The 57671-nt window shown below is 67.5% G+C and carries 48 protein-coding genes and 6 pseudogenes (1 of these 54 running past the window's edge); 8 read left to right on the forward strand and 46 right to left on the reverse strand.

Going from position 1 to position 57671, the window contains the following annotated elements; translation table 11 throughout:
- Nucleotides 1-545: 545 nt before the first annotated feature.
- From MKK69_RS01315 to poxB, 20 genes and pseudogenes are all read right to left on the reverse strand, one after another.
- Nucleotides 546-1721: pseudogene (locus MKK69_RS01315) on the reverse strand (IS3 family transposase).
- Between the two features lie 605 nt (nucleotides 1722-2326).
- Nucleotides 2327-3391: a HoxN/HupN/NixA family nickel/cobalt transporter gene (locus MKK69_RS01320; protein ID WP_243964867.1), complete on the reverse strand. Its 1065-nt coding sequence runs from the start codon at nucleotides 3389-3391 to the stop codon at nucleotides 2327-2329.
- Between the two features lie 293 nt (nucleotides 3392-3684).
- Nucleotides 3685-3993, reverse strand: a complete 309-nt coding sequence (locus tag MKK69_RS01325) for a nitrile hydratase accessory protein (protein ID WP_243964868.1) — start codon at nucleotides 3991-3993, stop codon at nucleotides 3685-3687.
- A gap of 6 nt (nucleotides 3994-3999) precedes the next feature.
- Nucleotides 4000-4623, reverse strand: a complete 624-nt coding sequence (gene nthA, locus MKK69_RS01330) for a nitrile hydratase subunit alpha (protein WP_243964869.1) — start codon at nucleotides 4621-4623, stop codon at nucleotides 4000-4002.
- A gap of 9 nt (nucleotides 4624-4632) precedes the next feature.
- Entirely contained in the window at nucleotides 4633-5367 is a 735-nt protein-coding gene (gene nthB / locus MKK69_RS01335) for a nitrile hydratase subunit beta (protein ID WP_243964870.1), read from the reverse strand.
- 11 nt (nucleotides 5368-5378) lie between these two features.
- Complete coding sequence (locus MKK69_RS01340) at nucleotides 5379-5888, reverse strand: DUF1097 domain-containing protein (protein WP_243964932.1); 510 nt, start codon at nucleotides 5886-5888, stop codon at nucleotides 5379-5381.
- 20 nt (nucleotides 5889-5908) lie between these two features.
- Nucleotides 5909-6916: a GTP-binding protein gene (locus MKK69_RS01345; protein WP_313900811.1), complete on the reverse strand. Its 1008-nt coding sequence runs from the start codon at nucleotides 6914-6916 to the stop codon at nucleotides 5909-5911.
- A gap of 263 nt (nucleotides 6917-7179) precedes the next feature.
- Entirely contained in the window at nucleotides 7180-8184 is a 1005-nt protein-coding gene (locus MKK69_RS01350) for a GlxA family transcriptional regulator (protein ID WP_243964871.1), read from the reverse strand.
- Between the two features lie 495 nt (nucleotides 8185-8679).
- On the reverse strand, nucleotides 8680-9507 hold the full coding sequence (locus MKK69_RS01355; RefSeq protein ID WP_409564765.1) for an alpha/beta fold hydrolase: 828 nt from the start codon (nucleotides 9505-9507) through the stop codon (nucleotides 8680-8682).
- Nucleotides 9508-9723: 216 nt separating this feature from the next.
- Entirely contained in the window at nucleotides 9724-9933 is a 210-nt protein-coding gene (locus MKK69_RS01360; RefSeq protein ID WP_243964873.1) for a hypothetical protein, read from the reverse strand.
- A gap of 102 nt (nucleotides 9934-10035) precedes the next feature.
- Nucleotides 10036-10161 (reverse strand): hypothetical protein, encoded by a 126-nt coding sequence (locus MKK69_RS30895; protein WP_279598114.1) that lies wholly within the window; start codon nucleotides 10159-10161, stop codon nucleotides 10036-10038.
- 9 nt (nucleotides 10162-10170) lie between these two features.
- Nucleotides 10171-12537, reverse strand: a complete 2367-nt coding sequence (locus tag MKK69_RS01365; protein ID WP_243964875.1) for an efflux RND transporter permease subunit — start codon at nucleotides 12535-12537, stop codon at nucleotides 10171-10173.
- 98 nt (nucleotides 12538-12635) lie between these two features.
- Nucleotides 12636-13151, reverse strand: coding sequence for a hypothetical protein (locus tag MKK69_RS01370; protein ID WP_243964876.1), 516 nt, complete (start codon nucleotides 13149-13151; stop codon nucleotides 12636-12638).
- Between the two features lie 100 nt (nucleotides 13152-13251).
- Nucleotides 13252-14052, reverse strand: a complete 801-nt coding sequence (locus MKK69_RS01375) for an acetoacetate decarboxylase family protein (RefSeq protein ID WP_243964878.1) — start codon at nucleotides 14050-14052, stop codon at nucleotides 13252-13254.
- 4 nt (nucleotides 14053-14056) lie between these two features.
- Complete coding sequence (locus MKK69_RS01380) at nucleotides 14057-15064, reverse strand: HlyD family secretion protein (RefSeq protein ID WP_243964880.1); 1008 nt, start codon at nucleotides 15062-15064, stop codon at nucleotides 14057-14059.
- The gene (locus MKK69_RS01385) at nucleotides 15064-15276 is read right to left on the reverse strand and encodes a hypothetical protein (protein ID WP_243964882.1); all 213 of its coding nucleotides are present in this window, start codon (nucleotides 15274-15276) and stop codon (nucleotides 15064-15066) included. The genes MKK69_RS01380 and MKK69_RS01385 overlap by 1 nt, the downstream gene beginning before the upstream one ends.
- Nucleotides 15273-16325, reverse strand: a complete 1053-nt coding sequence (locus MKK69_RS01390) for an FUSC family protein (protein ID WP_243964883.1) — start codon at nucleotides 16323-16325, stop codon at nucleotides 15273-15275. Before MKK69_RS01390 ends, MKK69_RS01385 begins: the two co-directional genes overlap by 4 nt.
- A 7-nt stretch (nucleotides 16326-16332) precedes the next feature.
- Nucleotides 16333-17325: a cytochrome d ubiquinol oxidase subunit II gene (gene cydB / locus MKK69_RS01395; protein WP_243964884.1), complete on the reverse strand. Its 993-nt coding sequence runs from the start codon at nucleotides 17323-17325 to the stop codon at nucleotides 16333-16335.
- Nucleotides 17322-18734: a cytochrome ubiquinol oxidase subunit I gene (locus MKK69_RS01400; protein WP_243964885.1), complete on the reverse strand. Its 1413-nt coding sequence runs from the start codon at nucleotides 18732-18734 to the stop codon at nucleotides 17322-17324. Before MKK69_RS01400 ends, cydB begins: the two co-directional genes overlap by 4 nt.
- A gap of 81 nt (nucleotides 18735-18815) precedes the next feature.
- Entirely contained in the window at nucleotides 18816-20552 is a 1737-nt protein-coding gene (gene poxB / locus MKK69_RS01405) for a ubiquinone-dependent pyruvate dehydrogenase (protein ID WP_243964886.1), read from the reverse strand.
- Between the two features lie 241 nt (nucleotides 20553-20793).
- Here poxB and MKK69_RS01410 point away from each other — a divergent pair, with 241 nt between their 5' ends.
- Nucleotides 20794-23529 (forward strand): PAS domain S-box protein, encoded by a 2736-nt coding sequence (locus MKK69_RS01410; protein ID WP_243964887.1) that lies wholly within the window; start codon nucleotides 20794-20796, stop codon nucleotides 23527-23529.
- A gap of 1 nt (nucleotide 23530) precedes the next feature.
- Complete coding sequence (locus tag MKK69_RS01415) at nucleotides 23531-24175, forward strand: response regulator transcription factor (protein ID WP_243964888.1); 645 nt, start codon at nucleotides 23531-23533, stop codon at nucleotides 24173-24175.
- Between the two features lie 472 nt (nucleotides 24176-24647).
- On the opposite strand, the gene MKK69_RS01420 is transcribed toward MKK69_RS01415, so the two are convergent.
- The 4 genes from MKK69_RS01420 to MKK69_RS01435 all read right to left on the reverse strand — a co-directional run bounded on the left by MKK69_RS01420 (nucleotide 24648) and on the right by MKK69_RS01435 (nucleotide 28800).
- Entirely contained in the window at nucleotides 24648-24944 is a 297-nt protein-coding gene (locus tag MKK69_RS01420) for a hypothetical protein (protein WP_313900812.1), read from the reverse strand.
- A gap of 182 nt (nucleotides 24945-25126) precedes the next feature.
- Nucleotides 25127-26392, reverse strand: coding sequence for an alpha/beta hydrolase (locus MKK69_RS01425; RefSeq protein ID WP_243964889.1), 1266 nt, complete (start codon nucleotides 26390-26392; stop codon nucleotides 25127-25129).
- Nucleotides 26393-26574: 182 nt separating this feature from the next.
- Nucleotides 26575-26760 carry a hypothetical protein gene (locus MKK69_RS01430; protein WP_243964891.1) on the reverse strand — a complete coding sequence of 62 codons (186 nt, stop codon included), beginning with the start codon at nucleotides 26758-26760 and terminating at the stop codon, nucleotides 26575-26577.
- Nucleotides 26761-26826: 66 nt separating this feature from the next.
- A complete protein-coding gene (locus MKK69_RS01435) occupies nucleotides 26827-28800 on the reverse strand; it encodes an AI-2E family transporter (RefSeq protein ID WP_243964936.1) in 1974 nt (657 codons plus the stop codon).
- Between the two features lie 197 nt (nucleotides 28801-28997).
- On the opposite strand from MKK69_RS01435, the pseudogene MKK69_RS01440 reads away from it, so the two are divergent.
- The 4 genes and pseudogenes from MKK69_RS01440 to MKK69_RS01455 all read left to right on the forward strand — a co-directional run bounded on the left by MKK69_RS01440 (nucleotide 28998) and on the right by MKK69_RS01455 (nucleotide 31845).
- Nucleotides 28998-29828, forward strand: a pseudogene (locus tag MKK69_RS01440) (transglutaminase-like domain-containing protein).
- A gap of 43 nt (nucleotides 29829-29871) precedes the next feature.
- Nucleotides 29872-30333: a DUF4118 domain-containing protein gene (locus tag MKK69_RS01445; protein WP_243964893.1), complete on the forward strand. Its 462-nt coding sequence runs from the start codon at nucleotides 29872-29874 to the stop codon at nucleotides 30331-30333.
- Between the two features lie 12 nt (nucleotides 30334-30345).
- Nucleotides 30346-30417: pseudogene (locus MKK69_RS01450) on the forward strand (histidine kinase dimerization/phospho-acceptor domain-containing protein); the annotation flags it as partial.
- 81 nt (nucleotides 30418-30498) lie between these two features.
- Entirely contained in the window at nucleotides 30499-31845 is a 1347-nt protein-coding gene (locus tag MKK69_RS01455; RefSeq protein WP_243964894.1) for a hybrid sensor histidine kinase/response regulator, read from the forward strand.
- Nucleotides 31846-31941: 96 nt separating this feature from the next.
- On the opposite strand, the pseudogene MKK69_RS31300 reads toward MKK69_RS01455, so the two are convergent.
- The 13 genes and pseudogenes from MKK69_RS31300 to MKK69_RS01520 all read right to left on the reverse strand — a co-directional run.
- Nucleotides 31942-33150 (reverse strand): annotated as a pseudogene (locus tag MKK69_RS31300) (ATP-binding protein); the annotation flags it as partial.
- Nucleotides 33151-33516: 366 nt separating this feature from the next.
- Nucleotides 33517-34317, reverse strand: a pseudogene (locus tag MKK69_RS31305) (PAS domain-containing protein); the annotation flags it as partial.
- Between the two features lie 41 nt (nucleotides 34318-34358).
- Complete coding sequence (locus MKK69_RS01470; protein WP_243964895.1) at nucleotides 34359-35000, reverse strand: chemotaxis protein CheX; 642 nt, start codon at nucleotides 34998-35000, stop codon at nucleotides 34359-34361.
- Nucleotides 34997-35380 (reverse strand): response regulator, encoded by a 384-nt coding sequence (locus MKK69_RS01475; protein ID WP_243964896.1) that lies wholly within the window; start codon nucleotides 35378-35380, stop codon nucleotides 34997-34999. The genes MKK69_RS01470 and MKK69_RS01475 overlap by 4 nt, the downstream gene beginning before the upstream one ends.
- 88 nt (nucleotides 35381-35468) lie before the next feature.
- Nucleotides 35469-35741 (reverse strand): hypothetical protein, encoded by a 273-nt coding sequence (locus MKK69_RS01480; RefSeq protein ID WP_243964897.1) that lies wholly within the window; start codon nucleotides 35739-35741, stop codon nucleotides 35469-35471.
- Entirely contained in the window at nucleotides 35738-38008 is a 2271-nt protein-coding gene (locus MKK69_RS01485; RefSeq protein ID WP_243964898.1) for a chemotaxis protein CheA, read from the reverse strand. The genes MKK69_RS01480 and MKK69_RS01485 overlap by 4 nt, the downstream gene beginning before the upstream one ends.
- Nucleotides 38005-38403 (reverse strand): response regulator, encoded by a 399-nt coding sequence (locus MKK69_RS01490; protein ID WP_243964899.1) that lies wholly within the window; start codon nucleotides 38401-38403, stop codon nucleotides 38005-38007. Before MKK69_RS01490 ends, MKK69_RS01485 begins: the two co-directional genes overlap by 4 nt.
- Nucleotides 38396-39259, reverse strand: coding sequence for a CheR family methyltransferase (locus tag MKK69_RS01495; protein WP_243964900.1), 864 nt, complete (start codon nucleotides 39257-39259; stop codon nucleotides 38396-38398). The genes MKK69_RS01490 and MKK69_RS01495 overlap by 8 nt, the downstream gene beginning before the upstream one ends.
- 4 nt (nucleotides 39260-39263) lie before the next feature.
- The gene (locus MKK69_RS01500; RefSeq protein WP_243964902.1) at nucleotides 39264-39806 is read right to left on the reverse strand and encodes a HEAT repeat domain-containing protein; all 543 of its coding nucleotides are present in this window, start codon (nucleotides 39804-39806) and stop codon (nucleotides 39264-39266) included.
- On the reverse strand, nucleotides 39806-40912 hold the full coding sequence (gene cheB, locus MKK69_RS01505; protein WP_243964903.1) for a chemotaxis-specific protein-glutamate methyltransferase CheB: 1107 nt from the start codon (nucleotides 40910-40912) through the stop codon (nucleotides 39806-39808). Before cheB ends, MKK69_RS01500 begins: the two co-directional genes overlap by 1 nt.
- Nucleotides 40909-42387 carry a chemotaxis protein CheW gene (locus tag MKK69_RS01510; protein WP_243964904.1) on the reverse strand — a complete coding sequence of 493 codons (1479 nt, stop codon included), beginning with the start codon at nucleotides 42385-42387 and terminating at the stop codon, nucleotides 40909-40911. Before MKK69_RS01510 ends, cheB begins: the two co-directional genes overlap by 4 nt.
- Nucleotides 42380-44305 carry a methyl-accepting chemotaxis protein gene (locus tag MKK69_RS01515; protein ID WP_243964905.1) on the reverse strand — a complete coding sequence of 642 codons (1926 nt, stop codon included), beginning with the start codon at nucleotides 44303-44305 and terminating at the stop codon, nucleotides 42380-42382. Before MKK69_RS01515 ends, MKK69_RS01510 begins: the two co-directional genes overlap by 8 nt.
- 699 nt (nucleotides 44306-45004) lie before the next feature.
- A pseudogene (locus MKK69_RS01520) lies at nucleotides 45005-46426 on the reverse strand (carbohydrate porin).
- Nucleotides 46427-46696: 270 nt separating this feature from the next.
- Between MKK69_RS01520 and MKK69_RS01525 the strand changes: the two are divergent.
- Entirely contained in the window at nucleotides 46697-47755 is a 1059-nt protein-coding gene (locus MKK69_RS01525; RefSeq protein WP_243964906.1) for a CorA family divalent cation transporter, read from the forward strand.
- Between the two features lie 711 nt (nucleotides 47756-48466).
- A complete protein-coding gene (locus MKK69_RS01530; protein ID WP_243964907.1) occupies nucleotides 48467-48625 on the forward strand; it encodes a DUF3606 domain-containing protein in 159 nt (52 codons plus the stop codon).
- 12 nt (nucleotides 48626-48637) lie between these two features.
- Here the strand turns inward: MKK69_RS01530 and MKK69_RS01535 are convergent, their stop codons facing one another.
- The 9 genes from MKK69_RS01535 to MKK69_RS01575 all read right to left on the reverse strand — a co-directional run.
- The gene (locus MKK69_RS01535) at nucleotides 48638-48859 is read right to left on the reverse strand and encodes a hypothetical protein (RefSeq protein WP_243964908.1); all 222 of its coding nucleotides are present in this window, start codon (nucleotides 48857-48859) and stop codon (nucleotides 48638-48640) included.
- 642 nt (nucleotides 48860-49501) lie between these two features.
- On the reverse strand, nucleotides 49502-51028 hold the full coding sequence (gene terL / locus MKK69_RS01540; RefSeq protein WP_243964910.1) for a phage terminase large subunit: 1527 nt from the start codon (nucleotides 51026-51028) through the stop codon (nucleotides 49502-49504).
- Nucleotides 51025-51498 carry a DUF5681 domain-containing protein gene (locus tag MKK69_RS01545; RefSeq protein WP_243964912.1) on the reverse strand — a complete coding sequence of 158 codons (474 nt, stop codon included), beginning with the start codon at nucleotides 51496-51498 and terminating at the stop codon, nucleotides 51025-51027. The genes terL and MKK69_RS01545 overlap by 4 nt, the downstream gene beginning before the upstream one ends.
- Before the next feature lie 9 nt (nucleotides 51499-51507).
- Complete coding sequence (locus MKK69_RS01550) at nucleotides 51508-52917, reverse strand: DNA modification methylase (RefSeq protein WP_243964913.1); 1410 nt, start codon at nucleotides 52915-52917, stop codon at nucleotides 51508-51510.
- A gap of 668 nt (nucleotides 52918-53585) precedes the next feature.
- Nucleotides 53586-55211 carry a recombinase family protein gene (locus MKK69_RS01555; RefSeq protein WP_243964914.1) on the reverse strand — a complete coding sequence of 542 codons (1626 nt, stop codon included), beginning with the start codon at nucleotides 55209-55211 and terminating at the stop codon, nucleotides 53586-53588.
- The gene (locus MKK69_RS01560; protein ID WP_243964915.1) at nucleotides 55208-55810 is read right to left on the reverse strand and encodes a DUF2924 domain-containing protein; all 603 of its coding nucleotides are present in this window, start codon (nucleotides 55808-55810) and stop codon (nucleotides 55208-55210) included. Before MKK69_RS01560 ends, MKK69_RS01555 begins: the two co-directional genes overlap by 4 nt.
- Nucleotides 55810-56424, reverse strand: coding sequence for a DUF3489 domain-containing protein (locus MKK69_RS01565; RefSeq protein WP_243964916.1), 615 nt, complete (start codon nucleotides 56422-56424; stop codon nucleotides 55810-55812). Before MKK69_RS01565 ends, MKK69_RS01560 begins: the two co-directional genes overlap by 1 nt.
- Before the next feature lie 137 nt (nucleotides 56425-56561).
- Nucleotides 56562-56834: a hypothetical protein gene (locus tag MKK69_RS01570; RefSeq protein WP_243964917.1), complete on the reverse strand. Its 273-nt coding sequence runs from the start codon at nucleotides 56832-56834 to the stop codon at nucleotides 56562-56564.
- A gap of 599 nt (nucleotides 56835-57433) precedes the next feature.
- Nucleotides 57434-57671, reverse strand: partial view of a hypothetical protein gene (locus MKK69_RS01575; RefSeq protein ID WP_243964918.1) — the 3' portion only. 125 nt of this gene lie beyond the right edge of the window; the window shows 238 of its 363 coding nt (coding positions 126-363); its start codon lies off the right edge, out of view; the stop codon is at nucleotides 57434-57436.

Raw genomic sequence — 57671 nt, forward strand, 5'->3', positions numbered from 1 at the left:
CGCGAATGACCCATCTCCAAGCGGATCAGCGACAGCACCAATCGACTGCACCGCGATAGCCGCCGAGGCCAGAAGCATAGTACGACGCAGCATCAGGTTTCCGGATCATCCGAGGTCTGATCACACGGGATCGAGGGAAATGACCGTGCCGCCAGCCCGGCGACGGTCATCCTGCGAACGCTAGACCGCCCACATTGGTCACACATGTCAGGCGCGAGCAACGACGACGAGGTACGCTTAGTTTTATGGACGGTGCGGGACTCGTGAGTTCCGCACCATCAAGCCGTCGGGTATCGACCGAGGCCGTGTCAAAACCCATTGATCGTGGCTGCCAGTGTCGATCAGCAGGATGACGACGGCGGCGCGGTGGGCTGCTTCAGGCTCGAATGGCCTGGATGAACCAGGTTGCGCCGAACAGTCGGATCATCCGCTTCACGTTGTAGGCGAGGATCGCGAGGCTCATCTCGGTTCTCACGCCTTTCAGGCCCTTCGTCAGGAAAGGCGTACTGCCTGGCCTGCCCCCATCCGGTGGCCCAGGTTTGAAGTTAGTGCATCGTCGGTCGCGTGACGATGGCGGGGCGAGCGGACGGTACTGAGCCGCCCGGTTCCGGTGGCCGGATGACGACCTCCGGCGCAGGCGGGCAGTAGCCGAGTGACGAGTGACGAGTGGGGTCGGATGCTGTTGTAGTACCTCCGCCATCGCTCGATCACGACGCTGGCTTCCTTGAGGGTGTAGAACACCTCGCCGTTGAGGAGTTCATCCCGTAGCTTCGCGTTGAAGCTCTCGCAGTACCCGTTTTCCCAAGGACTGCCCGGCTCGATGTAGGCCGTCTTCGAGCCGACCGCTGTGATCCAGTCTTGGACGGCTTTGGCGATGAACTCCGGGCCATTGTCCGAACGGATATGCTCGGGCACGCCGCGCAGGCTGAACAGATCCGAGAGGACATCGATCACGTCGTACGCCTTCAGCTTACGGGACACACGGATGGCCAGGCACTCACGGGTGAACTCATCGACCACGTTCAGCATCCGATACTTGCGCCCATTGTGCGTGCGGTGCTCGACGAAGTCGTAAGACCAGACGTGGCCGGGCCGCTCCGGCCGCAAACGGAGGCAGGAGCCATCGTTGAGCCAGAGGCGGGCTCGCTTCGGCTGTCGCGCTGGAACCTTGAGCCCCTCCAGCCGCCAGATCCGTTCGACCCGCTTCACGTTCACCGTCCAGCCATCGCGGCGGAGCATCGCCGTGATCCGACGGTAGCCGTAGCGCCCGTACTGGAGAGCCAGTGCGACGATGGCGGCGGTCAATGCCGCCTCGTCCTCGACCACCACGGCGCGCTTGCGCTGTGTCGAGCGGTGCTGACCAAGAACACGGCAAGCGAACCGTTCCGACACGCCATGCTCGGCAACAACGTGGTCGACGCAAGCCCGGCGGCGAGCCGGGCTCAGAAGTTTCCCGAAGCTGCCTCCTTCAGGATGAGCTTCTCCAGCGTCAGGTCCGAGATCGCCCGACGCAGGCGCAGGTTCTCCGTCTCCAAGGACTTCAGCTGCTTGACCTGATCACCCTTCAGGCCGCCGTACTCGGATCGCCAACGATAGTACGTGACCTCCGTCACCTCGATGGATCAGATTGCTTCGGAGACCTTGCGGCCCTGCGAGACCAAAACATCGACCTGACGCAGCTTCGCGACGATCTCTTCAGCCGTATGCTTCTTCCGACGCATCATAACATCCTCCAAATGGCGCGAAGCCATACCTCAGGGAGGACCACTTTTCAGGGGGCAGGCCAGGCTGCTTCCAAGCGCAGAAGTGGGCCAGCCGAAGTTAAATAAGCCAGCGCTGCAGCTGAAAGCCGCGAAGCGGTAGCTGCCGACACCGAACGCTTTCTGCATCAGGTCAACGGGGCCGGATCGCGGCCGCTCGACAGCGCAAGTTGGCTGCAGCGGGCCGGATTGAACATCCGGAAGCCGTCGGACGCACGGCACATTGAGGCCATCGCCCTGGCCTAGGCGGCCAACATCCGAGTCAGCGGCAGCCAATTGCGTGCCGCAATTATGGCCGGGGTTGAAACACTGAGCGGGCGAAAGCGTTCGGGTACGATTCGCGACCTGCACCTGATCGTCGAGCGAGCCGCACATAATCCAAGTGTCCGAGTTGCGCGCAAAACCGAAAGACCGGTTTTGCGCACATTGGCGATCCGGCATGGCGTAACCTGGCCGAAAACGGCCGGTCTGCTTTAGAGTGGATGACAGCCGAAAGCGGACGTCACGCGCTCAGCATCACGTTTGAATGCCTTTTGTCGCTGGGGTTAGGGCGGACCAACAACTCCTCAGCGGAGATCAGCCGGCGTGACCTCGGCGCGATCGAAACCGCCTAGGCGGTAGACCAGCCACGACAGCAGCCAAGCCGCCGCGAAGAGACCGACGATCCCAAATCCGAGCGCGCCAAAGTTGTCGTTGACGGTGCCGATCCAGGTCCAAAACGTACCCTGGAGATCTAGCTTGCCGCCGATGAGGTTCAGCGCCTCCAGCGTGCCGATCACAAGCGCTACAACGACGGACACCATGGTGATGGTCAGGTTATAGGAAAGCTTCCGCATCGGCCGCACATAGGCCCAGCTGTACGCACTCAGCATCAGCACGCCGTCGGTAGCGTCGACCAGCGCCATGCCAGCAGTGAACAGGGCTGGAAATACGAGGATCACCCATAAATCCGCGCCCTCGCTGGCCTGCGTCGCCGAGAGCCCGAACAGGCTCACCTCCGTCGCCGTATCGAAACCCAGCGCGAACAGGAAGCCCAGCGGGTACATGTGCCACGAGCAGGTCACGAGACGGAACAGCGGCCGAAGCAGGCGCGCGAGGACGCCCCGATCTGCGAGCAACATGTTGAGGTCCTCCTCGACGTAGCTGCCCGTGCGGCGCACCTGACGGAACGTGCGCCAGACGCTGGCGAGCACCACGAGGTTGACCAGCCCGATCAGGATGAGGAAAGCAGCCGAGACGCTCGTGCTGATGAGGCTGCCCAATCCCCGATAGGCTTCGGAAGCCGTCAGCAGGCTCTTGGCCGCAAGCGCCACAGCAGTGGCGGCGGCGACAATGACAGTGGAGTGGCCGAGCGCGAACCAGAAGCCAACGGTGACGGGCCGCTGACCGGCGTGCATGAGCTTGCGTGTGACGTTGTCTATGGCGGCGATATGGTCCGGGTCGACGGCGTGGCGCAGGCCAAAGACGTAGGCCAGGAGCGCGGTCGAGAGCAGTGAGGTCTGGCCAGAGAAGAGATCATAGGCCCAGAGCCAGGCTAAGACATTAGTGGCGATCAAGATGAGATAGAGTAGACCGACCTTGCGCCATACTGAGCGAGGAGAGTTCTCTTCGGGTGGAACAATCGATGTCACAGCCCTGCTCCGGATGCCCACACGCTCAGATCCCCGCTTTTGCTGTCTCTGCCGGCCACCTGGCCCGTAGCATCGTCGGAACCGCGCGGCGACGACGAGTCGGGCGGCCATTAGATCCGTCGGGTGGGAGATGAGTCCGAGCCAAACCGTGTTCGACCGCAAGGCAGGCGGCCTGGCGACCATCGCGTTCAGCACATCCAATGGATTTCTACTCCACGGCCCGATTCGGTCATTGCCTTGCCATGCTGTTTTGAAAGTCAGGCGTGCACTCAAACTTGAGTGACGGCTTACCGTCACGCCTCCGTGAGACTCGGTATGACGTGCGCCTGCATCACGCATTCGAGGGCGGTCAGCCAGCACTCGTAGTAGTCCCAGCCGGGATCGTCGCGGGCGTGCGTGGCCTCCCACGCCGCGATCTCCGTGATCAACGCCTGCCGGAAGTCCTCCCATTCAAAGTGGCCTTCGCGTGCAAGCGCCACGGCCAGACCGAATGCCTGCCGCTCCCAGGGCTGATGGAAGCAAAGGCTCCCGTTGGCGCGGGGCGGCGTGTCAGGCTGCCCCATCATGCTCGCCACGGCAAAATGCTCGAAGCTCGTTTGCATAAGGCCTCAGGCCGCCTTCGGCAGGGCGACCGCCACGCCCATCATCGCTTCTGGCGTGACCAACTCCGCGAGTTCGTCCTCACTCAGGCCCTGGGAGCCGTCCGGCCTCTCCGGAACGACAAACCAGCGGATCTGGGCCGAGCTGTCCCAGGTCCGGATCTCCTTCGCTGGGTCGACGTCCAGGCCGAACTCCTTGAGCACCGCCCGCGGCTCACGGGCCGCACGAGCGCGGAAGGACGGATCCTTGTACCAGTAGGGTGGCAGCCCTAGCACTGGCCAGGGATAGCAAGAGCATAGCGTGCAGATGATGAGGTTGTGCACCTGCGGCGTATTCGCGACGGCGCGCATGTGCTCGCCCTCCGCGCCTGCCGCTCCTGTGGGCAGCCCGAGCTGCGCCACAGCGGCCATTGTGTCTGTCACGAGCAGCGCCTTGAACGCGTCGTCGGTCCAGGCCCGCGCGACGAGCTTGGCGCCGTTGAACGGGCCCATCTCGGTGGCGAAGGTCTGCATGACCTTGTCGACGGTCTGGTTGGTGATGACGCCCTTCGCGATCAGCAAGGCCTCAAGCGCCCGCACGCGCGCCGCGTTGCGCGCCTCGCGGTCAGGGGGATAGGCAAAGCGGTCGGTCATCGGTTTCCCTCAAGCGGCAGTCTGGTCGGCAACCGGGCGGACATAGGCGTCAAACAGGTCTGCGTAGATGAAGAAGCCGGGTTCGGCGTTGCCCGGCCAGAGGTGCTGCGGGTCGAACTTCACGCAGTAGACTGGCATGGCCGGTCCGATGCCGTCTGGCCCGGTCGAGCACAGGTAACTGAACGCATCATCGTAGACGGTTTCAATGACCCCGACCTTGTTGCGCAGGTAACCGGGCAGCCGGGTATGCTCGACCGTCGGCGGATCAGCCACCAACACCGTATCACCCACGCTAAAGCGTGGCTTGTCCGCCCACTGATGCCAGGGCGAGTCGCCGTCGATTAGGTACTTGTGGATCCGGTCGTCGACTTCCGAGGTACCACCGGATGGGAGGGATTTCGCCGGATCGGCAAGGTATTCGTCGGTGCGGGCGTCGAGCTCGGCTTGAGTGATGTAGCCGTTGGCGACGAAGTATCCGGAGATGCCGCCGAGCCACTTCTCGTAATAACGATACTTGAAGTAGTCGAACGGGTTCATCGCCTCGGCGCCCTTGCGCAGATCGGCCCAGGACCAGACCGTGCGGAAGGTACTGGAGGTCTGCGGCAGGTTGAGCTGCGGGCTGAGTGCCATCATGGCGGTGTGGATGCCGAAGATGCGCTCCTCCCAAGGCTCGACGAAGACGCGCAGCTCGGGTTGAACGGGGTCGAGGCCTTCGAGGCCACCTAGGGTGTGCTGGAGCTTCATGGGACCTCCGTTCAGCGTGCGGGCGCGGCGGCGCCGGGACGTTCGGTCAGAGCTTTCGCCAGTATCTCGGAGACGATGCCAAAGAGGGCGCCGATCAGCATCGAGAAGCCGGCCACGAGGGTCGGATGGGTAAGCCCCGCATCAAGCACGCCATGGCCGGTCGCCTGCGTCGTGCCGACCAGCGATGCGAAGCCGAAGACGATGGCCGGCGGGTAGCCGAGAAAGCCGGCGGAGGCGGCGAGGATCATGATGCCACTTCCGAGACCGACCGAGATGGCCGCGAGGGTCGGCGAGCCTGGTGCGGTCGTGATCGCCAGCAGGCAGAGGCTCGCGATCGCGACGCCGATCCAGTTCGAGGCGACCGACTTGACGAACCCCAATACTCCGCCGCCGCAGGCGAAGAAGGACGCCCAGGCGATGAAGGTCACCCAGACTGGGATCGGGAGGACGGTAGCCGTGATGTAGGTGTCGAGACCGCCGAGAATGGCGATGCTGGTGGCCAGGGCGAGCGTCGGTGGCATCATGATCATCCCCCATTCCGTCAGGCTGCTTGAGCCACGCCGCATTGCACGATGCCACGTTCGATCTCCCCGGCATCAAGGTTGCGGCCGATGAACACGATTTCACCGCACCGCGGTTCGCCGGAACGCCAGGGACGACCGGGCCGGCCATCGAGCGTCATGTGCACGCCGTGAAAAACGTAGCGCCGCGCCTCACCGATAAACGGGACGATGCCCTTAATCCGCAGGATGTCGGCTCCCCGATCCTGCACGAAGCGGTTCAGCCATTGGAAGAACGTCGTCGGATCGAGATCCCCCTCGGGGCGGAGCGCGACGCTCGTGATCGCGTCGTCGTGCTCGTGCTCCACATCCGACAGCAGTTCCGGCTCGATAGCTAGGGCGTTCCTCAGGTCGAAGGCCCGGATGCCGAGCAGTTCGCTGGCCGGCACCGACCCGTCACGCATGCGCCTGATGCGAGCCAATGGATTGATGTGGCGCAACTCAGTCTCGCAAGCTGCAAGTTCCGCCTCGACGACGAGATCAGTTTTGTTGAGGAGGAGGATGTCAGCGAAAGCGATCTGTTCTTTTGCGACGTTCTCCCTGCCCGCTGCCTCGGCCTCCTCGCCTATGGACAGCCAGAGCGGGTTATGGCGGGCATCGACGACGGTCACGAACGCGTCGAGTTCCGTCGATGCGCGGAGCCCCTCGTCCAGCATGAAGCTCTGAATGACGGGTGCGGGGTCGGCGAGGCCCGTGGTCTCGATCAGGATGCGCCGGACGGGCTGCGGCCGGGAGAGAAGGCGCTCGATCGTCGTGACGAGATCGGCCCGGACCGTACAACAGATGCAACCGTTGTTGATCTCGATGACGTCTTCGTCGACGCCGATGACCAATTGACCGTCAATCCCAATTGCGCCGAACTCGTTGACGATGACAGCTGTCCCTTCAGCCTCTTCCTGAGAGAGAAGATGGTTGAGGAGGGTGGTCTTACCGGAGCCCAGAAAGCCCGTTAGGACTGTGACGGGTACTTTTCCTGTCATCGTCGCCATTCACCACCCTTCGCCGCGCCCTGCTTCGGCGCAGCAAAGATTAGGAGGCGCTCTTCATCCTCGTATAGCTCAGCATCGCGACGGATTCCGCCATTCGGCACGCAGATTCGGACATCCCTACCATGCTGCACCTCCAATAGGCATTTGTCGCCGCTTGCATTTGCAATGAGAGATGATCTTCGGGAGCGGGCCAACTAAGAACGCATCCACTCCACAGAAAGCGCTGTTCGTGTGAGCCTGAACCGCCGAGTCTCACGTGTCGGTCAGTGACCGTGATCGTCGGCCGCCTCCAAGACAGCATGTGTAGGAAAGCGTCGGCGATAATCGCCCGGAGGCGTCTGTAAATGACGCAGGAACGCACGCCGCATCGTGTCGGTCGAACCGAAACCGCAGCGATGAGCGATCTGCTGGATGGTCAGGGGCCCGGCTTCCAAGAGGCTGCGTGCGGCCTCGACACGAGCCACCTCTACAAAGCGTGCCGGGCTGGTACGAAGCTCGTCATGGAAGAGACGTGTTAGGCTCCTCTCACTCAGGCCCACTTGGCTTGCCAGCTGTGCGACTGAGAGTTTTTTGGAGAGGTTTTCAAGAACGAAGTCCAGAACCTGGCCGAGCTGAGTATGCTCGGTCAGCTGTGCCTGTAGATGAACACTGAATTGCGATTGCCCGCCGGGCCGCCGCAGGAAGACGACGAGCGCGCGTGCGACGGCCAGCGAAATGGCTGCTCCGCAATCTTGCTCGATCAGCGCCAGCACGAGGTCGATGCCAGCGGTCACGCCGGCCGAGCTGTAGATGTTGCCGTCCCGGACGAAGATCTGATCGGGCTCGATCCGGGCTCTCGGGTACATCTCCGAGAGCTCCTTGGCGAACTGCCAATGGGTCGTCGCACGGCGACCATCAAGCAACCCAGCGGCGGCCAGAACGAAGGCGCCATTGCAAATCGAACCGACCCGGCGCGTCCTTGGCGCCATGTCGACGAGCCAGCGCAGGAGCGCCGGATCTCTAGTCCCTTCCTCGTAGTCGGGGCTACCGGCGACAAGCAGGGTGTCAAACGGCTCGGCCACCTCATCGATCAGACGGTCCGGCAGGAGTCGGATGCCGGAGGAGGTCGTGATCGGTCCGGGCTCAGTAGCGAGCAGTGTAAGGGCGTATGTAACATTCGCGTCACGTATCCGGTTCACCTGCGAGAACGCGTCGACGGGTCCGACGACGTCCAAAGCCTGTGAGCTGCGCGGAGCGACCAGGCCGATCATGATGGTCTTGGTAGCCAACGTAAGATCCTCCGCGGTCGCGCTTAATGATCGAGTTGCTCCGCGGGCTCCGAGCCGCATTTGATCAGGGCTGCTCTCCTTCTAATAGGAGAGGCTGCCTGCGCGGTACGTTGATCTCTTGCAGGCAGTGTGCCGAGTTGCCGGTATCAAGGACGCCGCTCCGGGACCGCTACCCAGTCCGGCTAACCAGCCGGCCGGGCACAGAGTGGCCAGCCTGATTTGGCCGAAAGCGGAATGGCTGCTTCGGGGGGACAACCTATGGAATAGCAGACGTGTGCTGTTGCTCAGCGAACCCGACAGCCGGCAGGCGTGGCAGGAAGATAAGCGCGCCTCCATACGGCCGCCTGCCGGCCAGTCGCCGACGGCCATCCGAAAGCGAGCGTCCGCCCGCACACCGGGGACACCTTGATCACGGACATGCTCGACAAGCACTGCCTATCCGTCGGTACTACGTCGGATCGCTATCGGCGAAGGATCATCCGTTGGGTTTCGGCATCAAGCAGCTACGAACTCGAGAAGATCCGCGCTGACCTGATGCTTGTGCGTCGAACACATCCCGTGGGGAGCGCCCGGGTAGACCTTGAACGTCGCGCCCTTGATCAGCTTCGCTTGCAGCTCGCCCGCGCCCGCGATCGGCACGATCTGGTCGTCATCGCCGTGAAGGATCAGGGTTGGGATCGTCACGCCTTTCAGGTCGTCGGTCTGGTCGGTCTCCGAGAAGGCCTTGACGCAGTCGTGCTCGGCCTTCAGCCCGCCCATCATGCCCTGGAGCCAGAAGGAGTCGCGCAAGCCCTGGCTGACCGTCGACCCGTCCCGGTTCGCGCCGTAGAAGGGACCGGAGAGGTCCTTGAAGAATTGCGAGCGATCGCCGGCGACGCCCGCGCGGATGTCGTCGAACACCGTCATGGGCAGTCCGCCGGGATTGGCGGGTGACTGCATCATGATCGGCGGCACGGCGCTGATCAGCACGAGCTTGGCGGCGCGGCCATGCGCGTGCTGAGCGACGTAGCGCAACGCTTCGCCACCGCCGGTCGAATGGCCGACATGGACCGCGTTGGTCACGCCGAGGGCCCCGACGACGGCCGCGAGGTCGGCCGCGTAGGTATCCATATCGTGGCCGGACCACGTCTGGCTCGAGCGGCCATGCCCGCGCCGGTCATGGGCGATGCAGCGAAAGCCCTCGTCCGCAAGGGCCATCATCTGGTCTTCGAAGGCGTCCGAGGATAGCGGCCACCCGTGGCTGAACACCACCGGCCGGCCCATCCGCGGCCCCCAATCCTTGTAGAAGATCTGCGTTCCGTCGCCCGTGGGCACAAAGCTCATCGTTGCTCCTTCTCGCGTGCGTGCCGTCGTACTCTCAGCCAAAGATCGCTGTAGTGGGAGTCCATTGGCTTGGCTATCCCGGTGGCCGGCTCCGCAAGCCGGACCGCGCGTTCCGTGCGCGCTTCGAAATGCTCGTGATGCTGAAGGGCCCTGCCGCCCGGCACCACACAGCATCTATGCCGCCTATCCGGTCAGAGCAGGGTGCAGTTCATCATCCTACAGCGGCGTCTGCAAATCCAAGCGGCAGGTTGTTCCGAAATCGGTCAGGAAATTCAGCCTCCCCTCTCGCGCAAGCTCATGGATGTCGTGCAGGCTTCGATTGGGAGCGAGATAGGCGTCTATGATCCGGTCGATGACGGCGTCCGCCGCGTGGATCGTTGCCGGCGAGGCGGTCAGCTGCATCTTCGCCAGCAGAGCGTACAGCATGACCAGATCGCCAATATCGTCCCGTTCATGGCTGAGCGCATCGCCGTAGAGACGGACCGCTTCCGTGATGAAGTCTTTGAACAGATCGATCCGGCGTGCTCGTTACGTTTCGCGAATCTTGTCCTGGAACTGGCTTCGATGCGTCATCCATGTCGTCGCGAACGACGCCATGGCGCCGATGGTGGCTCCGCCGAGCCCGAACATCGCCGAGATGTAAGCCGCATCCAAAGCTGCCTCCTAAAGGCCGGCAGACGGGGATTTGCGATTGGCGAGGCTGGAGCCTCCCTTCAAACCGAAGCTGTAGAGCAGCGTAATCGTCGGTCGGAGGATGAACAGATCGGCACCGAGCGCGCACAGCATCGCGAGGGCGCTGAGCCAGCCGAAGAGCTTCAGCATCGGAAGATTTGACAGGACGGTGGTCGCGAGGGCGCAGCTCAGCACCATCGTCGTCAGGATCAAGGGCGGCCCCATCAGGATTGTAGCCCGCTCGACTGCCGGTTCGGGTCTATGCGACGGGGCCAGATCCAGCGTCATCCGATTGAGGAAGTGGACCGTGGCGCTCAAGCCGAGTCCGAGCGAGACCGTCAGGGCGACGACGCTGGCGAATTGCAGCCCATCGCCGAGCATCCATAGCAACGTCCCCATCGCGAAGACCGGGAAAACCGCCGGCATGAGGCTCGCCAGCAGGATACGGGCCGAGCGGAAGACGAGGCCGAGGAACGCCGCGACGAGCACCACCTCAACCGTGATGCCACGGCTGAGCTTGTCGATCATCTGCGCAGAGTTGCGGGCGGCGATGGCCGAGAGGCTCGTGACCGTGATGGTGTATCCAGGATACTCTGTGCGCACAGGGTCGAGGGCGTGGTCGAGGTCGCGGACGATCGGCAGAAGGCGACTGGCATCGACGTCGCGAACGCGGCCGGCTACGAGGACGGCCTGATCGTCCCTCGCGATGAACTGCTGCACGAGGAACGCCGGCAAGGCAGCGACATACGCCTTGAGAGTCCCGACGTCGGAGCGGTGGACGTTCTGGGCCAGCCAGTCCCGCAGAGTCTCGAGCGACCACACGTTACCGACGCCGGATTGCTGCGACAGGATTCGGTGGACCGTGTCGATCAGCGCCAAGGTGCGCGGCGCGTAAAGATCCTCGCCCTGCGGGAACGCGACCATGACGTTGATGGGGTTTGCCCCCGTCAGTTCCTGATCGAGCTTGTCGCTCGCCGCGACCGCCTGCTCATGGCTGGGAACCTGGTCGGCGAGACGGTAGCGTGGCTGCAGCTGCGCATAGCAGAGCGCCAGCAGGGAGACGAGGACGACGCTGAGCGCGGTGTAGGCAGCCGCGTGGTGGACCATCTGCCCCGCGATCCGCGCGCAGAGGCGCTGAAGGATCCCGACGCCACGATCCGCCTCTCGAGCCGCCTCGACGAACCCATCCGTGCGCCTGAGCAGCATCAGACCGAGGACCGGGATGAGGGCCAGAACCGTCAGCATCGAGATCGCGGTGGCCAGGAGCCCGGCCTGACCGAAGCTGCGGATCAGATCGGATTCGGAGACCTGGAGGGCGGTGAAGGACAGGGCTGCCGTCGCATGGGTCAGGACGCAGGCGGGCCCGACGACAAGGAGGGCGTCGCGGATCGCCGACCGGGCGCTCGCGCCGGCGATGAGCCGGGCCCGAACGTCGAAGGTGAGCTGCATGCTGTCGGAGAAGCTGATCACCATGATCAGCGGGGTCATCATGTTGAGGAAGATATTGAGCTGCAGGCCGAGCCAGCCGAACGCGCCCAGCGCGAGGAGGATCGAGGCGAGCGGCGGCCCGGCCGCCATCAGCATGAAGGACAGACGCCGGAAGAATGCGATCGCGATGAGGCATCCGACCAGGAGACCCGCCGCGTTATAGACGAGGCGGTCGTGCTCGATCGCGTTGCGGATCTCGAGCTGCATCACCGGGACACCGGTCAACTCGGTCTTCAGCGTCGTGGAACCGAGGTCGGTGCCTACGAGACCGTTGAGTTCCTGGATCAGCGGCGCGAGCTGGTTGCTCTCGACCTTGGTGGGCTCGAGCGCCAGCACCATCAGCGTCAGTTGACCGTTCGCGGAGAGCAGCTTGTCCTTGATGATCTCGTTCGTCTCGACGGTCCGGACCAGCTGCGCGTAGGCCGGCCCCTCCGGCAGGGTGTCGGGGAAGAGCGGACCCGGCAGGGCGCCATCCAGCGGCGCCGTGCGTGCCGAGAAGAGCGAGACGATGCCGCGGACGCCGTCGACCAGTTGCAGATCCGTAGCCAGGTTGCGCAGCGCTTCGATCGAGTCCCGCTGCAGGATCGGACCGCTGACGACGACGAGGACATCGTATTCACTCGAAGGAAACCGCTTCGAAACAGTCTCGTACTCATGGAACTCTGTTGTATCGGAACGAAACAGCTGGCTGATCGAGTCGTCGACGCCGAGGCGGCGAACGCCGAGAACCGCCAGCAGGATCAAGATCACCGTCGCGGATCCGACGATCGCCGGGTGCCGCAATGCGATGAGCCCCAAGCGTTCGACGCCGAGGGCGATGGAGAACGACCGGATCTGCGAAGGCTCCTGATCTTCGACTGTGGTGCTCACGACGGGCGGCCTCGCGCGGGTCAGTTCTGCCGGCGCCCCGCCGGGACTGGCGGGGCTGAGCGATGGCGTTGATCAATCCTTCGCAGTCGCCGCGACCGTCAGCGGCGGCGGAGCTGGACGACCACTTGCCGGATATCGTTTCCCTGCGGTGAGATCACGACGTCCTGCCGGTTCCGGCTCGTCGAGAAGCTCAGACCGGCGGTGAAGAAGGGAGAGCTCACCTGCGCCTGGAGTTGGCCGCCGCGCAGCGACCCCGACAAGGTGCCGGTCACGCTCCGCGTCGTCTCGGTCCAAGTCCCGGAGATCGCGCCGTTCGACTCCGTCGCTTGGCAGTCGATGTTGAATTTGTAGCTTGCGCTCGCGCAGACGAGGCGTTGCTCCACACTCGCGCCGTCCGGGCCGACCGCGTACTGCGCCCGGCAGCGGATCGCCTCGCTGCCGCTTGCGGATTGAACGTAGCCCGAGCCGAACCACGATCCGGCAAAGTCGGCGAACCCGCCCTGTCTTGCCGCGTAAGAGGGCATGCAAAAGAGTGCGGTTGCCAAGCCCAGCAGGGCGATCAGTCCGCCGACCGAACGGCGTTGCGGAACGTGAAGGCGCGCATCATTCCTCATCCGGCTTGTCCTTGCGTGAGTCTTCTGTTTGCGGAAGGTGCGGCGCGATGATTGAGAAGCCGATCAGCTGATTTCTTGTCCAGAGCCGCAGTGTATCGGATCATGCCAGATTGTTCTTGAGGATCTTGAGGTCGGTGACAGAATACGCCATCCCGAAGCGATAGCCGCGTCCGATCCGGCGTGGCGCCAGCCGGTGCATGTCCTCGCCCTGAACCTCGGGGAGGCTGAGCTCCGCCGACCCGTGCCAGACGTCGACCACGGTCAGATCGTCCGTCAACGACAGCGTCAGCTCGTCCACGGCCGGCCGATCCTGCCGGCCGGCGACGAGGGTCGGGAAGTAGCGGCGCATCGTAGTCGGCCGGTTGAACACGGTGCGCGGATCGTCGACCTGTCCCGCAAGCTGGATGCGCGCCGTGGCGAGGCGTTCGCCATGGGCCGAAAGGCTCGCACCGAAACGGCTTCCGGCGGCGAGGGGTGCCGCGGCTGCGCTCGGTGCCGCGAAGGTGCGTGTCTGGAAGACGCTGCCGAGCTTCTTGGGATAGCCCTGGGCCCACCCCCGTGCCAGCGCCGCGTCGTTGTCGACGAAGATATACGGGCAGTAATTGACCGGCTGCCCCTCGAACTCGGCTTCCACCAGGACGAACGCCTCGCGGTACTGGTACCGAGCAGGATCGGTCAGCTCGTCGTTCGATCCGGTGAACTGCCAATCAAGAAACCAGAAGAAGGCCCGCCCCTCGGACGTGGTATCGACGGCGAGGCTCGGCGGCAGCAAGGCCGCGATGGCGTCCGGATCCGTCCAGTACTCGACCGCCATGCAGTCGCTGGAATAGTGCCACGGTGGAAGCTTGGCGGAGGACGACTCGCCTTGCGGCGTAAGCGGAACCGAGAAACCTTTGAGCATTGTCTTATCCTCTGCTGGATTGACGACGTTGTTCGCCGACGGGGCCCTCGACGCCCGGTGCGGTCGGATCCGGCCGAACGTGCACCGTCGCGGTCATGCCGGCGGCGACCGCGACGCCCTCGGGCCAGCGGTCGACTTGGATCCGGACCGGGATGCGCTGGGCGAGGCGAACCCAGGTGAAGACCGGATTGACCGATGGCAGCCCGGCGACGCCCGACGCCGCGTTCGAGTCGGTGATGCCGCGCCCCAGGCTCTCGACGCGCCCCGATATCGTCGTGTCGGAATAGCCGAGCAGGGTGAGCGCAGCGGGATCGCCGAGGCGGATGCGCCGGAGTTGCGTCTCCTCGAAGTAGGCAGTCACCCAGAAGCTGTCGGCATCAACCAGCGTCATCGCGGCTTGGCCGGCGGTCGCGTAGGTGCCGCCCTGGAGAAGCAGGTTGGTGACGTAGCCGTTGACCGGCGAGCGCACCTCCGTGCGGGCGAGGTTCAGCCGCGCCTTGGCGAGATCGGCTTCCGCACCCTGGTATGCGGCCTGGGCGACGTCGGCGTTGCTCTGGTAGGTCTCGCGCTCCTCGTTGGAGACCGCCAGATCGTCCAGCCTGTTGCGTCGTGAAGCTTCGGCCGCGCTGTTGCGCAGCTGTGCCGTCGCGCGTGCCAGCGCGGCCTCGGCCTGCTGTACGGCGATCGTGTAGTCCTGGTCGTCGATCCGGAACAGAAGGTCGCCCTTCCGGACCACCTGGTTGTCGGCCACCGGCACCGCCGTCACGCGGCCCGAGACCTCGGGCGCCACCTGCGCGGTATAGGCTCGAACCGTCCCGTCACGGGTCCAGGGCGTGTGGACGTAGTAGCCCCAGGCGAGCCACGCGAGGAGCATCGCCGCTGCGGCTGTTGCGAGTGTCGCGAACAGGACGAAGGCGGGGGGTGATGCTGGCGTGGCGGTGACCGACGGGGGTGGCGGGCTCGTGGGTGCCGGGCCGGGCTCGGCCAGACTGCGTTGGGTTGCAGGCGCCATCAGATCCGTCCCAGGCTGAGCACGAAGGCCGACAGGACGCCGACGGCGAGCGCCAGTTCCAGGGCCGGAGAGCGCGCCCAGGCCGCGCCTCGCGCTCCCCGCCGGAGCGCCGCGAGCAGGACGACCATCGTGGCGGCTGCGAGGAGTAGGCAGAGCGCGAACGGCGCGATCAGCACGCCCATCACGTCGAGCTCGCGAAGCGGCAGGATCATGGGCGCCTCCACAGACGGTCCGGCCAGAGATAGCGATAGGAGGCGATCACCAGCGCCACGCCGGCCACGACAGCCAGCGCCTCGTTGAGCGACGCCCCGAAGTCGTATTGCATGGGATTCTGGGGTGCCGCGGCGAGGAGGAACGAGACGTTGAATCCGAGCGCCGGCACGGCGGAGCGCCGGTCGCTCGCGCCGATGGCACCGAGGAACAGGAACGGGAACAGCGTCGCCGCGAGCAGCCCGAAAGACGGCGTGCTCGTGAGCGGACCGAATTTGAGGGCGAGCCCAGCCGCCTGACCGAGCCCGACGCCCCAAAGACAGGCCCAGGCACCCCGGTCGACGTTCGGCAGCGTCGTGAAGTTGAGCCCGAGGGCCGCCGCCAGGATGATGAAGATCGGGCCGGACGGCCAGGCGGTGAGGAACCAGACGACCCAGGCGGCCCCGACGAGCGCCACGAGGCGCAGCGCGTTGGCGGCGATCATAGCGGCGGGCGGCGCGGGCGGCGGCGGGGACGGGTCCGGCGACGGATCCTGCACGAGGGCGGCCGCGGTGCTGACTCCATAGCCGCAGACGATCCCGAGCACGATGTTGGAGCCCCGGTCGAGAGCGAGATCGAAGGTCGAAAGCGGGTCTGAGACCGATTCCAGCATGATGAGGCTCGCCGTCAGGCCCGCGAGCGCCGTCCCGTAGGCCCCGAGCCCCGGGACGAAGCCGCCGACGGTGGCGGCGAGGGCCGTCCATCCTGCGAGGAACAAGGCGGCGCCGAGGGAGCTCTGGGAGAACCAGGCCATGCCGGCGAGGCCGGCGACCAAGCCCAGCAGCGTGCCGGCGAGGCGCCAAGCGCCCTTCCGCTTCACCGCGCCCCGCGTCGGCAGGGCGATCGCCATGACGGTCCAAGCCGCCCAGCGGGGATTGTCGAGCTGGAGCCACATCGCGAGCCACAGGGCGGCGAGCGCGGCCACCGCTGTCCGCAGCCCAAAACCGAGGGGCTGCAGCGCCGTCAGATCAGGCACGAGGCGTTCTGGCCGAGTGCGGATGAAGGTGGACATCGGCCGCTCAGTGGTAGTCCGCTTCGCCAACGACCTTGCCGCGGAAGATGAAATAGACCGCGGCGGTGTAGGCGAGCGTGAGCGGGAAAACGAACAGCCCGGCGCCCCAGAACAGGAAGCGCAGCGAACTCTCCGGGGCCGCCGCCTCGTCGATCGTGATCGAGAACGGCACCATGTAGGGCAGGAAGGAGGCCGCGAGCGTCCCGTAGGCCGCCAGGAAGATGAGCGCGGCCATCGGGAACGACAGGCGGTCGTTCCGGGTGCGGAGGCCCAGGATCAGACCGCCGACGGCGATGATCCCGAGCAGCGGGAAGACGAGGAGGTAGGGCCGCTCGATCCATCGCCCGAGCAGCGGCAGGTCGATCGCCGCCGCGTACACGAAGGCGGCGAGCAGGAAGATGAGCAGCGCGCCGAGCAGGCCGGGCAGGACTCCGTACCCGAACGCCCGCGCGTCATTGTCGGTCTTGCCGATCAGCCAGCAGGCCCCGATCAGCGCGTAGCCGATGCAGAGCCCGGCACCGCAGAGCAGCGCGAACGGGCTGAGCCACGCGAACGCCCCGCCGACATAGCGTCCGTTCTCGACCGCCAAGCCCTGCACGAGCGCGCCGACGGCCGCGCCCTGCACGAGGGTGGCGGCGTAGGAACCCACCACGAAGCCGCCGTCCCATAGCCAGCGGAATTGAACGGTCTTGTAGCGGAACTCGAAGGCCACCCCGCGCAGGATCAATCCGGCGAGGAGGACGATGACCGGCAGGTACAGCGCCGACAGGAGCGTCGCGTAGACGAGCGGGAAGGCGCCGAAGAGCGTCGCGCCGGCGACCACCAGCCAGGTCTCGTTGCCGTCCCAGACGGGCGAGATGGCGCTGAGCATGTGCCGCCGCGCGCGCTCGCCTGGCGCGAACGGGAACAGGATACCGACGCCCAGATCGAACCCGTCGAGCAGGACGTAGAGGAGGAGGGCGAGCGCGAGGGCACCGGCCCAGAGATTCACGAGGGTCATCGGCCGAACTCCGCCGCGGCGTCCACGCCGGGGCTGCCGCCCGGCACCGAGAGGGGACGTTTCGGATTGGTGGTCTGCCGGCCGTGGTCGCGCGCCGGGATCGGTCCGGCCCGGAGCATGCGGTAGATGTAGAGGACGCCGAAGGAGAAGATCAGCGCGTAGACGCTCGCGAAGATCGCGAGGCTCGTCGCCACCTGCGGGGTGGTGAGGAACGGCGTCACGGCGTCGGCGGTCCGGATCTGCCCGTAGACCGTCCAGGGCTGCCGGCCGACCTCGGCGGCGAACCAGCCGGTGATCGTCGCCACGAACCCGAGGGGGAACGACAGGAAGGTCGACCACAGGAAAAGCCGCGCGCCGTAGAGGCGCTCGCTCAGGCTGAGCCAGGAGCCCACCCAGGCAAGGCCGAGCATCACGAGCCCGCACCCGACCATTACCCGGAAGGCGAGAAACGGGATCAGCACGGGCGGCCGGTCGTTCGGCGGAAAGCTCTTGAGGCCGACCTCCTTGGCAGTGAGGCTCATCGAGCCGATCACGCTGCCGAGATAGGGGATCGCCACGGCGAAGCGGTTCGCCTGGGCCGCCTCGTCGGGCCACGCGATCAGCACCTCGGAGGCGGGCTGCTCATCCTCCCAGCGCCCCTCGATCGCGGCGAACTTCGCCGGCTGGAGGTCGTGCACGTAGTCGCCGACCAGATGGCCGAAGCCGATCTGGATCGGCACGAGGATCGCAGCGAGCCGGAGGGCCATGGTGAGCATGGCCCGGCCTTCCTGGACGGCGTGGCCGCGCAGCATGTACCAGGCGCCGGTCGCCGCGATGCAGAAGGCTGAGGTCACGAAGGCCGCCAGCACCATGTGGGGAAAGCGGACCAGCACGACCCGGCTGAGGGTGATGGCCGACCAGTCGGTCGGGACGATGATTCCGTCCGGCGTCTGCGCGAAGCCGGTCGGAACCTGCATCCAGCTGTTGTTGACCATAATCCAGAAGGCCGACAGGCAGGTCCCGACCGCCACCATCAGGCAGGCTAGGAAGTAGACGACCGGCGGCACCCGGTTACGGCCGAACATCAGGACGCCGAAGAACGCCGCCTCGAGGGCGAAGGCCGTGAAGCTTTCGTAGCCCAGGAGCGGACCCTGGATGGGGCCGGTCCGGCGGGACAGCTCGCTCCAGTTCGTGCCGAACTGGAAGGCCATCACGATCCCCGACACGACCCCGAGCCCGAAGGCGACGGCGAAGATCTTCAGCCAGAAATCCGACAGGCGCCGGTAGATCGAGCGCCCCGTGACCAGGGAACAGCCTTCGAGAAAGCACAGCCATGCCGCCAGCCCGATCGTAAAGGCCGGGAAGATGATATGGAAGGTAATCGTGAAGGCGAACTGGATCCGCGACAGGTTTAGAGGCGTCATATCCATGGCGGGATCCGGAGCATCGAGGCACAGAGCGGGGATCCTGCCGCCCGAAGGGGCGGCAGGAGGCTCGTCGAAGGTGCGCGGTCAGCGGGGCAAGAGGTTCGTCCGCGCCAGGTCGATGACCTCGTCGCCGCGACCGTTGAGCACCGCGCGCAGGACCCAGAGGCTGAACCCCTTGACCTCCTTCAGGTCGATGGTCGGCGGCATCGACAGCTCGTGCTTGGCGGTCACGACGTCGAGGACGACCGGGCCGTCATGGGCGAGCATCTCCTCCACCGCGCCCGGCAGGTCGCCCGGATCCTCCACCCGGATGCCGTGGATCCCCATCGCCCGTGCCATGGCGGCGAAATCCGGGTTCACCAGGTCGGTCCCAGTTTCGAGGAAGCCCTGCGCCTTCATCTCGAGCACGACGAAGCCGAGCGAGCCGTTGTTGTAGACGACGATCTTCACCGGCAGCTTCTGCTGTGTCAGCGTAACGAGGTCGCCCATCAGCATCGTGAAACCGCCGTCGCCCGAGAGCGAGATGACCTGCCGGTCCGGGTAGGCGGCCTGGACGCCGATGGCGTGCGGCATGGCGTTGGCCATCGAGCCGTGATTGAGCGACCCCACGAGCCGGCGTCGGCCGTTCACCGTGATGTAGCGAGCCGCCCAGATGGTCGGCGTACCGACGTCGAAGGTGAAGACCGCATCGTCGCTGGCAGCCTCACTCAGGACTCGGGTGAGGTATTGCGGATGGATCGGCTTGCGTCCGGGTGTGCCCTTGGCCAAGTCGTCGAGGCCCTGACGGGCCTTGCGATAGCGGACGAGCGCGTCGTCGAGATGCACCTGGTCGGTCTTGGTCTGGAGCTTCGGGAGGAGCGCCGTGATCGTGGCGCCGACGTCGCCGACGAGGCCGAGATCCAACTTGACCCGACGCCCGACATGCTCGGGGCGAAGATCCACCTGGGCGATCCGGCAATGGGTTGGCAGGAACGGCTTGTAGGGGAAGTCCGTCCCGAGCATCAGCAGGACGTCGCAGGTGTGCATGGCCTCGTAGCCGGACGCGAAGCCGATGAAGCCTGTCATGCCGACATCGTAGGGATTGTCGTACTCGACGAACTCCTTCCCCCCGTAGGCGTGGACGATGGGGCTCTTCAGCATCTCGGCAAGCTGCATGAGCGGGCCATGCGCTCCGGCGCAGCCGCGGCCGCAGAAGAGCGTGACCCGCTCGACATCGTTCAGCAGATCCGCCAGAGCCGCCAGGTCCTGATCCTGGGGGACCACTACGGGCGTCGGCGGCAGGAGGCCGGCTTTCGGTGAGGCGCCACGGGCCGGCGCGGGCTCCAGCGCGATGTTGCCCGGGATCACGATGACGGCGACGCCGCGCTCGCCGATCGCGGCACGGATCGCGCTCTCCATGACGTAGGGCAGTTGCGCGGGATCGGACACGAGTTCGCAGTAGACGCTGCATTCCTTGAACAGCATTTGCGGATGCGTTTCCTGGAAGTAGCTGCTGCCGATCTCCGAGGTCGGGATGTGGGCGGCGATCGCGAGGACCGGTGTGCGCGTACGCTGGGCGTCGTACAGGCCGTTGATGAGATGAAGGTTGCCCGGACCACATGAGCCGGCGCAGGCCGCCAGACGTCCGGTGACCTGGGACTCGCCAGCGGCGGCGAAGGCCCCGACCTCTTCGTTACGGACGTGCACCCAGTCGATGGTGTCGCGCCGACGGATGGAGTCCGTCAAGCCGTTGAGGCTATCGCCGACCACCCCGTAGACGCGCTCGACGCCGGCCTCTTCAAGTATATCGATCATCAGGTCGGCGACGTTGTGCTTCGACATCGAGATCGTCCTCGCGAATGCGCTGCCAGGGCCAGAACGTCGAGTTTTGCACTCGAATGTGGCCCGCAATCAGGATCGATGAGCGCTGGAATACGGTACCAATCAATATCCGCTAGAGCGAGTGTTCTTGAAATACAATACTTGTAGCTTGAAGTAAGGAAGCGTTCGACCATGGTCCAGTGGGGATCGCTTCAGCCGCGGAATCGCTCGCACGTGCGCCCGCCTGGCCAGGGATGCCGCGATGCAGAAGCCGACGATCGCGGCCGGAATTGCGGCGCAGACTTCATCCGGCATCTTGTTGGGCGATTCGGAGGACCCCGCACGGCTCCGCTTATCGATGGCGCACGTCGAAACGGGACCAGACAGCGTCAGGATTTGCCGGCCGGGACGCGACAGCCCACAGACCACGCATGCCGGCCGTACGCCGCGACGAGAAAGCTTGATCAAGGTCGTAATTGACTCGACTGAGGTCGAGTGGATGCCTCAACCGGTCTGTATTAATCGAAAGCAGGCCACGGCCATCGGCGGCGGGCAGCGGCCGAGGCAGGTGAGAGCGCCCGTGAGCGGAGAGGGGCCGATCGTGGCGGAAGACGTCGACCAGCTTCGTCGCTGCGTCGAGGATGTCGAGCGTCTCACCTCGGTCTGTATCGGTCGGGACGCAAGAGATCCGACATACATCGCGGAGGCATTCCTCGAAATCCTCGTTGAGATGCTGGATCTGGACTTCGTCGGAATCCGCTTCAACGATACCCCGCACGTTTTCCGCCGTGTCGGGAGCGCTCTCGCGCCTGCGGACGCGCTGCAGACCGTCCTAGCCAGCATCGATCCCTGGCTTCAGTCAGAACACCCGCAGCCAACCCGGCTCGTGGTCGCTGGCGTGCCGTTCGCAGCAATGGCTCTCCCGCTCGGCGGTCTGGCGAGCTTGGGCCTTCTCATCGCCATCTCGGGACGCCCGACATTTCCAGAGGCCGCGGAGCTGCTGAAACTCCGCACTGCAGCCGCCCAGGCGAGTCTGGCCATGCGCGAGGTGCGCGAGATCAGCAACCGCCGCCCGCCTGCCGATATGCGCATCGAGAAGCCGGTCGGCCAGGCACTCGCCAAGAGCGAGTGGAATCTCAATCTCATCATCAACACGATCCCCGCGATGGCGTGGTCGGCCACAGCGGATGGCATCCTGGATTTCTGCAATCAGCACTTTCTCGACTTCGTCGGCCTCTCCGCGCAGGAGTTGATGGGGCTGGGTTTCCACCGGATCTTCCATCCGGATGACACGGAGCACCTCCTGTCCGAATGGCAGGACATCATGGGCTCCAAGCGCCCTCGCGAAGTCGAGGGCCGAATCAGGAGCGCGTCCGGGACGTATCGCTGGTTCACCTTGCGGCAAAACCCTCTGCTGGATCCGGAGGGCAACGTCTTGAAGTGGTACGGCGTCGTTTTGGATATCGAAGATCGGAAGAGCGCCGAGGATGCTCTCAAGGCGGCGCGAGCGGCGCTTCTTGCCGGCGAGCAGAACCTCCGCCTCATCGTCGATTCCCTGCCGGTGCTGGCCTGGGTGTCGCGGGAGGACGGAAGCGCGGAGTTCGTCAATCAGCGCTGGGCCGAATACGCGGGCGTCGAAGCCGAGGCCCTGCTCAACTGGGGCGACTTCAATTTCTACCATCCCGATGACGTCGAGCGCATGCAGCGAGTATGGGGAGAGGCGACCCGTTCTCGAGACAGGGCCAGCCTGAAGGGACGGATCCGACGATATGACGGGCAGTACCGCTGGTTCTTCTTCTCATGCCAGAAAATCACCGACGCTCATGGCAAAGTGCGATGGGTGGGCGCCAACGTGGACATCGAGGATCTCCAGCGCGCCGAAGATGCGCTCAGAGCCAGCGAGCAGCGGCTCAAGCTGATCATCGATACGATCCCCGCGATGGCATGGTCCGCGACGCCTGACGGTGAGGTCGATTTCTGGAACAGGAACCTGCTCGATTACTGCGGGCTCTCGTTCGACGACATCGCCGGCGAAGGTTTCTACCGCATCTTCCATCCTGACGACCTGGAATTGATGCGCGAGTCCTGGGAGCGTGTCCGTATCACGCGGAGAGGCGAGGAGATCGACGGACGCATCCTGCGGGCCGATGGCCAGTATCGCTGGTTCAATCTCCGCCAGAACCCCCTCTTGGACGCTCATGGGGAGGTGGTGAAATGGTACGGTGCGCTGATCGAGATCGAGGATCGCAAGCGCACGGAAGAGGAACTTCGGCAAAGTCAGAGCGAACTCGCCCGCGTCGCACGTGTGACGACACTCGGCGAGCTCGCGGTCTCCATCGCACACGAGGTGAACCAGCCGCTGATGGCGATCGTCACCAATGCGGGGACCTGCCTGCGCTGGCTCGATGAGGCGCAGTTCGATCTCGCCCAGGCACGCCAGGCAGCGGAACGAGTCATCCGTGACGGTCACCGTGCGGGCGACATCATCGCGAGCATACGGGCGCTGGCCTGCAAGGCGCCCACCCGCGCGGAGCCCATGGATGTGCGCAGCGCGATCCGGGACGTGTTGCTGGTGCTCAACGGTGAATTGCGGCGGCGCGCGGTGGACGCACGGGTCGACGGGGATCAGCGCGAGCCGCTGATCATCCTGGGCGACCGCACCCAGCTTCAGCAGGTTCTCCTGAACCTGATCATGAACGGCGTCGAGGCGATGAGCGAGAACGGGCCTGTGCCAAAGCGCCTAACCGTGCGCAGCAGCGCGCAGGGCAATGGATACGCGCATGTCTGCGTCGAGGATACGGGGTCCGGCCTCGAACCGGAGCAAGCGGATCGCATCTTCGAGGCTTTCTACAGCACGAAGCCAGCCGGGATGGGCATGGGCCTGTCGATCTGCCGGTCGATCATTGAGGCGCATGGGGGCACGATCGAAGTTTCCGCGTCGCGCCACGCGCGGGGAAGCGCCTTCAGCTTCACGGTGCCGATGGACGGGCGGCCCTGACATGAGTGCATCGGCCGACAAGGAACTCCCTACCGTCTACGTCATCGACGATGACGCCAGTGTCCGCGAGGCCTTGCGCGGCCTGTTTGAGTCGGTGAGGCTGCTCACCGAAACCTACGCGTCCGTGCAGGACTTCCTGGCCTCCGCGCCATCCAATCGGCCGTGCTGCATCGTCCTCGACATCCGGCTGCCGGGACAGAGCGGGCTGGAGTTCCAAGAGATGTTGGCGAAGCAGAGCGACGCACGTCCGATCGTGCTCATCAGTGGGCATGTGGACGTGCAGATGGCGGTGCGGGCAATGAAAGCCGGTGCCGTCGACGTTTTGACCAAGCCGGTGCGCGAGCAGGACCTGCTGGAGGCTGTCAATCGGGCGATCGCGAATGATCAGCGGCATCGCAGCGAGCGGCGTGCGCGGCAGTCCCTGCTGTCGCGTTATGCCACGCTCTCGGAGCGCGAGAAGCAGGTCATGGCCCTCGTCGCTGCCGGTAAGCTCAACAAGCAGATTGCCGCCGACGTCGAACTGACGGAGGCGACGGTGAAGCTGCATCGCGGGCAAGTCATGCGCAAGATGGGGGCGGAATCCGTGGCGCAGCTTGTCCGGTTGGCGGACATGTTGCGGGATGCCGGCGGTGGGGCGTTGCCGTGAGAAGCCGCGTCCCACCGCCGCGAGCAAGGCTTCCAGTCCCGCCGCCGGATAATGGAGGTGCAGCGTGGTTCGGCGATTGCGAAGCGGCCAGACCCGATGAGATGTGCTTGGGCCTGACGTTAAGATGTCTGGGCCGGACCTCCCCGGAACAGTGTCTGGCACCGACCTCCCCCTCCCACTCCGGCGGGACTCCCGAACGATAACAGGCGGACCGGTCTGACGGACGCGATGCGCATTTCGCCCGCTCTATCCGGCGGCAAATCGTGTGCGGCGGAGCGAGGCCTGCCTGACAGGTGTCTGCTTCCGGAACCGTCCCGTTTTCAAATGAATGGCTGAGATGGGCGCAAAGCTGAACGGCCGCTTTCGCGCTGATCGGCAATCCGGCGTGACGTAGTCTGGCCGACAGCGGAACGGCCGCTTGAGAGTAGGCCCATCGGAAAAGCGGACAGCCTGCTATCGACCCATTTCTACTCTATGATCTCGACGACACGGCGCCTGCGCGGGTCAACGAGCACGGGTGGTCGTTGACGACGGTGCAGCTGTAGTTCGGCAGGGCGAACTCGGTGGGCACTTCGTAGTAGACAACACCGTCCTCAGGCAGAATGGTACCGACCCGCAGGGGACCGACGTAGGCGAAGGACGGCCGCCGCTCGCCCAGCGCATAGATCAGGAAACGCGCACGCCGGTCGACGCTGAGGCTGCCGTTGGCCATGCTGACCATCGCACCGACCGCATCGCCAACGACGGCCCCGAGGGGACCGGCGATCATCTAACCCCGGATAGCACACTCTTGAGCCCCATGTTCCAGGCCCTGGGCCTGGGCCTGGGCCTGGACGAGGCCCATCCACGCCAACGGCTCCGCAGCAACGGTGAGCCCGACATTCCACACCATCATCTCTTCTGCGCAGGGCCGAGGATTCTGCCCCATCCAGACTTACTTGCTTCGGATGATCAGCGACCGCCCGTGACAGCGCGCAAGGGCGCGGCGGCGAGGTCGGCCGTCGAGCCGACGGTGTCCTTGAAACCGCTTCCGACGTTCGAGAGGTGGTCGCCGTAGGTCTCGCGGGTCTGCGGGTCGATCAGGGCCACCGGGGCGGCGACTGCCAGTGCGGCACCGGTGGCGACCGTCGATGCGGCCCCGGCGGCCGTGCTCACTAGCCTGTCGCCGATGCCAATCTGGCCGTCCGAGATCGGCTGCCCGTCGGCAAGGCGCTTGCCCAGAAGCGCGACCACGTCCCCAGAGGCGAACTTGCCGTGATTGAGTGCATCGTCGGACTTCACCGAGGTCAGGTTGAGGACGCCGATGTTCTCGCGCTCCAGCTCGGACCTGTACGGCTCGGCGTTCGGGTTGATGGCTCCCAGTCGCACGCTGTTCCCCCAGACGAGACGCGAGACCGCCAACGCCTGGTCGTCGCCCGACACCATCAGTGTCAGCCGCGGCCGGTCCTTGCCCATATCGTGGAAGGCGCCGCGTGCGAGGTCCATGTCGACATCTGGGGCGGCCAGGATGACGTTCCGGATTTTCGGCGCAACGCGCTTGTCGCGGATGGCCATCTGGCGGAGGCTCTCCAGGGCTAGCCAGTTACCCATGGAATGGGCGAGCACCGTGACCTCGCCGACGTTTGGGTCCTTCGTCAGGTCTCGCAACAACGTCTCCAGGCCGTTACGAGAGAAGTTGGTGCTCTCTCGGTCGTAGCCATAGGCAAGAACTGAACCGCGGGACGGCCAAGTGAACAGCACCGGCGCGACCTCGGCGCCAGAATCGTGCACGATCTGCGCGAACCTGAAGACGGCGTCCTCGAACTTGTTGTTGAACCCGTGGACGAACACCAGGACGTGGCGTTTTCCGCGACCCCTGACCGCCTTGCCGGTCCAGGCCGCAACCTTCGAGCGGTCGACCGGCTCGGCGCGAAGGGCGACGAAGTCGGTGGAGGGATCGCCGGGCAAGCGTTCCGGCCACTGCACGGTACCGGGCTGGCGGGTTGCGTCCGGCGGGATCGAGACCACGAGGTCGGTGTAAGTCACCGCCTCGCCGCGCTCGCCGGAGAACAGCACGCCACGGTCAGTCGCGGACCTGCGTGTGGTGGCGACCAGCATCGCGACGCGCGACGTGCCCGCGACTGGGGCCGCGTCGGCGATGGGCAGAAGCACGCCGGTCGGCCGGCCGGCGCAGGCCCCAAGGCCCAACAGCACGGCGACCCCGGCGGTGACGGCCACAAGCCGTCCAACACATGCAAACCGTCGAGACACCAGAACCCTCGAACCACAACCTGGATGCATGAACGGTTCACGCTTCGTCCAGGCCCGGGATGCCTATGGGACGATTACGGCGGACAACGGACGGGATGCCCGATAATCAATGCGCGTTGCCGTTCGACAACGGGCACGTAGACCCGGCCTCAGTTGCCGTATGGCGAGGCGAGGACGAAGCCGATCTTCTTGGTCGGAACGGCTTGGGCGACGGGCGCCGGGGCGGCTTTATGGATTGTCAAAGGTTTTTCGCCGCCGCGAACGACATCGGGCCCCCCGGAGGCGAAAGCAGGGGCGGCCAGCAGGGAGATCGCGAGGGCGAAGAATGTCTCCACGGCGGCTGGATGAGGCTTGCCTGTAGGACGCGCGAACAACGGTCAAGCCGTTGGCCGGCTCCGGCTTCAGGCGGCGTTCGCCGTAGCCGGGGTCTCGCCGCCCGCCGTCGTCGCGCCCGCCTCCCTCAGGCACGCCTCGACCGCACCGCGCAGCGACGACACGTAGGCGTCGGCACCGACCTGCCGGCCGAGCGCCATGTCGGTCAGGACCGCCTCGCCCTGCGGCCATAGACCGACCAGAAGCTTGACGTCCCGCGACTTCCTACGGAGACGCTCCAGCAGGTAGCGTAGGTGCGACGGGTTGCCGGTGATGTCGAGGTAGGAGATGCACACCATCGCCACGCCCGACAGGTCAAGGTCGCCGATGCCTTCACGTGAGGCGGACTGGTAGGCCGTCACGCGCGCCCCGAGCCCGTGCTTGCGCAGCAGTTGCGCCAGCATCGCCGAGGAGGCCTCGTCGAGGGGGCCGCGCCCGGCCAGGCACAGCACCGGCGCCTCGCCGCGCCACGCCTCCGGCAGCGCCTCGCGAGGTGGCGCTTGACCGGGTACCGCCTCGTTCTTCGGATGCGCGCGCTCGGCGAGCGTCGGGGTGTCGTTCGGGTTCACCGTCGCGTCCGTGCCGGCCGGCTCGACGTCGGGATGGTCCTCGAAGTCTTCGACCAGGGAGCGGGACGACGCCCGGATGTTCTCCAGCTGCGCAGGCGTGACGACCCCGCGGGCGTAGTCGTTTGCGGCGAGCTGAAGGCCCTTCAACGCGACCTCATCGTAGTACGACGACAAGGAGCGCTCCTTCAGCATCTGCTCGCCGAGGTCGCGCGCCTCGTCCGGGTCGCCGGCGAGCATGCGCTGATAGAAGTTCTCCACCGGCGTCAGCGGCGGCCGGTCGCCCAGCAGGATGTCGAGGAACTCTAGGCTGTCGACGTGGCGGCCAAGCACGACCAAGCAGACCGTGAACGGGGTCGCCAGGATCAGCCCGATAGGACCCCAGAGGAAGCCCCAGAACAGGGTCGAGACGATCACGGCGAAGGGCGATAGTCCGGTGGAGTGCCCGTAGAGCAGAGGCTCGATCACCTGCCCGAACACCGGCTCGGCGATCAGGAAGAGGGCTGCGGTGGCGATGACCATGTTCCAGCCCGGATCGACGGCCGCCGCCAGCGCGACCGGAAGGATGCCGGAGATGAAGGCGCCGATGTAGGGCACGAAGCGCATCAGCGCGGAGAACACGCCCCACAGCAGCGGGTTGGGCACGCCGATGAACCACAGCCCGACCCCGACGATGACGCCAAACGCGGCGTTCATGCCGAGCTGAGCTAGGAAGTAGGTCCCGAGGCGACCGGCCGCGTCGTCCATCGCCACGGTGGTGCGGTGCAGGTCGCTCGATCCGAACAGGCGGATCATGCGGTTGCGCAGATCCTCCCGCTGAAGGAGCAGGAACACCACCACCACAAGGACGATCCCCACCGTCGTCAGCGGCTCGAAGATCGGGCCCAATACCTTCTCGGCGAGCGCCAGCGGCGAGATCTCGGGTTCCTGCACGCGGACGAGCTGCGCCTTCGGGGTGTCGCCGCCCGGGCCGGTCGCCGCGGTGGTGCCGGCGGCGTCCGCCTTCTGGGTGGCGTCGTGGACCTGGTGGCTGAACTTGGCGATGACCCGATTGGCCTCCCCGAGCCAGCCCTGCTGCAGGCCGGCGAATTTCTTCGAGACCGTGGCTTGGTACTGCGGCAGGTTGCCGGCGAGCCCGGCCACCTGCGTGCCGATGACTGCGCCGATGCCGCCGATCACGCCGAGCGCGAGCAGCACCGCCACGATGACCGAGGGGACGCGCCCGAGCTTGATCCGACGCAGCAGGTTGACCACCGGGGCCAAGACGAAGCTGAGGAGTACCGCCAGCACGAGGGGGATGAACACCTCGCGGCCGAAGTACAATGCCGCGATCAGCACGACGCCCACCGCGAGGGTCAGCAGGCCGCGCAGGCCAGGCACGAGCGGGGGCGGCACCTGGGCAGGAGGCTTCGGGGCATCCGTCACGGCTGTCGGCATCGGCATACGCTACAACTCCTCGCCGCCGGCCCAGGAGCGGCGTGCCTCCCTATAACGTAACCGGTCCCGTTTCGTCCCGCGGCGGTCCCCATAGGGCGTTCGCCCACGGTCGTGCCAGCTAGTTCGCGGCACACCCGGGAACGGCTTTCTGGCGAACATCTTGCCTAGACTGGTGTTCCGGGAGTGGAGGGCCGTCCATGCGAATCTGTTGTGACTATTCCATCGCCCTCGACAGGTTCGGCTCAACGCCGATGACGCTGTTGCTCAGGGTCCGCCCGGAGAAGCAGCCCGACTTGCGCTCGCGCGAGGTCATTTCGATCCGCCGGTGGCCTTTAGGCAGTTCCGCGACCCTTTCGGCAACGTCGCGACGCGCATCCTCGCGCCGGCCTGGCGAATCGCGATGTCAGCGGACTTCGTGATCGAGGATCATGGCCGGCCCGACGACCACGCCCCCAACGCTCGCCAGATCCCCGTTCAGGACCTGCCGGACGAGGCCTTGCTGTTCCTGCTGGGCTCGCGCTACTGTCACACCGACAAGCTCTCGCAGACCGCCTGGAACCTGTTCGGCGGCACGCCCGAGGGCTGGTCCCGCGTGCAAGCCGTCGTCGACTACGCGCACGGACGCCTGTGCTTCGACTACATGCAGGCCGACGCCACCCGTAGCGCCTTCGACGGTCACGGCCAGCAGGTCGGAGTTTGCCGCGATTTCGCCCACCTCGCCATCACGCTGTGCCGGTGCATGAACATCCCAGCCCGCCATGCCACGGCTACCTCGGCTACCTCGGCGACATCGGCGTACCGAAGGACCCGGCGCCGATGGACTTCTCCGCTTGGTTCGAGGTCTACCTCGACGGGTCGGCGGGACCGCGCTGATACACGTTCGACGCCCGGCACAACCGGCCTCGGATCGGCCGCATCGTCATGGCCTATGGGCGTGACGCGACAGACTGCGCGATCACCACGAGCATCGGTCCCGCGCCCTGGCCGGGTTCACGGTCCATACCGACGAGATCCCCGCAGGGATGTGACGGCGCAGAGATGCGCCGGGAGGAGGAATCCGTGCGAAGGTTCATGGCGGCCATATCCGGCCACGGCATCGGGCTGGCCGCACGCTACGCCCAGCCATTCGCCGCCGTCGGTCTCGCGACCCTGCTGCGCTTCCTCGCGCCGCTCGACGTTGCGCCCTTCCTCCTCTATCTGCCGCTCGTCTTCCTCGTCACGCTCGCCCTTGGGCGGGGGCCGGGCGCGGTCACCGTCGGGGTCTCCCTGCTGGCCGCGGCTTGGTTCTTTCGCCGGTCGGACGGCACCCTGACCTTAAGCACCGGCCAGGTCGTCGCGCTCGCGCAATACGTCGTCGTCGGCGGCGCGATGGTCCTCGTCTGCGACGCCCTGCGCCGGACCATGGTCGAGCGCGAGGATACGCTCCGTCGCCTCGACGCGGCCAACGCCGGGCTGCGCACCAGCCAAGCCGCCCTGGAGGACGCACGCCGGGACGCCGAGTCCGCGTGCGAGGCGGCCGAGGAGGCTAACTGAGCCAAGAGTAGCTTCCTCGCCAACATGAGCCACGAGCTCCGGACCCCGCTCTCGGCGGTGATCGGGTACTCCGAGATGCTGTAGGAGGAGGCGGAGGAACTCGGGCAGGACGGCCTGCTCAAGGATCTCGGGAAGATCAAGTCGAACGCCAAGCACCTGCTCGGGTTGATCAACGACGTCCTCGACCTGTCCAAGGTCGAGGCCGAGAAGATGGAACTCTACCCCGAGGACATCGACGTCGCCGCCTTCGTCATGGACGCGGCCGCCACCGTCGAGGCGCTCGTCGGGAAGAAGGGAAACGTCCTCGTGCTCGACGTGGCCGATGGCGTCGGCCGAGCCCGAACGGACGCGGTGAAGCTGCGCCAGTGCCTGTTCAACCTGCTGTCGAACGCGGCAAAATTCACCGAGGGCGGCACCATCACGCTGAGTGCGGCTCGCGAAGTGGATCCGGCCGGCGACCGGCTCCGGTTCACAGTGCAGGACACCGGCATCGGCATGAACGCGGAGCAGGTTGGGCGCCTGTTCGAGCGGTTCACTCACGCCGACGAGAGCACCACGCGCAACTATGGCGGTACCGGCCTCGGACTGGCGCTGAGCCGCGCCTTCGCCCAGTTGCTCGGCGGGGACATCACCGTCGACAGCGTCGAAGGCGAGGGGACGAGCTTCACCCTGCGCGTCCCGGCGGCGCCCCCCGAGCAGGCTGTCGAAGCGGCACCGGCGGCGCCCGAGAACCAGGTGACGGTGGGCGACCTCGTGCTGGTCATCGACGACGAGGCCAACCAGCGCGAGCTGATGACCCGGTTCCTCGAACGTCAACGCTTCGCCGTCCGCACCGCGGGAGACGGGCGCACCGGGCTCGATCTCGCCAAGGCGCTCAAGCCCCGGGCGATCTTGCTCGACGTGATGGTGCCCGAGATGGATGGCTGGTCGGTGCTCGCCGCCCTGAAGGCAGACCCGGAGACTGCAGGCATTCCGGTGGTCATGGTCAGCTTCGTCGCCGACGCGGCGCTGAGTGCCTCGCTCGGTGCGGTCGAGGCCGTGCCCAAGCCGGTGGACTGGGCCCGGCTCCGCACGATCCTGGACCAGTTTCGGGCGGCGGACGGCGACGTGCTCGTGGTCGACGACGACGCCGATATGCGCCACCGGCTGCGGACGGTGCTGGAACGCAATGGCTGGACCGTTTGCGAGGCCGGGGACGGCAGCGAGGCGCTTGACCGGATCCGGCACGGCGTGCCGCGCCTCGTGCTGCTCGACCTGACCATGCCGGTGATGGACGGGTTCTCATTCCTCGACCGGCTCCGGGACCTGCCCGGCTGCGCCGAGGTCCCCGTGGTGGTGCTGAGTGCCCGGGACATCACGGCGGCTGAGCGCGACCGCCTGTCCGAGGCCGACCAGATCCTGCGCAAGGGCGACACCAGCCTACTGAACATCGCCACCGAGTCGCGCAAGCTCGACAACCGCCAGACGGACGCCGGGGAAGCGTCCATGGCTTCGATTACGGCGCGTGATTGAGGGGCGTGGCGACCTGCTCCCCCATGACGAAACGCCGCAGGACCGGACTGATGGCCATTCGTTGACCAACCGAATAAGAGCGCTTCAGCCAAGGCGTCAGGTCTCGATGATGGAACGGATCTTCGTCGCCAGGCCCTCGACCGGGAACGGCTTGGTGATCATCTGCATGCCGGGTTCGAGATGGCCCGCCCCGAAGGCGGCGTTCTCGGCGTATCCGGTCATGAACAGGACCTTGAGGTCAGGTCGTGTCGCCCGGGCCTGGTCGGCGAGTTGGCGCCCGTTAAGGCCCGGCAGGCCGACGTCCGTGACGAGGAGGTCGATCCGTACGTCCGATTGCAGCATGCGTAGGCCGACAAGCCCGTCCGGCGCCTCCCGCGTCGCGTAACCGAGTTCCCTCAGCACCTCCACGACGAGGGTCCGGACCGTGTCGTCGTCCTCGACCACGAGGACGGTCTCGCCTTCCTCGGCGCGCGGCGTCTCGCCCCGCGGTGCGCCGGTCTCCTCGAACTCCCCGTAGTAGCGCGGAAGATAGAGCTTGATCGAGGTGCCCTCGCTGGCCTCCGAGTATATCTTGACGTTGCCCTCGGACTGCTTGGCGAAGCCGTAGATCATAGACAGGCCGAGCCCCGTGCCCTGCCCGATGGGTTTCGTCGTGAAGAACGGGTCGAAGGCCTTGACAACCACGTCCGGCGGCATGCCGGTCCCTGTGTCCGTGACACAGACGCAGACATACTGCCCGGCGCGCACGCCGATCTCCCGGGCGACGTAGGCGTCGTCGAGGAAGCTGTTCGCCGTCTCGATGGTCAGTCTGCCACCGTCCGGCATCGCGTCCCGCGCGTTGATGGCGAGGTTGAGGATCGCGTTCTCAAGCTGGTTGGGATCGCACAGGGTCAGCCACAGGCCGCCGGCTACGACCACCTCCAGGCGGACGCGCTCGCCCAAAGTGCGGCGAAGGAGGTCGTCCATCGAACCGACCAGCCGGTTCACGTCGACCGGCTTCGCCTCCAGGGGCTGCCGCCGCGAAAAGGCGAGGAGGCGGTGGGTCAGCGCCGCCGCCCGCTGGGCCGAGGCCATGGCCAAGCCCGAGTAGCGGCTCAGGTTCTCGGTCCGGCCCTCGTTGATGCGCGTCTGCATCAGGTCCAGCGATCCGACGATGCCGGTCAGCAGGTTGTTGAAGTCGTGCGCGATGCCCCCGGTCAATTGCCCGACCGCCTCCATCTTCTGCGACTGGCGCAACTGCTCCTCGGCCTGCTCCCGCTCGGCGATGGCTTCCTGGACACGGGCCTCCAGCGTGTCGTTCATCCCGCGGAGGGCAACCTCGGACGCCTTGGTCGCCGTCACGTCGTAGATCACGCCGACATGGCGCAGCTCGGCGGCTTCGTCGTCCCTGACCGCCTCGCCGCGCCGGGCGAGCCAACGCGTCTCCCCCGTGTCCCCGACGGGGACGCGCATCTCGGCATAGGGCAACTCGCCGGCCTGCCGGAAGGCCGAATCGAGCAACGGACCGCCCTCGACCAGGAGAGCGTTGACCGAGCTGACGGCCAGCGTCGCGGCCGGGACGACGCCGAGCAGGGCGCAGAACTGGGGGGAGACCTCGACGGTCGCGAAGCCCGGCACGTACTCGAACGTGCCGATCCGGCCGGCGGTCTGGGCGATGCGCAGCCGCTCCTCGACCCGCTTCTGCTCGGTGACGTCCACCAGCGCGCCGGTGAAGCGCATCGGGTTGCCGCCGCCGTCGTAGGCGCAGCGTCCCTGGGCATGGACCCAATGGACGGCACCGTCCGGAGCCTGCAGGCGGTACTCCCTGTCGAACACCTCCGCGCCGTTGAGGATGCCGGTCACAGCCAGGCGTACCCGCGTCCGGTCCTGGGGATGGATGCGGGTGAAGAAGGCCTTCGTCTCGACTCCGTCCGGGCTTGCCTGGTTTCCGATCCCGTTCAGCAGGGCGAAACGGTCGTCGACGTGGAGGCGCCCGCCCGGGATGTCCCAATCCCATGTGCCTGCGACGCCTGCGGACGTGAGAGTGATCCTCAGTTGGCGCTGGGCGTCGGCGAGGCGACGTTCGATGGCGGGCAAACGCTCCTGGGCGGCCTCTCCCCGACGGGTGGACGTGACGTCGAATTGGGAGGCGAAGTAGTTCACCAGCTCGCCCGCACCGTCGAAGACAGGGCTGAGGTAGAGCTCGTTCCAGAACGGTGCGCCGTCCTTGCGGTAGTTGAGCAGCTGGACCTGGAGTTCCTTCCGTTCGGCCAATGCGTCCCGGACGAGGGCGACGGCCGCCGGTTCGGTGTCGGGGCCCTGCAGGAAACGGCAGTTGCGTCCCAGTATCTCGCCGGCCGCATAGCCCGTCAGTTCCAGGAATGCGCGGTTCGCGAACACGATGGGATTGTCGGGTAGGCGCGGGTCGGTCACCACCATCGGCTGGCGATTGACCTCAAGGGCCGCGATGAAGGGGGCGGCGCGGCCACGCATCTCGGCCGTCGCCCGGGCCAGGTGTTCGGGAGAAATGGCCGTCACGCTTCCGTCTCGCCGATGGCGCGCTCGACGAAGTCGTCGATCAACACCTTCAGGCTTTCAAGGGACGGCAGGTCCATCAGCATGGCGATGTAGCCGCGGATGTCCCGCTCGCGTACGGAGAAGTTGATGTAGAGGAACAGTACGAGCGCGTCGCCGCCCACGTCGCCCGTCGGCAGGAAGATGCGCTGTCCGTCTCCCCGCATGACCTCCGGCAGCGACATGGTCAGCGTCCGCTGCAGCAGGTTCGCCATCGTGGCGAGGCAGCCGTTGAGGATGACGTTGCCCGTCTCCGTCAGGGCCTCCTCCTCCATCTCGGAGACCTCCTCCGGGGAGAGTTCCTCCCCGGCGACCGCCCGGACGAGTTCGCGTCCGTTCTCCTGCGGGAAGATCAGCAGGGCCCGGCCGGCGAAGGCGCCGGTGAAGTCCTGGTGCACCACGACGAGCTCGGACGCCTCGCGCTCCCCGATCATGCGCGCGGCCTGCCCCTGCGAGACGATCTCGACCGACGGCACCGACAGGAGGACCTGGACGCCGATCATCCCGCGCAGGCTCGCGGCGGCCTTGCTGACGCCGATGTTCACCAGTTCGGTGAAGGCGTCGCGCTGCAGCTCCGTGAGGTCGACCGTGGCCGCCGTCACGACGCGGCCCGACGCAACCGAAGCGCGGCGCCGGACAGGAAGCCGGAGAGCGCCTCCTCGGTGAGCGGCTTCGGCAGGAACGTCGCGTCCACGCTGCGGGCCCGCGCGATGATCTCGTCCTGGATGTTGGCCGAGACCACGGCGATGGGCATCCCGGGGCTTAAGGAACGCAGTTCGGCGGCGAGTTCGAGGCCGTCCCGGCCGGGCATGTTGAAGTCGAGCAGCGCCACGTCGACTTGACGCCCACGGACCACGGCCATCGCCGCATCGGCGTTCGCGGCCTCCGCGACCTCCCAGTCCGGCTTGACTTGGCGCAGGAGCTTGGCGGCGACGAGGCGTGCGAGCTTGCTGTCGTCGACGATGAGTGCGGTTGTCGTCATGGGGCGATGCTAATGAGGTTGCGCTCGTTGCGGGCGGATGCGTGGCGATGGCGCCATTTATGCGTCGGGACCTCGCCGGGGCATAGCGCTAAGTTTGCGTCGCGCCGCGTTTTTCCGGGCTGGGCGGGGGTAGCCACCGGTCGACGAAGGTGTCTCCGCATGTCCCGCGGACGACGGGTCGCAGGCGCAGCAGCGCCTGGTAGACCGCGGTGTGCATCCTCGTGCAGGCAGCCCAGTCCACCGTCCGGCCCGCATCCTCAAAAATGAGCGAGGCGAGCGTATCCGCGTCCTCGACCGAACAGGTGCCCTCCAGGCGGATCGTTCCGTTCGTTCCGTCTTCCGCCAGAAGCGTGACCGTCATCTTCCATCCCCGGAGGTTCCCTGGCCGACCAATGCCAGGTTCGCCAGCAGCGCAGCGGGATCGACGACGAGCAGGACGGTTCCGTCGCCGAGGGTGGTCGTGCCGCCCACGCCGGGCACGGTTCCGACGAGGCCGGACGGGGCGCGCACCACGGCGTCCAACCGGTCTTCGAGGCGGTCGATCTCCAGCGCGACGGTCTGACCGTCCGCGCGGACGACGAGGAGCAGTGCCTCCATCGCGATGCCGGCACTGTATCGACGGTCCAGCAGGTCGGCGAGCCGCAACACCGGAAGGGTCCGGCCCCTCAGGACGGTCGCGGCGCCCCCGGCGACGGCGTGGATGGCCGACCTCGGGACCCGGACGACCTCATCCACGGCGTCCATTGCGAACCCGTACGATTCGATGCCGATCCCGACCACGAGCACGCGGGCCAGGGCGACCGTCCGCGGGAGATGCAGGGCGACGGTCGTACCCGCGCCCGCGCGGCTCTCGACCGAGACCCGTCCGCCCATGCGCTCGGCGGCGGCCCTGACGGCGTCCATGCCGACCCCCCGGCCCGAGAGCGCGCCGACGCTGCCGGCCGTCGAGAAGCCGGGCGCGAAGATCAGGTCGGTGACGGCGACGTCGTCCATCGCCGACACGGCGTCCCGCGAGCGCAGGCCACGCTCGACGGCGCGCCGGCGGATGAAGGCCGGATCGATCCCGCGACCATCGTCGGAGACCGACACGACGATGCCGTCGCCGTCCTGTCCGGCCGCGATGCTGATGCGGCCGGCGGCGGGCTTCCCGAGGCGTAGGCGGGTCCCCGTGTCCTCAAGCCCGTGATCGACGGCGTTGCGCACGACGTGCAGCAGCGGCTCGAACAGGTTCTCGACGATGCCCTTGTCCGCCTCCGTACCTTCCCCCTCGAAGTCGAGGCGGACCTCCTTGCCGAGGCTGCGAGCGGCTTCGCGAACGGGTCGGGCGAAGCGCCGGAACACCTCGGACAGGGGCATGAGCCGTAGGGATACCGCGTCGCGATGCAGCGAGGTCGCGAGACGGCCGATGTCGGCGTCCGCCTCGCGGATCGCCCGGGCCAGCGTGACCGGGTTCTCGCCCGCCTCGGCACGCGCCGCGAGGCGGCCCAGCGCGTTGCGGGCCACGACGAGCTCGCCGACCTGGCTCACCAGCGCATCGACCCGGACGGCATCGACCCGGAGCGTGCGCGCCGTGCCCCCGCCGTGGGCGCCGGACGGACGTTCGTAGGCGCCGGACGCTTCCCGATCGCTCCTGGGACCGGTCGCGCCCCCTCCGGCCAGCGCCGCCTCGATGGCAGGACCGAGGGACGCGGCCCCGCGTTCCAGCGCCTCGCGGCACCGCTCGGCATCTGCATCCCGGCCAATCGACCGAAGGGCGTTCGCCGCCGACCGCGCGCAGGCTTCGAGGCGGCCGTGGGCCGTCTCCGTGTCGCCCGGGGCGGCCATCGCCAGGAGTTGTTCCCCGAGGATGGCCGCCACGACCGGGTCCATCGCGGATGCGGACGACGGCCTCGCCGTGCCGGTCGCGTAAACGTCGACGACCGTGACCTGATCGGAAACCAGGCGGAAGGGCGCCTCGACCTCCGGGCGCGGGGCCCCGGCGAGCAAGGTGATGTCGAGGTTGCAGGCGTAGGCGTCGAACTCCCCGTCCGGCGGCCAGGGCATGGCCGGCTCGACCGACACGGCCAGCAGGCCCGGCACCTTCCGGACGAGGCCGAGGGGATCGTCCCCGGAGAAGAAGCAGTCGCCGCGCGGCCGGTAACGGACCGCCGTCGAAGGGCCCGCGGGCGCTTCCGCCATGGATGCGACCAAGCGGGCCGCCCAGTCGGGAACGGCCCCCGTTGCCTCCGTCGTGGATCTTGGGCCGGGCGATAGGAGCGACCGGTACCGCTCGGCCAGCGCCGACGACTCGCCGGCCGCGGTGTCGGGCAACCGTCCCGTCGCCTCGACGGCGTCGGACCAGCGCGCGGTGGCGTCAAGCGCCTCCAGCGACAGGTCGATCAGGCGCGCGTCGACCGCCAGGTTCCCGGCCCGGGCCGCGGATAGGCCGTCCTCGGCCGCGTGCAGGAGCGCGAACCATGGCGGGTAATCGAACAGGCCGACGGAGCCCTTCAGCGTGTGAAAGGCCCGGAACACCCGGTTCACGGCCTCCGCGTCGCCGGGCCTGCCTTCCAGGGCCAGCAGGTCCTCCGTGGCGGACTGAACGAGCTCCCGCGTTTCGACCAGGAACTGTTCGAGCAGGTCGTTCACGCCTGCCGTCCCGCGAGCGCCCGGGCATGCGCGACGAGTGCTCCCTCGGGCACCGGCTTCAAGAGGTAGAAGTTGGCGCCGGCCGCCCGCGCGGCCGCGCGGTCCCCGTCGCCGGCCTCGGTGCTGGTCATCAGGGCCGGGATCGTGCGAACCCCGGGCTCCCGCCCGCGCAGGGCCCGCAGGAAGCTGAGGCCATCCATCTTCGGCATGTTCACGTCGACGACCAGCAGGTCGTAGGTTGCGGTCAGGACGCGCTCCAGGCCCTCGATGCCGTTCAGCGCCTCATCCACGACGAAGCCGGCCCGCTCCAGGGTGCCGCGATAGTACAGCCGCACGAGGCTCGCGTCGTCGACGAGGAGGACGCGCGGGGGATCTCCGATTCCGGCCTCAGACATGCTCGCCCTCCCGCGGCCTTCGATAGACGATGGCGTCATCGTAGCGGCAGACCCTGAACAACGGTGAAATCCGGCTCATGCTCTCGGTGTGGCCGAGGCAGACGAAGCCGCCGGGGACCAGGGCGTCGTAGATGTGGTCCGCCGCGATGCGCCGGGATGCATCGTCGAAGTAGATCAGCACGTTCCGGCAGAACACGACGTCGAACCGGCCGTGCGCGGCCATGTCCGCCGCGTCCGTCAGGTTGCACGGCGTGAAGCGCACGGAACCGCGCAGGTCGTCGAGGATGCGCCATCCCGGGCCGAGGCGGGTCTCCTCCCGGACGAAGTAGCGGGCGACGAGGTCCGGTCTGAGCCGCATCAGGGCACGTTCGCCGTACAGTCCCTCCTCGGCCGCCGTGAGCGCCCTCGTGTCGATGTCCGAGCCGACGATCTCGACGTCGTAGCGGTCGACCTCCGGCCAGTTCTCCAGGAGCCACATCGCCACCGAGTACGGTTCCTCGCCCGTCGAGCAAGGCATCGACCAGATCCGCACCGTCGAGCCGGCGGCCTTCCGGGAAACCGTCTCCGGGAGCAGGGACGCCGTCAAGCAACGGAGTTGGTGGTCCTCGCGGTAGAAATAGGTCTCGTTGATGGTGAAGGCGTTGATGAGCCGCTCCACCTCGCCGTCCGCGTCGGACCGAAGCCGCGCGAGGTAGACCGCGAACGACCGCGATCCGGTGGCCTGCATGCGCTCGCTCAGGCGCCGGTCCACGAAGTAGCGCTTCGCCGGCGTGAACAGGATGCCGGTGCGGCGGTACAGGAACTCACAGAATCGCGCGAAATCGGCGTCTGTGACCGGCGACGGTGTATCGGACACGCGTTCAGCGCCCCGCGCCGATGCGGGCGAGCACCATGTCGATGGCCATCGGCAGGAACGGCTCGGAGGCGAACCGGGTCCGGGCGGCCCGAAGCGCCGGCAGCGCCGCCGCCGTCCCGGCCTCGGCCAGCACCTCGACGGCGGCGCCGCAGACGTTCGGGTGGGTCTCCCCCTCAAGCAGGCGGGCGAGCAACGCGCTCGCGACCTCGGTCGGCTGAGCGCGCGCGACCTCGGTCGCGAGCAGCCGCACGTCCGGGTCCGGATCAACGAGCAGGCCCGGGAGGACCGGGAGGGCCGCGGCGGGCATGGCCTGCAGCGTCTCGATGCAGGCATTGCGCAGCCCGGCATCCTCCGACCGTAGGTGCCGGGCGAGCGCGTTCGCGGCGGACGCGTCGGCGAGGGCCAGGAGCGCCGCGAGGAGGGCTTCGCGCCCGCGCAGGTCCCGCTCCGATCCCAGGGCTGTGCCGAGTTCCTCCGCGGACCGGACGGTCGGCGTGGCGGTTTCGGCCTTTGGCAGTCCGGGTGGGTCGCGGCGGACAAGCGGCATCAGGGCACCATCCTCAGGAGGGCGTCGGCGATGTCTTCGAGCGGGGCGACCACGCTGGCGCCGCCCGCCCGGACCAACTCGCCCGGCATGCCCCAGACCACCGCCGTCTCCTCGCTCTCGGCGATGGTGCGGCCGCCCCGCGCCCGCAGGGCGGCCATCGTCTCCGCCCCGTCCCGCCCCATGCCCGTCATCAGGACGCCGACGAGGCGCCCCGGCTCGACGAGGTCGAGCGCACTGGCCACCAGGCGGTCGACGCTGGGATGCCAGGGGTATTCGGCCCTTGTCGGCACCGGTTGCACGATGAGTCCGGACGGGCGGCGTGCGAGGGTCACATCGGCATCCCCCTTGCCGACGTAGACGTTGCCCGGGGCCAGCGGCATCGGGCGCGACGCCTCCTGGACCCGAAGGGCGCACAGACCGTCGAGACGCCGGGCGAGGGGTCCGGTGAAGCTGCCCGGCATGTGCTGGGCGACAACGACCGGCCATGGGAAGTCCGCCGGCAGGCCGGAGAGGAGCGCGTCGAGGGCGGGAGGCCCGCCCGTGGACGTGCCGACCAGCACGATGCCCCCAACCGAGCTCGGCATGGGCGGCTGGACGGTCCACGGTTCGGGCGATGCCGTCCGTGCGGGGCTCCGTGAAGGTTTGGGCGAGGGACCGTCCGTCCGTCCGGTCCGGGCCCGGATGCGCTCGGCAAGGCGCAGCGTCGGGCGCAGGCGGGCACGGGCGGCCGCGCGCACCTTCTGCACGATCAGCGGGCCGAGGCGGTCCATCTCCAGCGAGACGGCGCCCCCGGGCTTGGCGACGAAGTCCACCGCGCCGCGGCTCAGCGCGTCCAGGGTGACCTCGGCGCCGTCCGCGGTCAGCGACGACACCATCACCACCGGCGCCGGGCGGTCGAGCATGATGCGGTCGAGGCAGTCGAGGCCGTCGAGGCCCGGCATGTTGACGTCGAGGGTGATCACGTCCGGCCGGAAGCGAGCGTGCTCGGCCAGAGCCTCGTCGCCGTCCCGGGCGAAGGCGACCTCGAAGTCCCCTTCCGCCGCGAACACCCCGCCCAGGAGCTTGCGCATCAGGGCGGAGTCGTCGACGACCAGTAGCCGAATCATGCCGGGGCGTCCAACCCCGGCGCCCGATGGGCGAGGGTCTTCGTCGCCGCCCGCACGCTGCGCTCCGTCCCAGCCAGGAGGGCCTGCGCGTTCACGATGGGCAGCAGCCCGCCGTCGTCGAGCGTCGCGACGCGGGCGAACGCGTTCCCGGCCTCATCCGAAAGTCCCGGCGTCGGCCGGATGGCCGTCTCTTCCAGCCGCAGCATGCGCGAGACCCCGTCGACGAGCAGGCCGGCGACATTGCCTGCCGCTTCGAGGACGACGATGCGTCGCCGGGGCCCGTCCTCGCCCGGGGGCAAGCCGAAGCGCCGGCGCTGGTCGACGATGGCCAGAACGGTCCCTCGCACGTCGATGGCGCCGGCGACGATGTCGGGTGAACGGGGCAGGCGCGTCATCGTCGCGGGAACGCGCAGCACCTCCCGCACGGAGGCGACCGGAACGCCGTAGCTCTCGCCCGCGACGTCGAACACGACGAACTGCTCTGTTCGCACCCCGGCCGCGCCGTCCGACTGGGTGGCGTCGGCGGATCGCGGCGGCGTGGCGGTCACGGTGGTTCCCTCCAGGAGACGGTCGGTCGAGAGAACGGAGACGAGCGTCCCATCGCCGTCGACGCGGCAGATGGCTTCGACGGCTGTCGCGCGTCCCCGGCCCAAGGCCGCCGGCACGGGGTCGACCGCATCCCGTGCGAGCCGCAGGATCGGCCCCAGGGCGTCGACGACCAGCCCGACCTCGCTTCCCCCAATCCGCGCGACCACGATGCGCGCGTCCGGAGCCGGCCGGGGTGCGACGAGGCCCAGCAGCGTCGGCAGGGCCAGCAACGGCAGTACGCCGCCGCGCCGCGCCACGACGCCGATCGCGGCCTCGCCGGCACGGGGTACGGGAACGATGTCCGACGGCAGCGCCAGCACCTCCGCGACCCGTTCCAGCGGTAGGGCGTAGGACCGGCCGGCGGCGTTGAACGAGACCAGGGCGATGCGCTCCGCGGCGCCGCCATCGCCATCCCGGGTCGTCCGAAGCCCGGCGAAAGGTGCGGCAGGACGGGCCTTGCGTTCGGGAAAGGCCTCGGCGACCAGGGCGGCCAGGTCGATGAGACGGGCTCGCCCCGACCCGACGGACGCGGCGATGCGCCGGCTTCCCGGCTGGTCGTCCCCCTGGTTGGCCCCGGCGCTGCCGGAGAACGCCAGGACGCGGTCGATCATGAGGCCGACGGGCTCGCCCGCCTCTGCCACCACGACGCGGGTCGGCTCGGCGGCGGGCTCCGCGTCGGGCCGCATGACGCGGCGCAGGTCGAGCACCGGAAGCGCCAGGCCGCGGAGGTTGGCCAGGCCGGCCAATGCGGCGGGGGCGCCGGGCACGCGCGTCAGCCGGGGCGGCCGGATGAGTTCGCGCACGACGCCTAGGTCGAGGGCGAAATCGTCCGGCCCCAGCTTGAAGACGAGGTAGCGTGGGCCGCCCGTGCCGGCTGCCTCAGCCATCGACGGCCTGCAGCTCGTCGGCCAGTGATGCGATCTCCTCGATGCTCGCCGCGAGGTCCTCGGCGCCGCGCGACTGCTGGCGCGCCGCCGTCGCCGCCTCACCGGAGGCGCGGTCGGCCTCCTCGGCGGCGGCGGCGATCTGCTGCGCCCCCTTCAGCCCCTCCCGGGCTGCGATGACGATGGCGTCTGCGCCGGACAGCACGTCGGCGTTGCCGGCTTCCAGCTTCGCGACGTCGTCCCCGACGCCGACGAGTGTGGTGACGAGGCCGCGGTTGCGCTGGACCTCCGTCTCGGACGCGGTGACGACCTGCTCAAGGGCCCGGCGGACGGCGGCCACCCCGTCCTGGATGTCCCGCACCGTGTCGCGGATGCGTTCGGCGTTCTCCGCAGCGTCGCGGGCGAGCGCGCGGATGTCATTCGACACCACAGCGAAGCCGCGTCCGCCCTCTCCGGCACGGGCCGCCTCGATGGACCCGTTGACCGCGAGCATGTTCACCTGCACCGCCACGAGGGCGATGGAGCCGACGATCTTGTCGATGCGGCGGTTGCTGCCCTCCAGCTCGCCGATGCGGGCGAGGCATGCCCGGGTCTCGTCGAGCGACCGTTCCACACCGTCCGCCAGGGAGCCTACCGCGGAGCGCACGTCGCCCAGGGTGGCGCCGATCCCTGCGACGCTCTCGCGGGCGGTGGTTGCGTTGGTGCCGAACACCGCGGCGCTGCGCTCGACCTGCGCCATCGCGGCGCTGGACTGCTGGGCCGCGGCGCTCTGGACGGCGGTCCCGCGGCTGATCTGATCGATGGCGGCGAGGATCTCGCCGGCCGCGCCGGAGAGCTCCTGCACCGTCGCGGACAGCTCCTCCGCGGCCGAGGCCACCTCCTCGGCGCGAGCCTGCACCGATCCGCTCCCCGTCAGGTCGTCGGCGAGACCGGCGAGGGACTGCGCCGTCGTCTGCGCCTGGTCGAGCGACTGGACCTGCTGCGCCACGGCCTGCTGGGCCTCCCCCGCGGCGGCCGCCTGCTCCTCGGCGGCGGAGGCGATCTGCTCGGCGCCGCGCTGCGCTTCGCGGACGGCCGTCTCGGCCTCAACCGCGGCCGCAAGGATGGCCTGCGCCCCCTCCGACACCGACCCCAACTCCAAACGCGCGGTCTCCAGCCTGACGGTGACGCGCCCGCCTGCCTCCACCTCCGTCGACGCCGCCCGGGCCGCGGCGCGGATGATCTCGCCGACGCCCCGGACCTCGGTGCGGATCGCCTCGGACAGCGTCCGGACCTCCGCCGCGCTTGCCTCGGACGTCTCGGCAAGCGCCCGCACCTCGTCGGCGACGACGGCGAAGCCGCGCCCGTGCTCGCCGGCGCGGGCGGCCTCGATGGCGGCGTTCAGCGCCAGCAGGTTGGTCTGGTCGGAGATGTGCTCGACGGTGCCGGTGATCTCGCCGATGCTCGCGGCCCCCCGGTCGAGTTGCTCGATCAGCGAGACCGTCGCCGATTGCCGGTCCGAGTTCGCCTGCACGGCGGCGACGGAGGAGACGATCTGGATGCCGGTTTCCGCCAGGAGCGTCTGGAATGCGGCGGTGGACTGCCGTGAGGCGTCCGCCCGCGCCCGGGCCTCGGCAAGGCGCCCGACGATGCCGCCGATGGCCCCGAGGGATTCCTGCGCTGCCCCGGCGGCCTCCTCGGCACCGGCCGCGATCTGCTCCATCGAGCGGCGCAGCTCCTCCGCGGCGGACGACGCCTCGGTCACCCCCGCGGCGAGTTCCTCGGTGGCCGCCGCGAGCCGTTCCGCCGCCTTCTGCCGCCGTGCGCGCGACCGCTCGCGGGAACGCCCCGCGGTGGCGGCCGGCGCCGGGACAGGGGCCGACGCGACGACCTCGGCGGGGGCCTCCTGCGGCGAGAGCCGCGTCCTCTTCACCAACGACATCGACGTCTCGCCCGCGTTCGACCGTCCTTCCCGCGGGGAGCAAGGCCGAGGATGGTTCGGAAATGGAGTTCGGCTTGTAAGCCGGGACACGGGCCGGTCAAGGACAAGGCCGGGACAACGGGTGGGCACGTGCGTCATCCGTACATTTCACCCGGACGCTGCGTGCCCCCCGCCGACGCTCACGCGGTCCTGGCCCTGCCGTCAGAGCGGAGGCATGCACAGCCTCCGACCGGTTTCGGTAGCGTGCCTATCCGTCAACGAGACGTACGCTCGCGATTGGCGGCGGGTGCCGTCGAGTTGGTTGGCTGGGAAGTTCTGCAGGCATCCCCGAAACAAATACGGGACTGACGCAGGGCCCGCTCCGGAACGGTGTGCCGTCGCGACGGTCGTCCAGGATCGTCTCTCGGCCATACCCTCGGCGGGTCGTCGGCGCAGGTGATCGTTCAGGCTTACAGCTCGCTCGACCCGACCAAACGCACTGGGCCTGGCCGCCGGTAGCAATCGGTCGGCGCCCCCCCAGGCTCCATGACCCAGCCGTTTGCTCACCGTATCGGAATGGCAGTCCCTGACTTGCTCGATCATGCCAACTGTATGCCCTTGGCGACGCCGCGCGATGGTGGCATCGGTCCTGAGCAAACCCTTCGCGGGTACCGGGCGCACAGTGCCCACCGGTGGGCCATGAGCAACGTTCGGCACCACTTAATAGGTCAGCGTCGCCCACATGCCGACGACCGTGGCGTCTTTGATCCGCCGCCCGAGCGCGTCGCGCGGGTCGGGGATGTTGCCGCCCGGATGGAAGACGTGCTGCCGGTTCGGCTGCACCGTAACGCCCGGACCAAGGACCGCCTAGTAAGTCGCCTCGACCAGCGCCTCGAACCGCCGCCGGGGCATCGCGATGCCCGTCTCCAGGATGGTGTCACGGTCGAAGCCCCGGGCCGACGGCGAGATGCGTGCGTACGACACCGCCACGCCCGCCGTGTCGTTCGACCGCCCAGGCAGAAGCCCACCGTAGCCGATGCCGGCGTCGAGGTAGAGGTCGATCAGGTTGCGGTCGCCCGGCGATGTCACCGCCCGCACGAACGCGCTGGCGCCTTGCCCGGCGTCGTCCGGCTCGCGGTACACGGTCTGGTCGATGATCCCGTAGAGGCCGTCGTTGCCCCGGAACCTGCGGGCGACCCCGCTGGTGGAGGGGTCGGCGAGCGAGCGACCGGTGTCGTCGACCCGCAGCGAATCGAACCGGCCGAAATGGTGCCAGCCCCCGAGCGTCACCGTCCCAGGCTCGTCCAGGACCTGGCCGGTACGGGCCCGTTCCTCGACGTTGTAGGCGTAGGCGACCTCGGCGATCAGGAACGCCGGGTCGGACAAGCGGAAGTTCGTGCCGGTGCGGTTCCGCCGCTGCGGGTCCGGGTCGTTCCACGCCCGCGCCGGTCCGGCCGGGTCGCCGTCGAACAGCCCGACCTGGAACGACAGGTTCGGCGTCGGGAGGTACTTGGCCCGTATCGCCGGGGCGCCGAACGGGTAGGCCGGGCCGCCGCTCGGCAGGTTGGTCCCGGCGATGGTCGGCCAGCCGAACGTCGAGTTGATGAACAGCGTCGCGGTCTGGCTGACGAGGAACTCGGTGTCGGCCGCCACCTGCCCGAGCTTGACCGCCAATTGGCCGTCGAGGAGCTGCTGCTCGACCCAGAGTTAATACAGGCGGGTGGACGGCAGCGCCTCCAGTTCGCTGACCACGGCGAGGTCGTTGACGGCTGCCCGGGACAGCCCGGCACCGTTGATCTGGTAGGCCTCGACCCGGAACGCGGCGCCGTGCCAGCCGGCGAGGCGGTCGAGGTCGGCGTCGAGCTGCATGTCGAGCCGCCCGAGTACCGTCGCGGTCCGGCGCGTGCCGCCGAGGATGTCGGCGATGGCGTTGAAGCTGAGGACGATCCCGCGGTCGGACAGGAAGCGGCGCAGACCGGTCGGATCGGCCGCGTCACCGAGCACGGACTGGATCGAGGTCGTCGCCACCGCCGACGGCTTGCCGGACACCTCGGGCTGGGCGACCGAGGTGCGCGGGTCGCCGCCGGCGCCGGTATTCGCGGACTGGGCGACCGCGGCGATGGGTGCGAGGCTGACGATCAGCGCGACGGCGAGCGTATCGCGCGAGGCTCGCACGTGCCCGGAGCGCCCATGGACGGACGGCCGCCACGCGCGTTCGGTGGAGATGTCTGGCAGGATGCCGACCCCTGGGAACCGACGAGCCGCTCGAATGTCCGGTGCGGCGCCCATGCGGCTCGTCGGTCGCTCTCGATTTGGATACGGGGGGCACCATACGGGTGCGGCGCCACCACTCAAAGTTTTCATGCTCTCATCGGCCCGCCGTCACCGGGCCGTTCATCGATTGGATCACCCATGAAGCCGTCGGATCCGCCGGTGGACGCCAGCGCCGCGCCCTCGACCACGACGGGCATCGCGGGGCCGACCCGGCCGGGCGAGCCGCTCTGGGCCATGGCGTTCGACGCGGACGGGCGGGGACGGTCCGTCCCGCCGGCGCAGGCGGCGAGCGACCTTGACGCGTTCGGCGGCGGGTTCCTGTGGTTGCACTACGACCTGGATGCGGCGGATCTGGTCGGTCGGGCGAGCGAAGGCAGGTTCGGTCCCACCCGGCTCGCCACCGCCGTGTTCGCGCCCGACGAGCACCAGCGCATCACTGTCGAGGCCGACCACGTCGGGGGCGTCGTCGCCGACCTCGCCCGCCCGGGAGCCAAGCCCGTCCCTGCGGGCAGGCTCCACTTCGTCTTGGGACCACGCAGCCTCGTCAGCGGCCGCCGCGGACCGGCGGAAAGCCCGGACGCGACCCGCGCGGCGGTCGAGGGGGGCCACACCGTCGCCTCGCCGACCTTGCTCCTTGAGACCCTTGTCGGGCACGTCGTGTCGGCGATGGCCACCACCGGGCAGAGGCTCTCGGACGCACTCGACGGGATCGAGGACCACATCCTCGACGGACGGCCCCGCGACGACCGGCGCCGGCTCGGGCCGGTCCGCCGCAACGCGGTGCGCCTGCATCGGCAGATCGCCGGCCTCGCCGCCGTGTTCCACCGGCTGGAGACGGACGGGGCGACGGACGACGTCCACGGGCCGGCGGTCGCGGCGGCGGCCCGGCTCGCGCAGCGCCTCGATGCGCTAGACCGCGATATGACCTTGCAGGCGGAGCGGGCTCGGCTGCTGCAAGAGGAGGTGTCCGAACGCATCGCCGAGGCGACGAACCGGCAGCTCTACGTCCTGTCGGTGCTGTCGGCGCTGTTCCTGCCGCCGACCTTCGTCACCGGCTTGTTCGGGATGAACGTGAAGGGGCTGCCCTTGGGCGACGATCCGCGCAGTTTCCTCTCCGTGTGCGGCCTCAGCTTGGCATCGGCCGTCCTAGCCTTTGCCGTCATACGATTGCTCGGCATTCGTCCACCCAGGGGGTGAGCATACCCTTCGCGATCGTTCTGACCGTGAGCGGATCGCTTCCGTTGGCCGTGTTCCGATGCCGCGCATCTCGTTGGGAACGAAGCGGCTGTCCGAAGGCTCGCCATTTGGAACTGTGACTTCTCAAGCGTCGTCCGGACGACAGATTCCGGCGTCCGGACGACGGTCGCCGCGCTCGCCATCGCGTGCGAGCAGCACGACGACGAGTTCGGCCAGGCGCGACGGGAGGTCCGCGTTCGCGGGAGGTACCATTCGCCTCGACAGTACCCGAGCGACTTCGGTAAGGGCCGGTCGGGCTTCGCCACCTTGGTAATGATTGCAATGGATCATGGCTGCGGCCTTCGCGAACACGGATCATCCGACGGGCGCGGCCGACGAAATGTTCGATGTGGTGAATACGAGAAGAAGAGCGCCAAGCGTCATTGGTTGCATTCCTTCCTGGGCGCCATTTCGGATGAGTTTCACACCCGATATGAAAGCGAGGTCACCCGGACTGGGCAGGCTCCGGTCGTGGCATCTCTCCGGTTCTTCAAGGTCGATCTCGAGGTCGACCTGCATAACGGCGAGACGCTTCCGTTCGTTGGATCGCCCGCGGAACCTGTGCATGACCGGCGGAACGCGTCTGTTTGGGTCGCAACACGGAGGGTGAGGTCGCGTTGATCCCACAGTCGACGGCGCTCCTTCGGGAGGCGTGTCAGGGAGCGAACACCGATGGCTACCAAGACCGAACGCACTCACCCCGACATCCACGACCGGTCCAGCCGCGAGTCCTACGCCAAGTTGTTCGGGGTTAGTGAGGAGCAACTCCGCAAGGCCGTGCGCCTCGTAGGCAGCCGCGTCAGCACACTGCGCGGCCACCTCCGGCGCTGAGGCCGGGACCGCTCACAGCTTGCGGGTGGGGGCGACGAACGGATTGGTCTCGGTGGCCGAGCCGTTCCTGCAGTAGCACACCTCCAGACGGTCCAGGCCGGCCGTGCTCTTGGCCAGCGCAACCTTGATGATCGTGCCCTCGCCCTTCACGTCGAGCGCGTCAGTCAGTCTAAGCGCCTCTACGAACCGCACGTCCTTTAACTGCAGCACCGACGAGCCGGCTTCCAACTCCACCAGATAGTTCTAGCCACGCCCAAGCTTCCACTTCGGCCAACTCATCGTCAGGTTGAGCCCGGTTGCGTTGTGGGTGAACCGCACGTCGATCCACTCGTCAGTAATTCATCTTGGCGTGCAACACCTAAATTTCTGCCTCATAGAGACCACCTCGACCATCCTCGTACAAGTGTTCAGCGACAGATTGCTCGTGGCCCGGCTGTATGATGGTGTTCTCGCAGTCGCGGGGCGCTCGTCGACCCAACGCAATTGCAATGTGGTGTCCGTCGACATCGACGGGATGTGCTTTCTTCAATGACTAGTTGCGGGCCGGCCCTCAATAACCCATTACTTCGCCGACCCTCGGTTCAAAAAGATTAATTCTGACCATTTGCAAATGCGCAGCATGCCATTGTGTCTATGAATGTCTGCTATGCGGGCGTTGCCGAGCTTGCCTAAATGACCGAGATGGGCGCAGAGCGGAACGGCTGGTTGTCGGTTATCTGCCGAGGCGATCGCTGCGTTCTCCGCAGCGATGGACTGGTTCGTGAACACCCTCCGCGCCGGATCTGGCCCTGCTGCGGACTGACCATACGCCCGGCCCTGCTCGCGACGACCACGCCCGGAACTGTCCTTCCGGTCCGCTGAGCAATCTTGGTGCGATCAGCCCAGCTGCGGTGCCCCATCGAACATCCTGGATCTGGACCGGCCACGATGCCGATCGGGCGCTTCTTCGTCCTCCGCCACGGCGCGGCGTTCGATCGTTCTCCGGGTCGGGTTACGGCGCTGCATCGGCTGGAGGCTCGCGGTCTTCGTGACCAGGTAATCGAGGGCCTGGGAAGTCGCGTCGACCTGATCGTCGCTCCGGCCGAATGGAAAGCTGAGCAACTCGCTGACGAAGTCGTGGGTCCAAGGCTCCGATGCCGGTATCCACACCTGCCCAGCCTCGAACCGCGCGCTCTGCGCAAGAAGCCGGGCGCGCTTGTCGTAGCGGGGCCGCCGCAGGAGAACCCGTATGCCACTCGTGCGCCGGATGTCCTGCTGCAGGCTGCGGCCCAATTCGGTGTCCTCGATCAGAGTCTCATCAGGACGCCAGTCGTGGATGGTCTCGAGGATCTTACCGCGCAGCTCCGGGGTTTCCCACCGGCCTCGGACCAGCTCCAACAGATAGTAATTCTCCCCATCCCAGCCCCAGAGCATGCCGACCGAGTAGCTGCTGGTCGCGTCCAGCGTCGAGGCCGTGTCCCAGCTCGCAACGAAATACTTGAGCGCCGGATCATTGAGGTCGCGATCGGCATAGCGCAGCCATTCGCGGCGGATGACGTTGCCGTCCGGGGGCACGGGGTCCTGGAGGTACATCGCCGCGAAGGTCATCGAGCCGACAGCGCGCCGCATCTCCTCTAGCGTTTCACGTGGCTCACGCTCGGGATCCAGCACCTCGCCGGCCCGCCGATGATAGATGTCGTGCTCGTGCGGCCCGATCCGATAGCATGCCGCGCCCGATGCGATAGCCGGCAACACCAGCCGGTCCCAGTCACCGCTCCGCTGCACCTGACCGATGAGGTCATCTTCGTGCAGCCGCTGCGAGATCAAGACGATCGCACCCTTGAGTTTGTCGTTGAGGCGGGTGCGATGCGCAGTGTTCCAAAGCCCCATCTCTCTGCGCCGGACGGCTTCCGAGAAGGTCGCTTCCGGGCTCATCGCGTCGTCTCCGATGATGAGATCCGCGCCGCGCCCTAGGACCGGCCCCGAAATCGACACCCCGAAGCGGTAGCCACGTTCAGTCGTGATCGTCTCGAGCTTACGGTCCCCGCCCCGCTTGATCCGGAACGCCGGGAAAGCCTCTTGGAACCAGGCACTGGCGACGATCGCTCGGAACGCCGCCGCGTGTGTCTGGGCGAGGTCGGCAGAATACGAGGTGCAGATGATGCGCAGCCGCGGATCGCGGCCGAGCCGCCACGCGGTGAACGCGACTGTGACGATGAGCGACTTGCCCGAGCGTGGTGGCACGTTGATGATAAGCCGCTGGCGGTCGCCGCTCTCAACCCCGCGCAGGGCGTGAGCGATGGCATGGAGGTGCCAGTTGTCGACGAACGGGGTGCCCGGCTCGAGCGTGGCAAAGCAGCGCTCGTAGAACACCATGAAGTCGGTGCGCAGGGCATGGCGATAGAGGCGCTGAACCTGGGTCATGCAGCACCCTCGTCCGAGAGATCGGCATCAGCATCGTCGTCTGGTGCCGACCCGGATCCCACCGCTTCGTCTGGGGACCGTTGCCTGTGCGCGTGCCGCGCGATCAGGCGGTCGAACGCCGCCTGATCCTCGGGACTTAGCGTATCATCCGTCGCCGTGTCCGGCCGGCTCGCCCGCCGCTCCCGCCGGCGCCTGTCCAGTTCTTTGGCCGCAGAAACGTTGCCCGCCAAGACCTGCTTGTACAGCGCGAGGTCGACAGTCTCGTCGCGGGTCAGCCGCTGCCGCTTGCCGGCGACCTGCACGACGACAATCTCGTCGAGGAAGTCGCTCTTCGGCTTGGGCTTGCCCTTGCAGCCCCATGGATTGCCGACTTGGTTCGGTTTGAAGCGATGCTGCGGCGGAGGACAACCGTAGCCGACACGCGTGGCCTCAACGGGCGGCGGCTCGCCGCGCTTGCGATCCCTGGGCACGGGAAAGCCTCACGTGCGCCGCGAGCGCGGCGGAAGCACGATGCCCCGCTGCTCCGCCATCTCGGCAAACGTCAGACCAGTCTCAGCATGACGCGCCGGCGCGCGCGTGCAGCGTTCCATCCTGCGCACAGCGAGATCGACGTAGAACGGATCGATGTCGAGACCGTAGCCGCGCCGCTTCGCGCGATGCGCTGCGACCAGGGTGGTGCCGCTACCGGCAAAGACGTCGAGCACGATGTCGCCGCGACGGGATACGTCCAAGATCGCGTCCTGGATCATCGCCACGTTCTTCGGCGTCACATGCTCCCGGCTATCAGGGTTGCCTGCCCGGGCGAAGCCGTTTGCGCCGGGATAGCTCCACACATTCGAGCGATTGCGGCCATTTCGGCCGAGCTCGATGTTGTTGATGTGCGGTGCCGTGCCCTTCTTCCAGATGAAACATAACTCGTGGCCGGAGCGCCAGAGCGAGCCCATGCCGGGATTGGTCTTGGCCCAGACCGCGAGATTGAGAAACTGCTGGTAGACGGCATGACCGGCCGCCAGCATCTCCTGCATGTGCCGCCAGTCCATAAACTGGAGCGAGAGCGAGCCGTCTTCGGCATGCTCCCAGAGCCGCTCGAACACGGCGTGTAGGAACGCCGTGAACTCCGCGACACTCATCTCGCCGGAGGCCATGGCGAACTCGCGGGCACCGACGCGACCGGTAACATGTCCGGCGACCGGGACGTTGTAGGGCGGATCGCACAAGACAAGGTTCGCGAGCATGCCGGCCATGAGCGCGGGAAGGCTCACTTCGCTCAGGGCGTCAAGACAGCCGAGCCGGTGACCGCCTTCAAAGGTCCAGATATCGCCGAGTTGAGAGACCGCCTGCTTAAGCGGTGTCGGCACAGCGTCGTCGGGCTCGTCCCCGGCGGCGTTGAAGATTACATCGAGCTCGGCCGAGCTGAACGCAGTGAAGCTGACGAGGTCGATGTCGAAGTCGGCGAGGAAGGCGAGCTCGTCCTTCAACGCGCTCGGATCCCAGCTCGACAGCTCCGGCAGCTTGTTGAGGGCAATGCGCAGGGCGCGAGCTTGCGCGTCCGAAAGGTCGGCCAACGCGATGGTCGGAACCGTTGCGAGACCGAGCTCCAGGGCTGCGGCGAGGATCTGATGACCCGCAATGACGCGGCGATCGGCGTCGATGAGGATTGGCTCGACGATGCCCCAGCGTTTCACACTTTGAAGCAGGTGCTCGCGGTGGCGAGGCTGGTACTTGCGCAGTCGCGCCCGTGCGACGACGAGCTCACCCGGAAGCAGATTGACGATGGCGAGGGATCGCTGAGCCGAGCTCTGATGAGCCGGTGATCGCCTGCGAATCCGGGTCGGCGGCGGTTCGACCGATGGGATGAGGTGCGGTTCGGTAGGAGTAGCTGGAGACATGACGCCGGTCCAATCGAGTCAGCATGGGCCAACAGTCACCTTCCCCCCACGCACGATCTTGGTGCGGCGAGGCGTAGGGAACCGAAGGCAGCCAATGCTCGAACCCGATGCGGATGATCCGCGGCGCGTCGTGCTTCTGCGTACGACAGAAATCGCCGGATCGCTCGCCGCGGTCAATCAAAAAATGATGCGATTGGAATTGGTACGCGGTTGAAATCGCATCTCTGTCGCTGGAATGCCGTTTCCAATCCCATTTCGCGCTGCATCGAATTCGCATTTCGCACGCGCTCAGTAGAGACCGGTTCGACCCCGACTTCGTGCACCACCAGGCAGTTTTTGGAAACTGCGTGCCTGGTGGTCGAGACGAAAAACGCCGCTGTGTTCGCGGCTTAGCCGCGTCTCCGCGACGATTTATCAGTCTCCACCCCGTCGGACCACGGATAGGCGCCTGAACGAGGCCGCCGTCTCCGCTGCTACCAAACCCGTTTCCGCGCACTCGATTCGATGACCGATGCATAGGTCGTTCGCTGCGGGCGCACGGCGATGCGAACGCGAGCGGGTGCCGACGACGCAAGGATGGTAGCGCTGAAGTTCGGCTCCGACGGCAGGGGATCGGATCGCCCGGTGATGGACCCGGCACGCGTTGATGCGGTGGCGCGGCGATGCGCTCACAAGCCCAGGGCGCGTTCCTGCTCCGCCCAGGATACCGGCAATCCAGCTAGGTGCCCAACGCCGATGCCACGCGGCAGGCGACCGTCGACGATGGCCCGAACGATCCGCGGGGCAAGATGGGCGAGCGGCAACATCATCCGCACCGCGCGCTCGCTGCAGCCCTCGTGCAGTGCGATGGCCGCAGTACTCGCCGCACGCGCCGCAACGAGATGGTCGACCCAGGCGCGGCTGCGGGCGATGGCCGTGAGGATGCGCGCGCGGTCCTCGACCTTCATCGGCCGCAAGCCATCGCGCTCCACGCCCGGGGGCACGACGATCTCCCGGCGCCGACGATGCCCCGCAGGCGACCACGGGATGCGGATCGGATCACGCCCGTCCCCATCGACCAGCTCGACCAACAGCGAGTCAGGATAGATCGTCACCCCCGCGAGGTGGGTCGCGATCACGTCGGCGTCGCTGAGGACGTTGGGCACCGGAGCAGATGGCGAGGCGGACGCGGCAGGCGAGACAAGCGTCGCGCGCAGCGCCTGGACCACGCAGGCCTCGAGCGCGTGGGCAGCGATGCGCCGGACCGCGCAGGCCGGCCTGCCCCGGACCGCCGCCCGGCTGACGTAGTACCGGTAGCGCCGTGCGCCCTTGGCCGTGTGGCTCGGGGTCATCGCTTGGCCATGCTCGTCCCGGATCCGCCCGGTGAGCAGATGCGCGCCCTCCCGCCGCCGGGCGGTGTGCGCGTGGTGATTGGCCGACAGTTGCGCCTGTACCGCGTCGAACATCGCCGGGTCGACGAGGCCCATGTGCTGGCCCTCGTGCACAAGGCCCCGGTGACCAAGCCGGCCAACGTAGATCGGGTTGGCGAGGATCTTGTACAGGTGCCCGCGGGTGAACGCACCGCCTCCCACCGACTTGCCTTTACCATCGCGGCGTTCGGGCACGCGGATGCCGGTGGCCTCCAGCTCGGCGTGAAGCGCGCTGACCGTGCCGAGAGCGTGATAGCGGGTGAAGATCGCGCGCACGACCTCGGCCTGCTCCTCAACGACGTGCAGCGCGCGCGCCTCAACGCGGTAGCCCAGCGGCACGACGCCACCCATCCAGATGCCCTTACGCTTACTCGCGGCGATCTTGTCGCGGATGCGCTCGCCGGTGACCTCGCGCTCGAACTGGGCGAACGAGAGCAGGACGTTGAGGGTGAGGCGTCCCATGCTGGTCGTGGTGTTGAACGCCTGGGTCACCGACACGAACGAGGTGCCGTGCGCGTCGAACAGCTCGACGAGCTTGGCGAAGTCGGCCAGCGCGCGGGTAAGGCGATCGACCTTGTACACGACGATGACATCGACCCGGCGCTCGCGCACCGCAGTGAGCAGGCGCTGTAGGGCTGGACGCTCGAGGGTCCCGCCGGAGTATCCGCCGTCGTCGTAGCGTTCGGGCAGGAGCCGCCAGCCTTCGTGAGCCTGGCTCCTCACGTAGGATTCGGCGGCCTCGCGCTGGTTGTCAAGCGAGTTGAACTCCTGCTCGAGCCCGTGCTCGGTCGAGACACGCGTGTAGATCGCGCAGCGCAGCGTCGGGCGGGCGCCCGAGGGGGGATGCTGTGCGGCATTCGCCGAGCACCTCGGTTTGACGCTCACGCCGGGGCCCTCCGCTCGCCTCTATCCCGCCCAGCCTCCGTCGCCGCATCGGCCCGTTCGCGCAGGCCGAAAAAGCGGGGGCCGTTCCATTTGGTACCGGTGATGGCGTGGGCGACGCGGGACAAGCTGGGGTAGGTCGCCCCGTCCCAGGCGTAGCCGGCGTCTAGCACGGTGACGGTGTGCATGCGCCCGCCCCACTCGCGCGATAGCTGCACGCCGGGGATGTGCCCGCGCCGGTCCGGCACCGGGACCGCGATGGCGGTCGGGATGGCCCCAGCGCCGGGCTCGGACCTGTCTCGTCCGACCGCCGTCCCCCGCCCAGCTGTGAAACGGCTGAGGACCTGCGCGGTATCGCGGTCGAGGTCGCCCAGCGCACGAATCTGGAGACGGTGGGCGAGGATACGGGCGCGCAGGGTGGGGGAGAGGCCGGGCGGGGCGGCGGAACCGAAGTCCCGCCGCCAGCGCCGGGCGAGGCTGGCGGCGTCGAGGCCGGCGAGCTCGTCGAGCGCGGCGGCGAGCCGGTCGGCGGCGGGGATGGCCCCCGCTCTGATCACCGCCCTCACCGTCTGCGCCGCGGCCGGTGAGCGCTGCTCGCCCATCAGGCTGCCGCCTGGGCCGCGACGGCCGCCTCGGCCACCGGCGTGCGCCGGGGCTTGCGCGCCCGGGGCGGGGCGGCGACTGGGGCTACCGGCGCGGGGATGCAGTAGGCTGTAGCGTCGTCTGGGCGCGCGGCCTTGAGCAGCGCCTGGCCGCCGGTGCGGATGCGCGACAGGGCGGCGCGGGTCGTGTGGGGCAGCCAGCCGGTGGCCGCGGTCAGCTCGGCGAGCGTCGCCCCCTGCTCGCGCTTCAGCAGGGCCAGCACCTGCGCCTTCTTGCTCGAGATCGCAGTACCGGCGGGATCGGCCGGTGTGGCGGCAGGAGCACCCGCAGCCACCTTGGCGCCGCGCGGCGGCTTGGGCGGGGCGAGGCCGATGGCCCGGTATCCGGCGGGGGTGAGGCGGTGCGGGCCACCCGCCTCGGCGGGTGCGATCACCATGCCATCGCGCAGGAAGCGGCCGAGCAGCCGCGCGTGGGTGGCAGGACTCATCGCGGCCGGGGGCGTCAGTCGACCCTCGTCCGCTGCGGCGGCCTGCAGTAGGCCAGCCTCGGTCCGGTTCAGGAGGACGGTCGTCGGGGCGGTGGCGGTGATGGCGGCGGCATTGGTAGCGGTCATGATGATCGTCTCCGTAGCGGCGGGTGAGCCCCGCCACCGGCCCGACCCCGCGATCGGCCCTGCGACGGGCCGGCGGGGTGAAGTGAGGATGACCGCGTGTAGCGGCCGCATGGGTACGGCCGCGTGCGAACGGACGGTCAGTCGCCGGGGTCGGTGGCCTCGGCGGCCTTTCGGTTGATGCGGCCGATGAGGCAGATGGCGCCGTGTAGGGTCTGGGCCTCGCTGAGGGGGACGTCGAGGTCGAGGACGATGCGCACGGCCTCGCGCTCGGAGCCGGCGCGGGCGCAGACCAGGGCGGCCTTGGCGAGGGCGGCGGCGTCGATCAGGTGGGCGCTGATGGCGGCCAGAGCCGCGGTCACGCTCAGGCCGGCCTCGCTCGTATCCGTCCGGCCCGTGGTCGTCTCGCTCATACCGTCACTCCGTGCGCGTAGCTGCCTAGGCCCGCGGCTGCGTCGGGCCGGTCAACACACACGCTCTGTTGGCGGCGACAGTCCAGTCGAAAGTACCGGATCCCGCCGACATCCGCGTCGTAGTTCGGGAAGGCCTCCGCCAACGCGAAAAATGGACCCTAGGCCTCCGCCTCGAAGCGGACGTTTTAGTTCCGACCCAACCTAGCCGTACCGGCAAGCATTAGGACCGCCCATAAGCGGACGCTCGTCGCCCGCGCCGCAACTTCGACTCGGGTGGCAAGCGAATTGTGGCTCATCGTCCGAAACCGGACTTTCAGACTTGCGTTATTTTCGGTCACTTAGGTGTGCCCGTTCTGTACCGCAAACCAGCGTAGTCCGTGAGTTGATTAGATACTGCTGTGGTTGTGAGCTTGGCAATAGTCCTAGGACGGCAAACGATTGGTGTCGCTTCTGACTATTACCTGGACTACTGCGTGACGTCCTTGTGTGTTCGCCGGCGCTTGGTTGAAGATCCAGTCTCATGGGCATCGGCCTCCGCACAGGGTAGCCGTGATGAACGAAGTCAACCCCATGCAGTCGACGATCATATCGAGGCAGATCTAACGCTTAAGTTTAGTAATTGCAGCTAAGGCCTCGATCAGAGCTGCCTCGACCTCCCCTACCTTGGCAAAGGTAAGATGATCTTGTCGTCCGACTGAAAGGAGGAACGCCTCCAGCATCTCCGGGCAGTGCCGTACAAGTTCGCGGAAGTGATCACCTTTAGGTGCGCAGGAACCAGCGAACCAGTTCTTGACAGTGCGTTCGCCAGCGCCGGTCCAGCCTGCAACCACCTTGACC

Source organism: Methylobacterium sp. J-026, from assembly GCF_022829585.1.
Lineage (GTDB): Bacteria > Pseudomonadota > Alphaproteobacteria > Rhizobiales > Beijerinckiaceae > Methylobacterium.

Coding starts and splice junctions, on each gene's coding strand:
- MKK69_RS01420 (WP_313900812.1), bottom strand. CDS start 24,944: ATGATCGCCGGTCCCCTCGGGGCCGTCGTTGGCGATGCGGTCGGTGCG.
- cheB (WP_243964903.1), bottom strand. CDS start 40,912: ATGATTCGGCTACTGGTCGTCGACGACTCCGCCCTGATGCGCAAGCTC.
- MKK69_RS01345 (WP_313900811.1), bottom strand. CDS start 6,916: ATGGCGACGATGACAGGAAAAGTACCCGTCACAGTCCTAACGGGCTTT.
- MKK69_RS01490 (WP_243964899.1), bottom strand. CDS start 38,403: ATGTCTGAGGCCGGAATCGGAGATCCCCCGCGCGTCCTCCTCGTCGAC.
- nthA (WP_243964869.1), bottom strand. CDS start 4,623: ATGACCGACCGCTTTGCCTATCCCCCTGACCGCGAGGCGCGCAACGCG.
- MKK69_RS01475 (WP_243964896.1), bottom strand. CDS start 35,380: ATGACGACAACCGCACTCATCGTCGACGACAGCAAGCTCGCACGCCTC.
- MKK69_RS01340 (WP_243964932.1), bottom strand. CDS start 5,888: ATGCCACCGACGCTCGCCCTGGCCACCAGCATCGCCATTCTCGGCGGT.
- MKK69_RS01400 (WP_243964885.1), bottom strand. CDS start 18,734: ATGGATATGACGCCTCTAAACCTGTCGCGGATCCAGTTCGCCTTCACG.
- MKK69_RS01565 (WP_243964916.1), bottom strand. CDS start 56,424: ATGACCGCTACCAATGCCGCCGCCATCACCGCCACCGCCCCGACGACC.
- MKK69_RS01415 (WP_243964888.1), top strand. CDS start 23,531: ATGAGTGCATCGGCCGACAAGGAACTCCCTACCGTCTACGTCATCGAC.
- MKK69_RS01375 (WP_243964878.1), bottom strand. CDS start 14,052: ATGCTCAAAGGTTTCTCGGTTCCGCTTACGCCGCAAGGCGAGTCGTCC.
- MKK69_RS01410 (WP_243964887.1), top strand. CDS start 20,794: ATGCAGAAGCCGACGATCGCGGCCGGAATTGCGGCGCAGACTTCATCC.
- MKK69_RS01370 (WP_243964876.1), bottom strand. CDS start 13,151: ATGAGGAATGATGCGCGCCTTCACGTTCCGCAACGCCGTTCGGTCGGC.
- MKK69_RS01525 (WP_243964906.1), top strand. CDS start 46,697: ATGAAGCCGTCGGATCCGCCGGTGGACGCCAGCGCCGCGCCCTCGACC.
- MKK69_RS01355 (WP_409564765.1), bottom strand. CDS start 9,507: ATGAGCTTTGTGCCCACGGGCGACGGAACGCAGATCTTCTACAAGGAT.
- terL (WP_243964910.1), bottom strand. CDS start 51,028: ATGACCCAGGTTCAGCGCCTCTATCGCCATGCCCTGCGCACCGACTTC.
- MKK69_RS01570 (WP_243964917.1), bottom strand. CDS start 56,834: ATGAGCGAGACGACCACGGGCCGGACGGATACGAGCGAGGCCGGCCTG.
- MKK69_RS01385 (WP_243964882.1), bottom strand. CDS start 15,276: ATGATCCTGCCGCTTCGCGAGCTCGACGTGATGGGCGTGCTGATCGCG.
- cydB (WP_243964884.1), bottom strand. CDS start 17,325: ATGACCCTCGTGAATCTCTGGGCCGGTGCCCTCGCGCTCGCCCTCCTC.
- poxB (WP_243964886.1), bottom strand. CDS start 20,552: ATGTCGAAGCACAACGTCGCCGACCTGATGATCGATATACTTGAAGAG.
- MKK69_RS01515 (WP_243964905.1), bottom strand. CDS start 44,305: ATGTCGTTGGTGAAGAGGACGCGGCTCTCGCCGCAGGAGGCCCCCGCC.
- MKK69_RS01560 (WP_243964915.1), bottom strand. CDS start 55,810: ATGGGCGAGCAGCGCTCACCGGCCGCGGCGCAGACGGTGAGGGCGGTG.
- MKK69_RS01360 (WP_243964873.1), bottom strand. CDS start 9,933: ATGCTGTACGCTCTGCTGGCGAAGATGCAGCTGACCGCCTCGCCGGCA.
- MKK69_RS01445 (WP_243964893.1), top strand. CDS start 29,872: ATGGCGGCCATATCCGGCCACGGCATCGGGCTGGCCGCACGCTACGCC.
- MKK69_RS01550 (WP_243964913.1), bottom strand. CDS start 52,917: ATGTCTCCAGCTACTCCTACCGAACCGCACCTCATCCCATCGGTCGAA.
- MKK69_RS01380 (WP_243964880.1), bottom strand. CDS start 15,064: ATGGCGCCTGCAACCCAACGCAGTCTGGCCGAGCCCGGCCCGGCACCC.
- nthB (WP_243964870.1), bottom strand. CDS start 5,367: ATGAAGCTCCAGCACACCCTAGGTGGCCTCGAAGGCCTCGACCCCGTT.
- MKK69_RS01480 (WP_243964897.1), bottom strand. CDS start 35,741: ATGACGGTCACGCTTCTGGCGGAAGACGGAACGAACGGAACGATCCGC.
- MKK69_RS01510 (WP_243964904.1), bottom strand. CDS start 42,387: ATGGCTGAGGCAGCCGGCACGGGCGGCCCACGCTACCTCGTCTTCAAG.
- MKK69_RS01435 (WP_243964936.1), bottom strand. CDS start 28,800: ATGCCGACAGCCGTGACGGATGCCCCGAAGCCTCCTGCCCAGGTGCCG.
- MKK69_RS01500 (WP_243964902.1), bottom strand. CDS start 39,806: ATGCCGCTTGTCCGCCGCGACCCACCCGGACTGCCAAAGGCCGAAACC.
- MKK69_RS01530 (WP_243964907.1), top strand. CDS start 48,467: ATGGCTACCAAGACCGAACGCACTCACCCCGACATCCACGACCGGTCC.
- MKK69_RS01325 (WP_243964868.1), bottom strand. CDS start 3,993: ATGCAAACGAGCTTCGAGCATTTTGCCGTGGCGAGCATGATGGGGCAG.
- MKK69_RS01390 (WP_243964883.1), bottom strand. CDS start 16,325: ATGTCCACCTTCATCCGCACTCGGCCAGAACGCCTCGTGCCTGATCTG.